We start from the raw sequence: 57,671 nt of genomic DNA on the forward strand, positions 1-57,671 counted from the left end.
AATCGTGTTTAACGGGGATAGCCACCGTTACAAAGAATCAATTATACAAGGTTAATTCTATGCGTTGGCAAGTGGTACATTTTTAAATGCCGTTTAATACATTTTTTGCTTGCCAAATACAATTTTGGTAATAGATAAACCTTTGTTGTTTCTTAAGTGTTTGATACAATTAATATCAGACATTGCTAGCATCCTTTCTTTTCCTCCACTCTAAATTGATTCGACATCAATTACAGTAGAGGGACTTGGGGTGACTGGCAAGTCTTTTTTTATTTTCCCTGCCTATAAAAATAGTGCAGGACTCTGCATTTTCCTCTTGCAAAGCTCTGCACTTCTATTTTGCAATAAACAATTAATTCGAATAATTTCAAATTTAAACCAGATAATTAAAAAAACTCAAATTTTTTATATAATATTTTCACTATCATCTGGAACTCCATTACTTCTCATGAAGATTCAAATAACCTGATTCTTTGAAAAAGCAACTACTCTTACTGAACAATAGCACCCTTTTGTATTATAAGGTTAACCAGATAAGAAAATATTTCTGGTTGACCTTATTTTATAGGGCCTTATTAACATTGCTATCACTTCAACTTCTTTTGATATTGAATTTATTCTTTCAATTTTTGAATAAGAGTTGTATTCTTTAAATCTATTGGCAACATTTTTACTTAGCTTCGGAGCATACTTTCTTATTGTTCTAAGTGTAAAGCCACTTTCTATTGAAAACTGGGCCAAGCTTATGGGAGTTTCTTTATCAAGACAAAAGTTTAATAGTGTTTCAATTTCTTTTTGTTTTTGATGTCTTAATTGCTTTTTATATAAACCAAAATTACTTTTGATTTCCTTACACAGTAAAGGGAAATGAGCATTAGCAGTAGAAGTAGAAAAACCTGCATCTTCAGCGATCCTATTTAGACTTTTTGGTTTCTCTAAACTCATAGCTTCCCTTAAATGTCTTTCTATTTCGTTGATTGGAAAATCGCTTCTCTTAGGTACAAAATTTAATTTAGCTAAATACATTTGTTCCCTCCGATGAACTATCTACTCTTTAACAATATTAGACAAATTCCATAAAATTCCTTCTACAAAAAATTTAAGATTTTTACAATTTATACATTATTAGACGTAAACATTTTTGCTTTCTTCAGAAAAAAAGCTCGAAATATTTTTCTAAGTATATTAATAAAAATTTCATCGATTTAGAATCTTCTCTAAATCTTGTTGTGCGTTGATTTAAAAAATTGAAGCAACGGGTTAACAGGAAAGATATTTAGGAGGGAATTATAGAGGAAAATAATTTTAGAAAAGATTTCCTAACAATTGTAAATTTAGTAATTCTACTGAGATAGCAACTTTTAAAAGTATAATAGAGCAATTGTTAAATGAAGAAATAAAAAATTTGAATAAATTTCCACCTACGGATTGTTCTTCTAAGCTTTGCATAGATTTTATATTAAAAAACATCATTCTATTCTACAAAATTATAAAACTTGTTCTAATGGTTCACCAGAATGTGCGTGTAAATAATAATATAGTTTCCCTATTTTCCACATTAAAAATATAGAATTCTCCCATAATATGCCATCGAAAGGTGAGTGTTCTTTAAATATTCAAGCATAAATTTTCCTAAAATAAAATAAAGCATAAGCTTTCCAAACGGAAAACTTATGCTTTAAGTCACATACAAAATAAAAAACCACCAAATATGTATTTGGTGGAGACGGTGGGAGTCGAACCCACGTCCAAAGATATCGGCACTTAAGCATCTACGAGTGTAGTCGATATATTCGTGTTTCGCTGAGCCATCTGCCTATCGACTGGCGCCCGGTCAGCTAGTCTGGTTATTCTCTTCCTTCTCCCTCAGACGGTGGGATCCGGCGTAGCCCACTAAAGTTGAGTCCGCTACCCTACCACATGGGCGATGGAGGGGCGAACCGCTATGCGCTAATTAAGCAGCAAAAGCGAAGTTGTTTTGTTGTTTGCCAGTTATTGGCTTTGACGTTGGTACGCGGCCGATCCCCGCGACTCGCAACCTAAGCTCGAACTACCCCTGTCGAATCCGTAGCGTCCCCATGTTAGAGAAGCGGAAGGCTCCCTTTCTCGGCACATGCACCGACATGAAGGCTTGTTGTTAAACCTTCGGAAGGATTGTTCCTGAGCCTGCGCTAAACATTAAATGTCTGCTTATGGTCTTTCACACAAACAAGACGATGGAATGAAACGGAATGCTCGAAATAGATGAGCTATCAGTTTGCGTCACTCTTGGTGACAGTTATTATTATATCACAAACATGCTCTAAATCAATTGTAAGGTTCTGTAAAAAATGTTTTGACTAACCTTACATCTTTTGTCTTTCGCGGAACGCACGCTCAATATCACGTTTGGCTTCCTTCTTCTTTAAGTCCTCACGTTTATCAAACTTTTTCTTACCCTTAGCAAGACCAATTAATACTTTCGCATAACCATTTTTTAAATAAAGTTTAACGGGAACAATCGAATACCCAGCTTCCTTCGTTTCCCCGATTAGCTTATTAATTTCCTTTTTATGAAGAAGTAGCTTTCGCGTGCGAAGCGGATCGTGATTATAACGATTGCCTTGCTCATATGGGCTGATATGCATTCCCATTAAAAACATTTCTCCGTTTTTAATTTGAGCGTAGGAGTCTTTCAGATTGACTCTCCCTGCTCGAATCGACTTAATTTCTGTGCCCTGCAAAACAATTCCTGCTTCAAACGTTTCTTCGATAAAATAGTCGTGATACGCTTTTTTATTTTGGGCAATAACCTTACCGGCGCCTTTAGGCATATGATTTCCCCCTAACATACTGCTCTTTATTTTAACAAAAAAGCGGCGCAGTCTCAAATGCGAGGCGGAAAAATGGGGTTCGTCGATTTACTCATTTTTTCGCCGATAAAACACGGTTTTCGCCGATAAAACACGGTTTTCGCCGATATATTGCAAAAATCGCCGATAAATCTCATTTTTCGCCGATATAATAAAAAAATCGCCGATATCCACAAAATCAACCGGAAAAGGAGCCAATTAATTGGCTCCTTCCCCTTACTTTTTCTTTTTCCGCTTGGCTTTTGGCGCATTTTCGTAATGCTTTTTCTTCTTTCTTTGTCCATCTGGTTTTCCAGAGCCCTTGCGTGGTTTCTTTTCAGAGCTTCCTGTTTTGAAAACCTTGCGAGCGCCTTCTTCTGGACGTCTTGGTCGAGTTCCTTTCATACCGACTATTTCAAAATCGATCGAACGCTCATCCTTGTCCACTTTGACAACACGAACGGTAATTTCATCACCAATGCGGTATACGTTGCCGGTTCTTTCTCCAATCATCGCATAATGACGCTCATCATAACGATAATAATCATCGGTCATATAGCTAACATGGACAAGTCCCTCAATCGTGTTCGGGAGCTCGACAAACATGCCAAAATTGGTGACGGAGCTGATAATTCCGTCATATTCTTGTCCAATTTTATCTTCCATGTACTCCGCTTTTTTCAGCTCGTCTGTTTCCCGCTCCGCATCCACTGCTCGGCGTTCCATTTTCGAAGTATGCTCAGCGATTTCTGGCAGCTGTGCATCCCACTTTTCGCGGGTTGCCTGATCCATTTTTCCTTCGATTAAATAGGTACGAATCAAACGGTGGACAATCGTATCAGGATAGCGGCGAATCGGCGATGTGAAGTGCGTATAGAATTCAGTCGACAAGCCATAATGACCTAAGCTCTCCGGATCATATTTTGCCTTTTGCATTGAACGTAGCATCACGGTAGAGACAACCATTTCCTCCGGTTTCCCTTGCACCTCTTCAATGATTTCCTGCAATGCGCGAGGATGAACCGAATTAGCCGTTCCCTTGACAATGTAGCCAAAATTCGTAATAAACTCAAAGAATCTTCTCAGCTTATCCTCTTTCGGGTCCTCATGAACGCGATAAATAAATGGAACATCGAGCCAGTGGAAATGCTCGGCCACCGTTTCGTTTGCACAAAGCATGAATTCTTCAATGAGGCGTTCAGCAACGGAACGTTCACGCAGAACGACATCTGTTGGCTTCCCATCCTCATCGACAAGAACCTTTGCTTCTTTAAAATCGAAGTCGATCGCTCCACGATGCATCCTTTTATCGCGTAAAATTTGTGCCAACTCCTCCATAAGTTCAAACATTGGCACTAACGGCTTGTAGCGTTCGATCAGTTCTTCATCTTTGTCTGTTAAAATTTTGTTCACATCACTATACGTCATCCGTTCCGTCGTCTTAATGACACTTTGAAAAATCTCATGATTCACGACTTGACCATCAGGCGATATTTCCATTTCACATGATAGTGTCAACCGATCCACTTTTGGGTTGAGAGAACAAATTCCATTTGATAGACGGTGCGGAATCATCGGAATGACGCGGTCTACTAAATAGACACTTGTCCCACGATCAGCTGCCTCCCTATCAATCGGGGAACCCTCTTCCACATAATAGCTAACATCGGCAATATGAACGCCAAGCTTGAAGTTTCCGTTATCCAACTTTGTCACAGTTACGGCATCATCTAAATCCTTTGCATCTGCACCATCAATTGTGACGATCATTTCGTCTCGCAAGTCGCGACGATTTTTTATCTCTTCTTCATCGATAGAGTCAGGAGTTTCATTTGCTTGCTCGATGACATCATCTGGAAATGGCCCGGGAAGCCCGTGCTTATGGATGACAGAAAGAATATCGACTCCTGGATCATTTTTATGACCAAGAATTTCAATTACTTCTCCTTCCGCACTTTTTCTTCCTTCGGGATACGTCGTTATTTTGACGACCACTTTATGGCCTTCTACTGCTCCCTTCGAAGCAGCCTTCGGAATGAAGACATCACTGGCAAATTTTTGATCATCGGGGATGACAAAGCCAAAATGCTTGCTCTCGGTATATGTACCAACAATTTGTTTAATCCCACGCTCAATGATTCGCACGATCGTTCCTTCACGTCTTTGACCGGAGGTTTCTGTTGATACTCTTGCCAAAACAGTATCACCGTGAACAGCGTTATTCGTCTCATTCGGTGGAATAAAAATATCATCCAGTCCTGGTTCATCAGGAATAACAAAGGCAAATCCCTTCGCATGGCCTGTCAGCTTTCCACGGATCAAGTTCATCTTTCCAGGAAGACCGTAGCGATTGCTGCGCGTCCGTACGACCAGACCCTTTTCTTCCATAATCACAAGGGCTTTGACAAATTCTTTAAACTCAGTAGAATCGGCAATTCCAAACGCAGATTCCAACTCCTGAACGGTCAGTGGCTTATACGCTTCATCCTCCATATAATGAAGAAGCTTGTCTATATGCTGCTTTATCGGATCATCCATTATATCCCTCCTCTTATCATTATTCTTCCCAATCTAGTGATTCTAGAAACCTGAACACATCCTCATGAAGCTGATCCTTCTCTTTATCAAAGGTAATAACATGACCAGATTCTTCATACCACTTGATTTCTTTTTCTGGCGATTCTATTTCGTTATAGATAATATTAGCACTTTCCGTGTTGATCATTTTGTCATGGCGTGCTTGGACAACAAAAGTTGGTGCGTAGATCATATCGATGTTCTTTCTGACTTCAGCAATCAATTCTTGCAGCGCCTTTAACGTCTTCATTGGCGTCTTTTGGAATTGTTCCATCTCTTCCTCGATTTGTTGCGCTGATTTTCCTTCCCGCTCTTTATACTCGCGGGCGTATTCTAGAACTCCTTTGTACATGACTTCTTCACTCTTAAGAAACATCGGTGCACACATCGGTACAATTCCTTTAATATGCTCAGTGTAACCCAATTTCAAAGAAAATACGCCACCTAGTGAAAGCCCCACAACGGCCATTTCATTGTAGCCTTTATTTTTTAAAAAATGATATCCTTCCATGACGTCCTGCCACCAATCATCTGGTCCAGTATGGACAAGTTCTTCTGGCGGAACACCATGCCCCTTATATTGCGGTCCATAACAAGTATAACCTTTTTTTTCAAGGAAACGAGCCATCATACGGCAATCAGCACTATTTCCGGTAAAACCATGTAAAAATAAAACTGCTCTTTTTCCTCTTTCAAATAGAAAGGGCTTTGGTTGAGAAATTTTCATATGTGTATACTCCTTTATCACAAACATTCCTCTCTTAGTTTAAACAATCGAAGTCGGTTCAATCCACTGAAAGGACTCAGGTTTAGCATGGTGACTCGTTCTTATTAGCGCAAAGCAAGATTCGTTTTTTGGGTGAATCTATGCCATGATGAAATAAATTTGAAAAAAAAATGAACGCAAGAGAAGAATCCATCGTCTTATAGATGTGCAGACAGAAAGGAGGCATCTACGTGGAGCAAGATGATGATATATCCCTCATACACAAAGCAAAGCTGGGAAACGACGAGGCATTCGCCCTTCTTTTTCATCGGCATTATTCTTTTTTATTTAAATACTTACTAAAGCTTACCTTAAACGAAGAAGCAAGCAAAGAACTGGCTCAAGAAACGATGATTAAATGTTATACCAATCTTTCTTCCTTTAAAGGGAAAGCAAAATTTTCAACATGGTTGATTTCGATTGCATCCCGTCTCTACATTGATGCTATCCGCAAGCAAGAAAGAGAACGGAAAAAGATAGACCGTATCGAACGAAGCCTCTCACGTCAGTTAAGCTGGGTCGCCAATTCTAGAGCTGTTGAGTGGAGTGACACATTTACAGATTTCAACCAACTCGATGCGGATGTGAGAACACCTATCTTACTTCACCATTACTATGGCTATACCTATGAAGAGATTGGCAGGATGCTTGGCATTCGTACAGGCACCGTCAAATCAAGGGTCCACATTGGAATACAACGTTTACGAAAGGAGTGGGAACGATGAATGAAAAAGAACGCTTCACACAGTTAAAAGAAGACTGGGAGCAGCTCGATAAACTTAGCAACCATTCGACTCCGTCCACTCATGAGCTTAAAGAACAGCTGATCATCGCCAAAATGGAACAAAGGAGAGCATTCCGCAAAGAACTAAGTCTCTTTATTTTGACTGCACTGTTTATTTTGAGCATCTTCACGGTGGCTGTACTTAAAGCACCTGTCATTTTTATTCTGACACAAATTGTTGCACTCATTGGAGCCCCCATACTTTTCTTCTTTTTAAAAAAGACCCTTCGGAAGGAAGAATTTTATCATGAATGAACAAACATTATTCATCTTGTTATTACTCTTACCTTTCGTTTTAGCACAAAGCATTCTGCTCTTTATTGACGCCAAAAAAAGAAGAAGCTATCCATGGTTTTGGGGAATATGGGGGCTCATCCAAATCCCGATGCCAACCGTGTTCTATTTCTTATTCGTCATCCTTCCTAACAAAAGAAAACAAAATAGGAGTGATTAAAATGGGAGAAATCAACTGGGCTATTGTGACGCCCTTGCTAATTTTACAAGCGATCCTTGCAATTGCAGCTTTAGTGAACTGTCTCAAACAGGAGGAAACGACCGGGCCGAAATGGATGTGGTGTATGATCATTGTCTCCATTAGCATCTTTGGACCGATACTCTATTTCATTATAGGACCAAAAAAAGAATAGAATAGGAGCCAAAATCATGCTAGTTAATATTCAGAACTTAACGAAAACATATAAACAACATCAGGCAGTTAAAGGAATCTCTTTTCAAATCGAAAGAGGGACATGTGTAGCACTACTCGGTCCAAATGGAGCCGGTAAAACAACGACCTTGCAAATGCTAGCGGGATTACTAGCTCCCACTTCTGGGAAAATCCAATTTGCTAAAGCTGCATCTACCGATTTCAGACAGCGAATTGGCTTTCTTCCTCAGCATCCTACTTTTTTTCCATGGATGACCGCCAAAGAATTTTTACAATTTGCCGGAAAGCTATCACAGCTCTCGAAAACAATGCTTGAAGACAAAATTACGGAGACGCTAGAATTCGTCAGTTTAAAAGATGTCCGAAACAAAAGGATCGGTGGTTTCTCAGGTGGGATGAAGCAAAGGCTTGGACTTGCTCAGGCACTCTTGCATGAGCCAGATCTTTTAATTTTGGATGAACCTGTATCCGCTCTAGATCCCAATGGCAGACGAGACGTTCTTGAAATCTTAAGCAAATTAAAGCGCGAAATGACCATTCTTTTTTCAACCCATGTTCTTCATGACGCCGAGCAAGTTTGCGACTCGGTCATAATCTTGAAAGAAGGAAGCATTATGTGGAACGGAAGCTTGGACTCGCTTAAAAATAGTCAGGCCTCCTCGGCCGTTCAAATTAAAACAGCAGAAAGCTTGGAAAATGTATTCGAGGATCTTGTCATGGTTGAGTATATTGACGCAAGCACTGTAACCCTTTTTCCAGACCCTTTTGACACCAATCTACTCTTGCAAAGACTTATGGAAAAAAAGCGCACCCTTGTACATTTTGAACGTTTACAGGATTCTCTAGAGGATGCTTATATGAAGGTGATGAACCAATGAGAACATTTATAACACTACTACAGAAAGAATTAATGGAAAATTTCCGAAACGGAAAATGGATTTGGCTTCCGATTGCCTTTATGATAATCGGCATCTCACAGCCAATCACGACCTATTATATGCCACAAATTTTGGAAAGCGCGGGAAATTTACCTGAAGGAACCGTGATCGAAATTCCTACTCCTCCAGGCTCAGAAGTTTTAGCAGCTACGTTAAGTCAATTCGGAACGGTCGGCTCATTGCTCTTCGTTCTTGCAGCTATGGGTGTGATCGCAAATGAACGCCAAAGCAGAGCGTTAACACTCGTTATGGTTCGCCCAGTTTCTGCCTTTCAATATATAGCTAGCAAATGGACAGGTCAAATATTGATTGCTCTTATTGCGTTTGTATTAAGCTACGGGCTTACCTTTTATTACACAAACCTGTTATTTGAGCCAGTCAGATGGGAATTCCTCTTCTCTAGCTTTCTCATCTATAGTCTTTGGATCATTTTTCTCATCTCTGTAACGATTTTAACCGGTACGCTGCTCAAGTCTGCAAGCGGAATCGCAGCAGTTAGTGTTTTGACCGTAGGCGGGCTTTCCGTTATAAGCAACCTTTTCAGCAAATTTACCGCCTGGAGTCCAACCAATCTCAGGGCACATGCTGCCGCCATCCTAATGAACGGAAAGCTGTTAGAGAATAGCTTAACCGTCATTTTAACAACAAGTGCTTTAACGATATTATGCCTACTCCTGGCAACTATGCGCTTTCGACGATTTGAGCAATACTAAACGGAACATCGCATATATGTCGTGCTAATCGTAAATATTTTTTTGCTATCCGCTGAGGTTAAGCCACCAAGCAAAGCGTCGAGCTTTAACCCCAACGTTGAACCCCACGAAAAAACCTGACCAACTTGTTGATGGTCAGGTTTTAAATATTTCTAAACTCCTAAATAAGCGACAACAAATGTTAAAATGAAAAATAACACAGATAAAATGATGGTAGCGCGGTGGAGAATTAAATCAAGTCCACGTGCCTTTTGCTTTCCAAAAAGCTGCTCCGCTCCACCAGAGATGGCACCTGAAAGGCCTGCACTTTTTCCTGATTGTAAAAGTACGACAGCAATTAAAGCAATTGATACAATAACTAATAATGTAATAAATAGAGTATGCATGAAGTCCACCTCCTGAAACGAACATTTCACAGTATCTTATATTTTATCATACTTTAAATTTTTGAACAATAGAGGAGTTTAAATCCAGTTGGCGAATACTTTAATAAAAAGGAGTGTTGCTATTGCAGATTAAAAAATTGATGATCCCCGCTAAAGTTGTTGCTCTTGAATGCTTGCTCCGACGGCTACACGAATCCCACCCAAAATATTCCGAAATTGAAGCGGACTATGCCCGTTTCTTAAAAGGGTATCGAGGAGAAAAAGCTGTCGCCTACTACCTTAATTTTTTACCAGATAAAAAGTTTTATCTCTTTCATTCTCTCCGTCTCCCTAGTGGAAAGTCCCATTTTCAAATGGATCACCTTCTCCTCACAACGCGCTTCGCCCTCATCCTCGAATGTAAAAACTTCTTCGGAACGCTTTTCTTCGATGACTCCTTCAATCAAATGATCCGCATCGCAAACGAAAAAGAAGAAGGCTTTCAAGATCCCATCTCTCAAGCAAAATGGCATCAGCAGCAATTAAAAAGTTTTTTTCACTCCCGTAACATTTCTCTACCTACCGATTACTTTGTCGTCATTAGTAATCCCTCCACGATCGTGAAAACAAATCCACAGAACCGCCAAGCTCTGAAAAAAGTCATTCATGGGCATAGTTTATTGGATAAAATAGCTGAAGCAGATCGCATGTTCCAAACTGAATTATTTGATCCAAAAGAGGTACGAAATTTAGGCAAACGGCTGTTAAAAAGTCATGTGGAAGAGGAATTTGATGCACTGGAGAAGTACAGGCTGAGGAAGAGTGAAATTTTAACTGGAGTCCGGTGTCCACAATGCGAACGGATACCTATGATAAGGAAAAACAGGACATGGTTTTGCAGCGAGTGTAGAACAAAAGACAAAAATGCGCATGTCTCTGCTGTAGAGGATTATTTTCATTTGTTCGGTGCGTCCATAACCAATAAACAATTTCGAGATTTTGTGCATTTGGAGTCCGAGGATACTGCAAAAAGACTATTAAAATCTTTGAACCTACCAACAAAAGGAGCTAATAAAGGTAGAAAGTATCTCAAACCTTGAAACTAAAGACTGCGTAAATAGATATATCGGCGATTATTTAAATATATCGGCGAAAATCAGAATATATCGGCGAAAAATAGGTTTTATCGGCGAAAAAATCAATATATCGGCGAAACGTCTAAATAGCACAAAAACCCACCAAAAAGGCGGTCCCTCCAAAGGGACCGCCTCATCAAATTTTACTTCTTCAAGTTATAAAAGCTCTTCAACCCATCATAGATAGCTAAATCGCCAAGCTCGTCTTCGATGCGTAGTAATTGGTTGTACTTCGCGATACGGTCTGTACGAGACATGGAACCTGTTTTGATTTGACCAGCGTTTGTCGCAACGGCGATGTCAGCGATTGTTGCGTCTTCTGTTTCACCAGAACGGTGTGAGACAACTGCTGTGTAACCAGCGCGCTTTGCCATTTCGATGGCATCAAAGGTTTCAGTAAGGGTACCGATTTGGTTAACCTTGATAAGGATTGAGTTACCTACGCCTTGTTCAATTCCTTGAGCAAGCTTCTTCGTATTCGTTACGAATAAGTCATCTCCAACTAATTGAACCTTGCCGCCGATGCGCTCAGTTAATAGTTTGTGACCTTCCCAGTCGTTTTCATCTAAACCGTCTTCGATTGAGATGATTGGGAATTCATTTACTAGCTCTTCATAGAAAGAAACCATTTCAGCTGAAGTTAAGCCTGTGCGGCCTTCACCAGCTAGGTCATACTTCTTCGTTTCTTTGTTGAAGAATTCAGAAGAAGCAACGTCCATACCAAGGTAGATATCTTTTCCTGGCTCATAGCCAGCAGCTTTGATTGCTTCGATGATAACTTCAAGTGCTTCACGGTTAGAACCAAGGTTTGGCGCGAATCCACCTTCGTCACCAACAGCAGTATTTAAACCTTTGCCAGATAAAACTTTTTTCAATGCGTGGAATACTTCAGCACCCATACGGATTGCTTCTTTGAAAGTTGGCGCACCAACAGGTAAAATCATGAACTCTTGGAAATCAACGTTGTTATCAGCATGAGAACCACCGTTGATGATGTTCATCATTGGAGTTGGTAATTGCTTCGCATTGAAGCCGCCAAGGTAGCGGTATAATGGAAGACCTACGAAATCTGCTGCTGCATGAGCACAAGCCATAGATACGCCAAGAATTGCGTTTGCTCCTAGCTTTCCTTTGTTTTCAGTACCATCCAATTCGATCATTAAACGGTCAATGCCCACTTGGTCTGTTACATCTAAACCAATTAATTCCTCAGCAATAATGTTGTTCACATTATCCACTGCTTTTTGAACTCCCTTGCCAAGGTAACGTGACTTGTCACCGTCACGAAGCTCAACGGCTTCGTATTCACCAGTTGAAGCACCAGATGGTACTAAAGCGCGACCAAACGCACCAGATTCAGTTAATACTTCTACTTCTACAGTTGGATTACCACGGCTATCTAGCACTTCACGTGCATATACATGTTGGATATAAGGCATGTTCATCTCTCCTAAAAAAGTTATTTTTTAATTAAGCTCGTACCAGTCATTTCGGCAGGTTTTTGCAAATTCAATAAATCAAGCATCGTTGGAGCTAAGTCTCCAAGAATACCATCGTTACGAAGCTCTAACCCTTCCTTCGTCACAATAACCGGAACGGGGTTAGTCGTGTGGGCAGTCATCGGATTGCCTTCCATCGTAATGACTTCATCGGCATTTCCGTGGTCAGCCGTAATAATCGCGGCGCCGCCCTTTTGTAAAATTAAATCCATGATGCGACCAAGACACTCATCAACTGTTTCCACAGCTTTAATCGTTGGCTCAAGCATTCCAGAATGCCCTACCATGTCAGGGTTCGCAAAGTTTAATATAATCGCATCAACACTGTCAGCTTCAATTTCAGCCAATAAAGCATCTGTTACTTCATACGCGCTCATTTCTGGCTTCAAATCATATGTAGCAACCTTTGGTGAATCGATTAAGATGCGCTTTTCACCAGGAAATTCCGCTTCACGCCCTCCACTCATAAAGAACGTTACATGGGGATATTTCTCTGTTTCGGCAATACGAAGCTGCTTCAGCCCGTTTTGCGATAACACTTCACCAAGAGTATTATCTAAGTTTGTTGGTTTAAATGCAACATAACCATCTACTGTTTCACTAAAATGAGTCAAACAAACAAAATGAAGGTTATGCGGATGCTTCGGTCCACGATCAAAAGAACGGAAATCCTTATTCGTGAACGTATTGGAAATTTGAATCGCACGGTCAGGACGGAAATTATAGAAAATCACAGCGTCATTATCCTCAATCGTTGCGACCGGCTCGCCATTATCCTTTGTGATCACAGAAGGAAGAACGAATTCGTCGTAGATTCCCTTTTCATAAGAATCCTCGATTAATTGTAATGGGTCCGTATAGCTTGGACCTTCACCATACACCATGGCTCGGTATGATTTTTCAACCCGCTCCCAGCGCTTATCGCGGTCCATAGAGTAGTAACGACCAGAAATCGTTGCGAACTCACCGACTCCATACTCTTTCATTTTTTCGAGAGCTTCCTTAATGTATGTAGGTGCCGTTTGTGGTCCAACATCACGACCATCTAAAAAGCCGTGAACATACACCTTTTCCACTCCCTTATCTGCCGCTAGCTTTAGCAAAGCATACATATGCTGAATATGGCTGTGCACTCCGCCATCAGAAAGCAACCCGAAAAGGTGAAGACTTGTGCCATTTTTTTTCACATGGTTAATCGCATCATTAAAGGTTTCATTTTCGCCGAATTCTCCGTTGCGAATGGCCAAATTTACGCGAGTTAAGCTTTGGTAGACGATTCGTCCAGCCCCTATGTTTAAGTGCCCTACTTCCGAGTTCCCCATTTGCCCATCAGGCAAACCAACAGCCTCACCAGAAGCCGTTAAATGAGAATGGGGGAATTGCTTCCAAAGCCGATCAAAATTGGGCTTGTTTGCTTGAGCAACGGCATTCCCTTTTACCTCATCACGACAAGCAAACCCGTCCAAAATAATTAATGCTACAGGTGCTTTACTCATATTGGCCTGCCTCCAATAATTGAAGGAATGAGCTTGCTTCTAAGCTTGCTCCCCCAACGAGGGCCCCATCAATATCAGGCTGTGCCATATACTCTTTAATATTAGCAGGCTTTACGCTACCGCCGTATTGAATGCGGACAGCATTCGCCACATCTTGAGAAAATTGTTCAGCGACAACGGTGCGGATATGCGCACATACTTCGTTGGCATCCTCTGCAGTCGAAGATTTACCTGTTCCAATTGCCCAAATTGGCTCATAGGCGATAACCGTTTGCTTCACTTGCTCTTCCGTTAACCCAACTAACGCTTGTTTCACCTGATTTCCAACAAGCTCATTTGTTTGCCCATTTTCACGCTCTTCTAATGTTTCACCACAGCAAACAATTGGTGTTAACTGATGCTTGAACGCAGCTAATGTTTTCTTGTTTACAGCATCATCGGTTTCATTGAACATTTCACGACGTTCTGAATGTCCAAGAATGACATATTTTACGCCTAGATCAGCTAAGGCCACAGGACTGATTTCGCCTGTATAAGCACCGCTTTCTTCAAAGTGCATGTTTTGAGCACCAATTTCCACATCATATTCCTTCGAAAGTTCAACTAAACTATCTAAAAATAACGCAGGTGCACAAATAACAGAGTCCACTTTTTCTTTTGCTGGCACTAAGCCTTTTACTTCCTCCAAAAAGCTTTTCGCTTCAGAGAGCGTTTTATGCATTTTCCAGTTTCCTGCAATAATTGGTTTACGCAAAAGAATTCATCCTTTCAACTTATTGGCTATTTTCATAAACACTCAGTAGCCGATTTTAACACTAAAGATTGATTTGAAGCTCTCGAATCGACTCTCCAGATCGAACTAATTTTCTTTAAATAGCAACAAGAGAAGAGCCCTCTTATTTATCATTAAGAGCAACAACACCCGGCAGCTCTTTCCCTTCCATAAATTCTAAGGAAGCGCCACCGCCTGTAGAAATATGGCTCATGCGATCCGCAAGATGGAATTTTTCAACTGCAGCTGCAGAGTCGCCTCCACCAATTACAGAATATGTATCGTTTGCTTCAGCTAAGCTTTCTGCTACCGCTCTTGTACCACCAGCGAATTTATTCAATTCAAATACACCCATCGGTCCGTTCCAAATGACAAGCTTTGAGTCTTCAATCACTTTTGCATAATGTTCACTTGTCTTTGGTCCGATATCAAGTGCTTCCCAGTCTGCAGGAATTTCTTCAATTGGAACAACCTTTGTATTAGCATCCTCAGAAAAGTCATCTGCTACGATCACATCAACTGGCATTAAAAATTTAACGCCCTTATCTTCAGCCTTTTTCATGAACTCTTTCGCTAGCTCAATCTTATCCGCTTCTAAAAGAGATTTCCCAACCTCATGGCCTTGAGCCTTTACAAATGTGTAAGCAAGCCCTCCGCCAATAATTAAGTTATCCACTTTTTCTAAAAGATTATCAATGACACCGATTTTGTCTTTAACCTTCGCTCCGCCAATAATCGCTGTAAAAGGTCTTTCAGGATTAGACAACGCTTTACCAAGTACGTCTAATTCTTTTTCCATTAGGAGGCCTGAAACCGCTGGCAAATGGTGTGCGATTCCTTCGGTAGAAGCATGAGCACGGTGAGCAGCACCAAATGCGTCATTGACGTACACATCTGCTAGCTCAGCAAAGCTTTTCGCTAATTCCGGATCATTTTTTTCTTCACCAGGATAGAAGCGAACATTTTCAAGAAGAAGAACATCGCCCTCGTTCAACTTTGCTACTTCAGCTTGAACTGCTTCACCATAAGCTTCGTCCGTTTTCTTTACTTCTTTGCCAAGCAATTCAGACAAACGCTTCGCTACTGGAGTTAAGCGCAGCTCTTCGACGACTTGACCTTTTGGACGACCTAAATGACTCGCTAACAGGACCTTCGCACCTGCATTAACCAAGTACTGAATCGTCGGAAGCGCCGCTTTAATGCGAGTTTCATCGGTAATTTGCCCATCTTTCATCGGCACGTTAAAATCCACTCGGCAAAAAACGCGTTTCCCTTTTAAATCAATATCCTTGACACTCTTCTTGTTCATTTTGAGACCTCCTTGTTATCGGGGATTACATAGAAAAAGGAGAGGGGGAATCTTCCCCGCTCCCCGCTTTTTCGTTATTCGGCCTATTAACACTTTATAGCCATGCACAAATGGTGGAAAATTTATGCACCCTTTCCCTTACCATTATAGACTACAAATGTGAATATCCAATTCATTTTGACAAGAACTTTATGAAAAAATGGTTAAATTATAGACCTTTTTGTGCAAGATAATCTACTAGGTCTACAACACGGTGAGAGTAACCAGACTCATTGTCATACCAAGAGATCACTTTTACCATGCTGCCTTCCATTACCATTGTAGAAAGAGCGTCGATTGTTGAAGAATTAGGGTTACCGTTGTAGTCACCAGATACTAGTGGCTCTTCGCTGTAACCAAGAATTCCTTTTAATTCGCCTTCAGCAGCTTCTTTAAGCTTAGCATTTACTTCTTCAACCGTTACGTCTTTATCAAGCTCAGCAACTAAATCTACTAAAGAAACGTTTGGAGTTGGAACACGCATTGCTCCACCGTTTAATTTACCTTTTAATTCAGGTAATACTAAAGATACAGCTTTTGCAGCACCAGTTGTTGTAGGAATGATGTTTTCAGCAGCTGCACGTGCACGACGGTAATCTTTATGCGGTAAATCAAGAATTTGTTGGTCGTTTGTGTATGAGTGAACAGTTGTCATCATACCACGCTTAATGCCGAAGTTATCGTTAAGAACTTTAGCGAATGGAGCTAAACAGTTTGTCGTACAAGATGCGTTAGAGATCACATGATGGTTTGCTGCATCGTACTTATCATGGTTAACACCCATAACGATTGTAATATCTTCATCAGATGCTGGAGCAGAGATAACTACTTTCTTTGCACCTGCTTCTAAATGTTTCGCAGCGTCTACACGCTTTGTGAAACGACCAGTAGATTCAACAACGACTTCAACACCTAGGTCGCCCCAGCCAAGTTGAGCCGGATCGCGTTCAGCAAGAACTTTAATCTTGTGGCCGCCTACTACTAAAGAATCTCCGTCAACAGAAACTTCTTCGTTAAGAATTCCGTGTACGGAATCATATTTTAAAAGGTGCGCAAGCATGTTTGCATCAGTTAAGTCATTAACTGCTACAATCTCAACATTAGGATTTTTTAAAGCTGCACGTAATACGTTACGACCTATTCTACCAAAACCATTAATACCAACTTTTACTGCCATTATTTTTTCCTCCTCAAATTTATAAATTAGGCTAAAATTTTAGCCTGATTAAGTAAAATTCACATTGTGAAATTTACATATTCAATAATTCCTTTGCTGCGCCCTCATCCGTTATTAAAATCGTATTTGGCCGCACTTGCTTCATATAGGAGCGAATCGCTTTTGCCTTCGAAGCTCCTCCAGCTACCGCAATGACATGTTCAACATTTGCTAAATCGTCCAGCTGCATTCCAATTGTATGGACTTTATGAACGATTTCCCCCGCTTCATTAAAGTAATAACCGAATGCCTCACTAACTGCTTTACGTTCAATCAGCTTCGCCAGATCCTCAGGACTTGTCTTTCGACGTTCCGCCATTGTAATAGCATCTCCAATCCCGTGCAAAACAATGTTAGCTGATTTAATTAAGGTTAGTACGTCATGAATAAGCGGTTCTTTCACAATCGTTTGATACATTTCACTGCTTACCTGATCAGGAACATAGAGAACACGGTGTTTGGCCTGTGTTCTTTCAGCCATCTTCGCACAAATGGTGTTAGCTTGATTTTGTACATCTTCGCCAATCCCACCTCTTGCAGGGACAAAAACCATTTCCTTGCTTAATTCAGGAGTCAACATTTCTGCAACAGCAGCCATGGTCGTACCCCCAGTAACAGCAATAATATTTTCTCCTGCAAGTATGCCTTTCATACAAATGGCACATGCCCTGCCCAATTCACTTTTGACCCAAGGGGAATCATCGCTATTTCCTGATACAATGATGACTTTTCCCACACCAAGGCTTTTCTTCACTTGAATCTCCAATGAATTCAGACCTTTAAGCTCTCTCATCGTATTCGTGAGTCCCTCTAATACCTTTTTTCCTTCAGTAGTTAAGCTCATCCCCACGTTAGCGATACGAATAAGATTCTGCTCTTTCAGCAGCGAAACCTCAGCCCGGAGAATTCTTTCCGTTATCCCTAAGCTTACGGATAAACTCCTTCTCCCAACCGGCTCCATCAAACTTATGTACTGCAAGATGTCGAATCTTCTTTGCATAACAGGAAGTAAATCAGGTAATAATCTTTTTTGAATGTCAATCAATGAATATTTCATGATTTGCTCCTTTTTTTCGAGTGGTCTTTTTTTGTCCCCTATGGACATATAATGTCCCGCTTGAGTCAAAAAAAATCACCCTTGCCACGCTTTCATTTTAGCAGAGGTGATCTGAGATTTCAACTTAAATAGCTTGAATTATTTTCCCTTAATACCTGTTCAACAAAAAGTTCATCAATTTGCCCAAACTGGACCTCTTCTCCATTAATTTCTACTACTGGTATCATCATTCCGTACTTTTCAGTTAACTCATCGCTTTTGTCAATATCGGCTTCAATATATTGAAAATCATATCTCTCTTTCAATTTTAAAAGAATCGCCTTCGCTTTTTCACAAAGGTGACAGCCATTTCTTGTGTATAGTTTTACAATTGTTTTCACCTTAATCCCCTTATTTTCATAATTTTCATATTTCATAGCGCTTTCTTTTTGAAGAAGAAGGAATGCCCAATTGATCGCGATATTTTGCAATCGTTCTCCTAGAGACGACTATTCCATGCTTACTGCTGAGCTCTTTGACAATTTCTTGATCGGACAATGGCTTTTGCTTATTTTCTTCGGCGACGAGCTTCGAGATAATGTCCTTCACTTGTTGTGACGAGGCATTTTCACTGGAAGTTGTTTGAATCGTGCTGGAAAAAAAATACTTCAATTCACATAAACCAAATGGAGTTTGCGCATACTTTTCCCTTACAGCGCGGCTGACCGTTGATTCGTGGACGCCGATCTCCTCGGCTACATCCTTCATCGTCATCGGCTTTAAATAGGCTGGTCCTTTCATAAAAAAGTCATGCTGCTTTTCTACAATTTTTATCGCTACTTTTGTGAGCGTTTCTTTTCGCTGTTCCAACGCCTTGACAATCCAAAAATAATCCTGCTGCTTTTCTTGCAAAAAGCGATTAACCTGCTTGTCTTTATAGGAAGAAAATTGTTTATAATACTCTTCATTAAAGCTTATTTTAGGTAAAACTTCATCAAAAATACTAATCGTGAACGCCTCACCCTCACGCTTAACGACCACATCCGGCGTTATATAAATCGCTTTATCATTCTGAAAAGCAAGCGCTGGTCGCGGAATCAATGTTTGAATAAAATCAAACACTTGCTGAATCTCTCCGGGTGTAACCGCTAAAAGCTTTCCGAGTTCCTTCCACTTTTTTTCAGCAAAAAGCGCAAAATGCTCCTTCACGATGGTTTCTGCCAATTCATATCTCTTTTCAAGTCTTTGCAATTGCAGCAACAAGCATTCCTTTAAATCCCTTGCCCCAATTCCAGCCGGCTCTAAACTTTGTATAATACTTAAACACGCTGCTACTTCCTCATTTGTACTGCGCAAATCTTCAGCAATTTCATCTACTGTCGCACAAAGATAGCCATTTGCATCAATGTAAAAAATCATTTCTTGAATAATAAGTCGTTTTTGTTCATCGACTTGCTTTATATTTATTTGCGACAATAAATACGTGTCCAATGATTTATTATCTGTTCCAATCTGTTCGATCCAGCTTTGCTTATCCTTCTCCACCTTCATCGTCGTTCTCTTAGAACGATCCTTCCGTGGATCCATCGTCCGAACATGTTCAGATTCAATTTTTAACAGGGGATTCTCATTCGCCTTTTCTTCCAAAAAAGAAGTCAGCTCTTGTGTGGAATATTGTAATAAGGCAATCGCCTGAGATAATTCTTGCGTCATCGTCAACTTCAAAGTTTGCTGTTGCCATAAACCAGGCTTCAAATCCATCTCATATCCCCCCTTACTGTTATTTTACCTTAAATTGTGGGGATTGGTGAATTGAAATATTATTTTGTTGAGATGAGAGGTTGAGTCAAAAAATGAAACTTATCGTATTATGAAGCTTGGCCATTTCTCCAATTGAAAATTTATTCTTCACTTAAATCTTCCTTTTGAAAAATTTATATTATCAAAATATCACTGTCTTCCACTATGTTTTTTTAATAAATGAAACTTTTTCTATTCCTAATCGATATATATTATATACGCTATAATTAGGATGTGTATATATGGATTATATCCTCTGGGTTCCAATCGCAATTTGTGTTTTCGTGGCATTGTATTTTGACCGTCCTAAAAATAAACAATAAGAACTCTATTTTTATCTCAATCTCCATTAGCTTAGAAACACAATCCTTCCGCTCCATAAATGAACTAATAATCGAGAGGTAAAATGAATGTACGAATATAAATTTGTTAAGGTTGACCTAGGTATGAGTATGTTTGAAAGCAAACCGAAAGAAGATTACCAAGATGTGATTCATAAACATGCAGTAGAAGGCTGGAGATTCATCCAAATATTTGCTCCTTCAACCAAGGGTTATGGTTCAGCTGCCTATTTTGAACTAATTTTTGAAAGACCTCTTCATTAATGTTGAAGGGGTTTTCTATTTAGGGGGATCGATTTTCATGTAGAACAAAAGAGCGAAAAATAAAATATTAATAATCATTACTCCAATTAGTAATTAAAATTCTGTAAGCTCGTTTTTTACATGGAAGATTGATTAAACAGGTGACATATAAAATTTATAAAACAAGAAGAGATAAAAGCTTTATCCACTTCATGTTTTACTCAGTTCTTTTCATGTTATCCCTCCGTAAAACAGGCCAGTTTGTTTATATTAATTTTATATCAAATAAAGCTTATTGGTGGATTTTAGTTACATATTTTTTTATCTATAGCGAAACTCCTTGCTTACCTTTGTTATAAAAACTCGGCTTATATCCTTTGAAAAGGATTTTCTTGGAATGATCTGTGCCGTACAAGGACAATTCTTTTCATACTTGACATTGCATTTATACCTATATAACTTTTTTCATTATGTTTATTAAATAAGCATCTCATGTTCGAATAAACTTCGATAGGGTCAGTAAGCTTTTTAGTAAACATCAGTGAGAAGTAATTTTTTATAAATTTGCTATACATGTAGGTGAGTCAACTGGAAAACAGAAAGAGGATGACCATACAATTATCCATAACGATGCAAAGGAAAGTTGGAGGCTAAAAATAACTAATAAGTCCTCCTTATGCTGCAGCTGGTCAGGTCTGACGATGGAAATAATTTTCGAAAGACAAGTTTAGCTTCGTCATTGTTGTGTAGAACCCAAAATAGCAGATCAATTACCGATTGAACCCAACGCTGAGTGTTATTAATTTTTATCGGATTTTCTGTAAACAGGCTTGAACCTACAGTACTTGATCCTCAATAAATTCATAAAATTAATTAACTATTAAATATATTGAGGTGATTGCTTGTGGTTTTTGTTCATCCTTTACACCACCATTTCATGCAATGGTGCTGCGACACTTGTTATGACGATCTTGGCAGACCAAGACTTTGTAACTGTAGACCTGATTGTTATGCCTATTATGCAAATCAACCTTATTACTTGTTTTATTAATGGATAGAGGTAGTTCCTCTATTTTTTTATTTCATAATTCTTTTCAAACACCATCAAAATTTATAAGCAGTGAAATAAATACTGGATGTATTATTCACCCGAACAACTGATTGAAGCTTAAAAATCAAATGGAAAAAATGCAAAAAATACAAAATGATTTCGAAAACTCATGTTTTTATTAGGATTCCACAAAAAGCAAAAAAGCGTCAATCCCTTGATACTATTGGGATTGACGCTTTTTAATCTAACTCTCTAAAACATACAGTACGCCCTCGGAGGGAATCGAACCCCCATTTTAAGAACCGGAATCTTACGTGCTATCCGTTGCACCACGAGGGCAAATTAACGATGCGCCAATTTTGGACGCTTCCCTATTATATGCCATGTCTGCCTGTTTTTCAAGTGAGAAAATTCTCATCGCCCTTACAATCCGTTGTGTTTAAATCATTTCAGTTTGGTTATGATGAGAAGTGGACAATACATATTTTCTAATGGTGAAAAAAGTCGAAGAAATCTTGCTCAAGATCCAATCGAATTGTTTGACCTTTTTTGACTATCAGTGTATCATAACTTACATAACAGTAGTATTTGTCTTAAAGGTGCATACTTTTGTTTTTACAGATTCTCTGACAGAATTTATAACCATTTAAAGGAGGAACATAAAATGAATTTGATCCCTACAGTTATTGAACAGACTAATCGTGGTGAACGTGCGTATGACATTTATTCCCGCCTTTTAAAAGATCGCATCATTATGCTTGGAAGTGCGATTGATGATAATGTCGCTAACTCCATTGTTGCTCAATTACTTTTCTTAGAAGCTGAAAACCCTGAAAAGGATATCACTCTTTACATTAACAGCCCAGGTGGCAGTATCACTGCTGGTATGGCGATTTATGATACGATGCAGTATTTAAAGCCTAATGTGCAAACAATTTGTATCGGTATGGCTGCTTCCATGGGTGCTTTCCTATTAGCAGCTGGTGAAAAAGGTAAGCGTTACGCTCTTCCAAACGCTGAAGTCATGATTCACCAACCGCTTGGTGGTGCTCAAGGGCAAGCAACGGAAATCGAGATTGCAGCAAAACGCATTTTATTCCTTCGTGAAAAGCTTAATACGATTCTATCTGAGCGTACAGGTCAACCGCTTGATGTTATCGCGAAGGATACGGATCGCGACAACTTCATGACTGCTGAAAAAGCTAAAGAATACGGCCTAGTAGACCATATCATTACTCGCAACACATTAAACGAAAAAAAATAACTTTGTAATTGAAAGACTGTTTCCATTAAGCGATTTAAAACTACGCTTGATGGAAACAGTCTTTTTTATGCGTTGATAAAAACCTCATATATGATTCTTTCTAAAATGTCTTGTATTCAAGCCGTTTCAGCTTTTTGCTTGAGAGGGAGCAGACGCTATTAGCCCTTCTCCCTTTCCATGCGGACACGAGTTTTCCCTTTTTTTCCTCTTTTTTGTCCTCATAAACGCTCCATGCGGACACCATTTTCCCTTTTTTCTCTTTTCCTGTCCTCATGAACGCTCCATGCGGACACGCTCTTCCCTTTTTTCCCTTTTCCTGTCCTCATGAACGACTCATGCAGACACCATTTTCCCTTTTTCCTCTTTTTCTGTCCTCATGAACGCTCCATGCGGACACGCTCTTCCCTTTTTTCCCTTTTCCTGTCCTCATGAACGCTCCATGCGGACACGATTTTCCCCTTTTTCCCTTTTCCTGTCCTCATGAACACCTCATGCGGACACCATTTTCCCTTTTTTCTCTTTTCTTGTCCTCTTGAACACCTCATGAGGACACACTCCGATACTTTCCGCTTAATTACATCCTCATGAACGCTCCATCAAGACACACTCCGATTCTTTTCTCCGCATAATCAAATACTAATTAATGCTCCGTCAGGCGGAAAATAGGATTGTAAAGGGAGCTGTGGGAGCGATAAAGCAGGGACAGGGTGCTTGTGCTGCAGAGATTCGCCGGTTTAATTTTCTGCCCTCTGCACAAAAAAGAAGCTGCCGTCAGCATCGCTTCTTGCAGCTTCTTTCCGTTATTTAGACCCCTCAATCAAGTGTTTAATCCTGTTGCACGTATGTGGCGAGTGCTTCTAGCGCCTCTTGTTCGTCGCTGCCTTCAGCGATTAGGGTAATATTTGCGCCGGAATTAATGGCGAGGCTCATAAGCCCCATAATGCTTTTAGCATTGACTTGCTTGCCGTCTTTTTCGATGTAGATATCTGATGAGAAACGTGTAGCTTCTTGGACAAACAAGGCAGCTGGACGTGCCTGCAACCCCGTCTTTAATTTGACTTCGACTTTTTTCTCTACCATATCCTTCTTCCTCCCTGAAAAGTCTCTCTCTTTTTTTCTCTATATAAAAATGAACTTCAACATTTATTGAATTGGTTCACCAGCTCTTAGCTTTTCAGCAATTTCGTCAATTTTTCTAAGACGATGGTTAATGCCGGATTTACTGATTTGACCGCCCGAAACCATTTCTCCCAGTTCTTTTAACGTAACATCTTGATAGGCAACTCGCAGTTCAGCAATTTCTCGTAATTTATCTGGCAGAATATCTAAGCCGACTGTTTCTTGAATGAAACGAATATTTTCCACTTGCCTTAACGCTGCTCCAATCGTTTTATTCAAATTCGCTGTTTCACAATTAACTAGACGATTAACGGAATTTCTCATATCTCGTACGATGCGGATGTCCTCAAATTTTAACAATGCATTATGAGCACCGATGATATTTAAATACTCCGTAATTTTTTCCGCTTCCTTTAAATAGGTGATATAGCCTTTTTTCCGTTCTAATGTTTTGCTGTTTAACTCAAAGGAATTCATTAATTCACATAAGGCATCATTATGTTCCTTGTACAAAGAAGCGATCTCTAAATGGTAGGAAGACGTCTCCGGATTATTAACAGAACCTCCGGCAAGAAATGAACCACGGAGATAGGAGCGCTTGCAGCACTTCTTTTTCACTAATTCCTTGGAAATATCATGGGCAAATACGAACCCTTCTTGAAGAATTTTTAAATCCTCTAATATTTCTTTCGCTTGCTGTGAAAGCCTTACGATATACACATTATTCTTTTTGAGCCGCATTTTCTTTCGAACTAATAATTCGACTTGTGCATTGTAATTTTTCTTCAGTAATGTGTAAATTCTTCTAGCAATGGCAGCGTTTTCCGTTTGAACATCTACAACAAGCTTACGATTGGAGAAGGATAAGGAGCCATTCATTCGAATCAGGGCTGATAATTCAGCCTTGCCACAACAATCCTTTAATTCTAAGTTTGTTAGCTCCTTCTTTGTTTCTGAAGCGAATGACATCCCTATACCCCCTAAAGCACAACAAACTGAATCAACACGGATTCACTTATTTACGCTTTAAATCTCTTTTTGGTTTCATTTAATAAGATTGAATATAAAATATTGGCGACTTCTTTCGTATCATGGCGAATGACACCATTCTCCAAGGTCATGATCTCGCCTTGCACTACTTCAAGCCCCAGTTCATATAATTGAGTAAAATCGAAGTGAACAGGCTTTGAATACTCCTCGCTATAACGCTCTAAAATCGAGCTCGGGATGTTTTCACTATTCACTAAAATCGTGTCTAAAAATCTGCTCTTCATATGATCATATAAAGCTTTTACATGGTCGCTTGCCGTATAATCTAATGTTTCCCCTGCTTGGGTCATAAGATTGCATATATATACTTTCTTCGCCCTAGCTCGGCATATTTCTTGTCCCAATTTAGGTACGAGAAGATTAGGCAAAATGCTCGTATACAGACTGCCAGGACCAATAATAATCAAGTCCGCCTGTCTAATCGCATGAACTGTCTCTGGCAATGGATGGGCAATCTCTGGAGTTAAAAAAACACGCTTTATTCTCTTTCCTGAATAAGGAATTTTAGACTCACCTGAGACAATCGTTCCATCCTCCATTTCTGCATGCAGAATCACACTTTCGGCAGCCGCCGGCAAGACCCGTCCATTTACATTTAACACTTTACTCATTTCTTGGATTGCATGAACAAAATTACCTGTAATCGATGTCATGGCAGCGAGAATCAGGTTGCCAAGAGAATGGCCTGAAAGTTCATTTGACGTCTTAAAACGATGCTGAAACATCTCTTCAATCAGTGGCTCTACGTCGGATAAGGCTGCTAAAACATTGCGGATATCACCTGGTGGAGGGATATCCAAATCATCCCTTAAACGTCCAGAGCTTCCTCCGTCATCGGCTACTGTCACGACAGCCGTTATATCAAGGGGATACTTTTTCAATCCTCTTAATAACACAGGCAAGCCGGTTCCGCCTCCGATGATGACAATTTTGGGCTGTCCGTTTTTGGTCATGTTGTTTTTTCCTTTCTCCTTTCAATATCTCGGTGAGAAGCACGAGTATGGTAGTCCTTTTCAAAGTAACGAGCCAGGTATTCCGTTAAGGCAACAGAACGGTGCTGTCCACCTGTACAGCCAATTGCAATCACAAGCTGTGATTTTCCTTCGCGTTTATAATGAGGGAGCATAAAGCTTAGTAAGCTCGTAACCTTTTCTAAAAACTTATTCGTCTCATTCCACTTTAAAACATAGTTGTAAACCTCTTCATCAAGTCCCGTCTTCGGCCGCATATGGTCGATATAATGAGGGTTGGGTAGAAAACGTACGTCAAAAACTAAATCTGCATCGATGGGAATCCCATGCTTAAATCCGAAAGACATAACATTGACAGTAAAAGTTGACTTTTTATTGGCAGAGAATTCTTGGATAATCCGTTCACGCAGTTCCTTCGGCTTTAGTTTTGAAGTATTATAGATGATTTGAGCTCTCCCTTTTAACTCTTCTAACAGCTCTCTTTCTAACTGAATTCCTTCAAGAGGCAAACCTGATGGAGCAAGAGGATGGGATCTTCTAGTTTCTTTATATCTTCGAACGAGGCAGCTGTCATCCGCATCTAAGAACAAGATTTGTGGCGCCACCCAAGAGGTTTCTGCTAGTTCATCTAGCGCTCTAAACAAATGGTCAAAGAATTCTCTTCCCCTCAAATCCATCACCAAGGCAACCTTGTTCATTTTGCTGCCCGAATCTTTCATTAGTTCAAGAAACTTAGGCAATAATGTTGGCGGTAAATTGTCTACACAAAAAAAGCCAAGATCTTCAAAGCTTTGAATCGCAACTGTTTTTCCTGCACCTGACATTCCCGTAATAATGACCATTTGTGTATCATTAACTGCTCCGGTACTCATATACATTCCCCCATTCACTTCTTTCAATCGAGTGCCGTTTGTAGTTATGGTAAGTCTATTTTTCAGGTTTATCTCGTATAGATTATGTTTTCTACAAAGTTTTACTTAACTTCGATAGAATTAATTTTGAGTAAATTTCACAACGGTTGAAGGGAATGACCAGCACGATTTCTAATAAAATATGCTGAGAATGCTAAAAAGGATAGTGCCATTTCTCCTTTTAGCTTGGGTCTAAGCGGTATTGCAAAAGTTTAAAATCCTCTGTATAAGTAAAGGTGCCGTAAATAATCCCTTGCCCTTGCACCATATAATCCAATATATGATAATCTCCCTCTGCCATTGGTAATTTTTTGATTTCCTCAAGAGGATGCCATGCTAGCTTGCCCTCTTCCGATTCCTCTAAATGAATTCCATCTGCATTCTCCGCAAAAAAAGTAAACATCATCCACTCCGATAAGACCTGATCTCCATCCTTCATAATAAAGGTAAAAATCCCCTTAAGATGAGGGTTTTTTAAGTAAATGCCTGTTTCTTCTCTAAATTCACGAATACAGGAATCACGGACTGATTCACCCGGTTCCATTTTCCCACCTGGCGCAACCCACCATCCTCGTTTCGGCTTTTGTAATAACAACACTTTATTGTCTTTTAAAAGTACACAATTAGTAACCCGCTGCATTTTTTCCACCTCTGACTTCACACCACATCATTATGAATTTCCCTCAACCTCTGTGAAAATTACTCAATCCAATCCCTTCACTTGATTATACTATTTTTAACAAATCCCCACAATGAATAGGGGTTCTCAAACAAAAAAGACAAGCAACATGTCACATTTAAGGCATTGTTTTAGTGATAAAAGCTCCATTGAACGATCCTCTGATTTCATTTTCATGGAATCATGATCGAAAAAAATCACATAAAACAAAGCCAAATAAAAAAAAAGAGCACAAGTTTCCTTGTGCCGTCCAAGTGTATATATTTTAAAAGGGGGTCAATTTCTATTCTTATCATAACGAATGTTTATTTCACTACTGTTACAATAGAATTAAAAGGGAGTAACGTTTTGTAAATTCTGACGCATTTGGTAAGTTATAGCGATTTTTTTGTTTGTTAAAAAGAAAGAAACGCCATTAACCCCATTTTTCCCCAAAAGTCCGTATTATGCTTTTGCTTTTAAAGATTCCTGCAACTCTTCTACATAATGCTGTGCACTTTGGGCTGCAATACTTCCGTCCCCAGTGGCGGTAACAATTTGGCGAAGCATTTTTTCGCGGATATCCCCAGCGGCAAAAATTCCCGGCACACTTGTCTCCATTTTTTCATTTGTCACAATATAGCCATTCTCATTTGTAATTCCGAGGTTTTCAAATGGCTTTGATAAAGGAATCATGCCAATGTAGACAAAAACACCGTCTGTCTTGAACTCTCGCTCTGCTCCGTCTTCTGTTGAAACAAGGGTGACACTGCCGACTTTCCCATCTTTCTCATGGATTTCCTTCACTGTATGATTCCAAATGAAATCAATTTTTTCATTATCAAAAGCACGTTGTTGAAGGATTTTTTGTGCTCTTAATTCGTCACGGCGATGCACGATTGTCACCTTTGAAGCAAAGCGAGTTAAATAAACGCCTTCCTCAACGGCCGAATCACCGCCCCCAACTACTAATAATTCCTTTTCTTTAAAGAACGCACCGTCACAGACAGCACAGTAAGAGACTCCCCGTCCACCAAGCTCTTTTTCGCCAGGAATGCCGATTTTTTTATACTCAGCTCCGGCAGAAATGATGACAGCACGAGCTTTATATTCTTTCGAACCTGCTTTTATTGTTTTGTATTCTTCTCCATCGATCACTTCTTTAATATCCCCATAGGCATATTCAGCCCCAAATTTCTTCGCGTGATCGAACATTTTCGTTGATAAATCTGGCCCTAAAATGTGGTCATAGCCAGGATAATTCTCCACTTCTTCCGTATTCGCCATTTGACCACCAGGAATTCCCCTCTCAATCATCAACGTGGAAAGATTAGCACGAGATGTATAAACAGCAGCGGTCATTCCCGCCGGTCCGGCACCAATAATAATAACATCATATATTTTTTCATCAGACATAGTAGTATCCCACTCCTTTAAGTAGCATCCCATTAACATGAATAGTATTTCCTAACTAACCATATCCTATAAAATAATGGCGGCATCGTCCATATTTATGCTCAATTTCTTCTATGCAAACTGAGGTAACAAGGTCAGCCGAGATTCGAAAATAGAAAAAAATCGGTCCCTTAGGCCCGATTTAATTCCTCCAATAGCTGGGTAACAATTTTTACGTATTTTTTCATCGTCGTAACAGACAAGCCATATTGCTCTGCCAGTGCTTGCTGAGAAATTCTTTCTTGACGAAGCTTTCTCCAAACATAATCGACAGCGGAAGCATAGGCTTTCTCATTTTTCGGAAGAGATGGATTTTCAGTCATCACACTTGCAATCGAAAACCACATCTTATACAGATCAGCTTCATCTGTAGGGTGATGAAAGCTGTAAAATTGACTAGCTATATTATGTGCTAGCGGGGCACGACCTTCCTCTTTAAAAAGGTACTGTACATATTCATTTTCTAAGGTTGTCGTGCCAGTGTATGATGACAGAAGCTCTTCTTTATCATCTGATAGCGATGTTAAAAATAGCCCAAAAAGCCTTTCTTCCAGTTGTTCACTTGCTAGTTGTTTTTTGATCGCTTCTCCAGTATAGAGTTTTGTTTCATTATTCCACGGCTCTTGACCTTCTTTTTCCGGATTCATTTGAATAACCCGCAGCCAGCTCTTTTCAGCCGTTTGCAATCTTCCTGTATAATAAGCAGAATATGAAAGCCAATAGTAAAAAGGACCCTCCCCTTCAAATCCCTGCTTATAAAGCCTTTTTAGCCAAGAATAGGCCATTTCGTAATCGCCGATTAATGCAAACGTCGTACCAAGCTTAAATTGATGCTCCGAGGATAATGGCTTAATTTTTTCTAAAACCTCTTTATATTTTTTCACGGAATACCAATCGTTCTCGTAGCAAGCAAACACCGCTTTGTTGCAAAGAGCGTGCAAATTGCCGTGATTTTTCTCTAATACTTCATCTAGGATGCGATCCGCTTTCTGCGGCTCTCCTAAATAATAATAAGCCAATGCAAGATTATTGTAAGCAGACCAATATTCTGGAAACTTCTCAATCACTTCTTTAAGAAGGACTGCTGCTTTTTGAAATTCTCCTGTTTCAAGCAGTTCCCTTGCTTCCTCCTGCTTCGAAATTAAGTCATCCTGCTCATACAAATCCTCTTCCAATTCTTCACCTTCAAGCATTAAAAGGTCCAACAAATCTTCCGCATCCTCTGCGAACTCCCCATCCCCTTCTAACTGCATATATAATGAAGCGTGGTTGAACGCATCTTTAAATAAACCGAGATGGGCGTAATTATTGGCAAGAAAATAGTGACATTCGATCATCTGCTCATCCCATTCCTCCAAAATCATATGAAGGAGACGATTAGCTTCTGTATACTGAGCATTTTCTGATAAAATAATCGCCAATTGACAAGCAATCATCGGTTCCCCTGGCTCAAGTTCCATCGCACGCTCTAAATATTTTATTGCCTTATGATGATCTCGACGTTGGTAAGCCTTTAATCCTTTTGCAAAATAATACTCACCAGTCGGAGTGAACGACAGCAATGTTCCTGTTGTTTTTGTTGCTTTAGAGTCTTTACTCATGAAATCCTCCATCTATCTCAAGATATACCAAAGAAGTATATCATACAAACGAGCCTTTTGGTAAGGTGTTTACCAGACTTATCCCTCACAGGCACTGCCAAAATTTACAGATTATGAGTTCTTCTCCCTTGAATTCCCTTTTTCAAATAATAATTTGCTCATTGTTATATTAGTAATATAGTTATATGTCGATGTAATTGAAAAACAGACTGAAAATCTTGTAGATAAGAATGATAAATAGGAGACCTACTTTGCTCTTTTTTACCTATTTATCCGTCCCTTCGTGCCGTTTGCGAAGGACCTTTAATACTTCTGTAAAAGGGAGCTTTTGTTCTTCCAGCAAAACGAGCAAATGATACATCAAGTCAGCTGCTTCCCATTTCAGCTCTTCAGTATCACGATTTTTTGCTGCGATAATGACTTCTGCCGACTCTTCGCCCACTTTTTTAAGAATTTTATCAACGCCTTTTTCAAATAGGTACGTCGTATAAGCTCCCTCTGGACGTGCCTTTTCCCGCTGATGAATGACTTCCTGAAGGGAGTGTAAAATTTGATAGTCCGCAAGAGTGCTAGAGGGCTCATGCGTTACTCCATACAAACTTTCAGCAAAGCAGCTTGTAGTCCCGTTATGGCATGCCGGTCCTTTCGGTTCAACAAGAACGACGAGAGCATCTTGATCACAATCAAATTTAATCTCCGTAATCGTCTGCGTGTTTCCGCTCGTTCCCCCCTTATGCCACAACTCCTGACGGGAGCGACTGAAAAACCACGTTTCCTTCGTTTCTATTGATTTCTTTAAAGACTCCCGGTTCATATAAGCAAGGGTGAGAACTTCCTTTGTCATGGCGTCCTGAACGATTGCTGGAATGAGGCCTGCGTCATCAAACTTTAAGTTATCGATATTCATCTCACATTCACACCTTCACTTTTTAAAAATGTCTTTACCTCTTCTACCGATGTTTCTTTATAATGAAAAATAGAAGCAGCCAAGGCGGCATCTGCTAATCCGTCCCGAAAAGCTGCGACAAAATGCGCTGCATTTCCTGCTCCTCCAGAGGCAATGACTGGAACAGTGACTGCTTCACTGACAGCTCTCGTCAGGGCCAGATCAAAGCCATCCTTCTCACCATCGCAATCCATACTCGTTAGCAGGATTTCTCCTGCACCAAGACGTACCGCTTCCTTCGCCCAGGCAATGACCTCGTAATCAGTCGCTTTTCTTCCACCATGAGTATAAACTCTCCATGAACCAAGCTCCGGATCAAATTTTGCATCAATCGCCACAACCATGCATTGAGCACCAAAAAAACTCGCTCCCTCCGTAATAAGTGAAGGACGCAAAACAGCGGCCGTATTCAATGAAACTTTGTCCGCTCCAGCTCGCAACATCCGTTTCATATCCGCTAAGGAATTGATGCCGCCCCCTACTGTAAAAGGAATAGCCAATTCTGAAGCGACCTCGTTTACAACCTCAACCATTGTTTTTCTTCCTTCATGGGAAGCAGAAATATCTAAAAAGACAAGCTCGTCTGCCCCTTGTTGATCATAAAATCGCGCCAATTCTACGGGATCCCCTGCATCGCGAAGCTCCACAAATTGAATTCCTTTTACAACCCGCCCTTCTTTCACATCAAGACAAGGGATAATTCTTTTCGTCAGCATCTAATTTTGCACCTCCCGCAAAGCCTCTATCACGGAAAACTTTCCTTCATAAAGTGCTTTGCCTACAATTGCGCCGCGCACCCCGTTTTTTTCATATTCCTTTAAAGCAGCTAAATCTGCTAACTGACTCACGCCTCCTGAGGCAATGACTTCCTTTTTCGTTTCTAGTGCCAATTCATTAACGGCAGCAAGATTGGGACCTGATAACATTCCATCAGTGGCAATATCGGTAAATATAAATGTTTCCGCACCAGCATCGGCAAATTTTTTTCCGACATCGACCGCCCTCATTTCTGAAGTGTGCAGCCATCCATGTGTTGCCACAAAACCGTTTTTAGCATCAAGCCCGATCACAATCTGGCGCCCATATTTTCTCACCATTTCGATCGCAAATTCAGGATTGGAAATCGCCACACTTCCGATAATCACCCGTTCCACGCCGTTCTCAAGATAATGAACGATATCTGATTCCGAGCGAATTCCACCTCCTATTTGCACCCTTACTTTCAGCCTTGCTGCCTCTAGTACAAACGGGTCATTTATCCGTTTGCCGTCCTTTGCCCCATCTAAATCGACCATATGAATCCAGGCGGCACCTTGCTCAACAAACCGTTGCGCCATCTTAAATGGCGAATCTCCATATATCGTTTCTTTGTCGTAATCCCCTTGAAGGAGTCGAACGCATTTCCCACCGCGCATATCGATTGCTGGGTATATTATAAAAGTCATGACTGGATCGTCCTTTCCTTCGCTAATTGTATAAAATTTTGCAGCAAACTCATGCCAAGGCCCCCACTTTTTTCAGGGTGGAACTGCATCCCATACACATTGCCTTTACCTACCACTGCCGGAACGTCGACATCATATTCACAGTCAGCAATCACAACCTTACGCTCCTCTGTACTGACATAATAAGAATGGACAAAATAAACAAAATCCTCGCTAATTCCGCTGATAATCGGAGACTTATTAATAAAACGCAAGCGATTCCAGCCCATATGGGGTACTTTATAAGGCGTGCCAGCTTTTTCCCCTGAAAAACGAATCACTTTTCCAGGAAGAAGCGCCAACCCATCAGTCAGCCCATTTTCTTCACTCTGCGCAAATAAAAGCTGCATGCCTAAGCAAATGCCAAGCATTGGCTTTCCCGAACCGGCATACTGTTTTACCATTTCGGATAAACCCGTCTCATTTAAACGCTCCATCGCATCTTTAAAAGAGCCGACTCCTGGTAAAATAAGAGCATCTGCCCCTGCTAACTCCTTTCTATCCTCGGATACAAAATATTCGACTCCAAGCCGCTCCATCGCTTTGCTGACACTGAATAAATTACCCATTCCATAATCAATAATGCCGATCATTTATAACATCCCCTTTGTCGAGGGTATTCCTTTTATTCTCGGATCAATGGTAGTTGCTTCATCCAATGCCCTTCCTAAAGCTTTAAAAATCGCTTCAATGATATGGTGTGTATTTTGACCATAATGAACGATCACATGTAAATTCATTCTTGCTTCTAGCGCAAGCTTCCACAGAAATTCGTGGACAAGCTCTGTATCAAATGTTCCCACCTTTTGACTTGGAAATTCTGCCCGCATTTCTAAGTGAGGACGATTGCTTAAATCAACGACCACTTGAGCAAGAGCTTCATCCATTGGCACAAATGCATTTCCATAACGTTTAATCCCTTTTTTGTCACCGAGCGCTTCCTTTAATACCTGTCCGAGACAAATCCCAATATCCTCCGTTGTATGGTGATCATCGACTTCTGTATCACCGTCAGCTTGGATATGTAAATCAAACTGCCCATGTTTCGTAAATAAATCAAGCATATGACTCATAAAAGGGACGCCTGTTTCAAGCTTAGAAATTCCCTGTCCATCTATGTTTAAAGCAAGCTCAATATTCGTTTCATTCGTTTTACGCGTAATATTTGAAATTCTGTCCATTTTTTCATTCGCCTCCATTATTTCAGACGTTCCTCCACAGCACGAGCATGTGCTTCCAGCCCCTCTTCTCTTGCAAAAGTGGCAATTTTTGCCCCATTTTCTTTTAGTGCTGCCTCACTATACATAATGATGCTCGATTTTTTTTGAAAATCTTCCACACTTAAAGGACTCGAAAACCTTGCTGTTCCATTTGTCGGTAAAACATGATTCGTTCCCGCAAAATAGTCGCCGACCGGCTCAGAGCTGAACCGTCCGATAAAAATAGCCCCTGCATGCTTAATTTTACCTAGCAATTCCATAGGATTTTCTGTGATTACTTCAAGATGCTCTGGCGCTAACTCATTGACCGCTTTTACAGCCTCATTCATGTCACGGGCAAGATAGATCGCCCCAAAGTCAGCAATCGCTTTAGCAGCGATGTCCTTTCTTGGCAGCTCAGCAAGCTGTTTTGCCACTTCTGCCGCTACTTTTTGCGCCAATGATTCAGAGGTTGTGACCAGCACGCTTGAAGCACGTTCATCATGCTCCGCTTGTGATAATAAATCAGCCGCCACCTCATTTGCTCTCGCCATATCGTCCGCAAGAATGGCAATCTCGCTTGGCCCGGCGATCATGTCAATATCAACATCTCCATAGACTTCACGCTTCGCAAGAGCTACAAATATATTTCCAGGGCCGGTAATCTTATCGACAGGACGAATTGTCTCTGTCCCGTAGGCAAGAGCGGCAATTGCCTGAGCTCCGCCAATTTTATAAATTTCCTTCACTCCTGCTAGGTGAGCGGCAACCAAAACAGCTGCTGGAATTTTCCCATTTTGATTCGGCGGTGTCACCATAACGATTCGTTCGACTCCCGCAACTTTAGCAGGCATAACATTCATTAATACCGAAGAGGGATATGCAGCTGTTCCTCCTGGTACGTACACACCAACCGAATCAAGTGGCGTTATCTTTTGACCAAGAATTGTTCCATTTTCTTCTGTCGTCATCCACGATGAGCGCAATTGCTTTTGATGATAAGAGCGAATGTTTTCAGCAGCTTCCTGCATGATCAAAACCATTTCTTTATCGATATCCCCATAGGCTTCAGCCATTTCGTCAACTGTAACAGTAAAAGACTCCAGAGAAGCTCCATCAAACTGTTGTGTATAGATGCGGATAGCTGAATCTCCGTCTTTTTTTACATTTCCGATGATTGCTTTGACAGCAAGAAGCTGTTCGTCCGTTCCGTTTTCAACGGTCCTTTTAATAGAAACAAACTCAGACACTCTTTTTATTTTCATCCTGCTACTTCCTTTCTCTAGCACTCTAGCCTTTTCGTTCAATGACTTCGGCAATTCTTTCAACCAGTTCATTCACTTGCTCGTCCTTCATACGATAGCTAACTGGATTAACAATTAAGCGCGATGTGATAGTCATCATTCGTTCATACTCGACAAGACCATTTTCAATAAGAGTTCTCCCAGTTGAAACGATATCAACAATGCGATCGGCAAGACCAATTAGAGGGGCAAGCTCAATCGAACCATTCAGCTTGATAATTTCTACCTGCTCCCCTTGCTCTCTGAAATAACGCGCAGCAACATTTGGATACTTCGTCGCAACCTTTGGTGCAACATCATTCATTTTCGTATTCGGCAGTCCTGCGACCGCTAAATAGCATTCACTAATATTTAAATCTAGCAATTCATAAACATCTCTTTCCTCTTCGAGCATAACGTCCTTCCCGGCAATTCCCAAATCAGCAACCCCATGCTCCACATAGGTAGGTACATCCATCGGCTTTGCAAGAATAAAGCGAAAACCTTCTTTCTCCACATCAATAATCAACTTTCGTGAATCCTCAAATTCAGGTGGTAGCTGATAACCAGCTTGACGCAACAGCTCTGCTGCCTCCTCAAAAATTCTCCCCTTCGGCATGGCGATTGTGATCAAATCTTCCATTTTCACGACCCCTTTCCAGCCTTTCCTATTAAAAAGGTTACTTCAGCGAATTGGCCGGTAAATTCATCGATATTTCGAACCCCTTGAATATCCTGTAAAAGGGTCTTAATTCCTTGTCCTCGCTTAGCTTTAGCCAGTTGAAAAGCTTCCTTGCGCCTTTCCCCGCTAAATAAAACACACTCGGTCGTGACCTCTTTTTTCAGTTCTCCCAACGCCTCAAGGATACGATCCAATCTCAAGGCAAAACCTGTCGCTCCCGTTGTTTTGCCAAATTTCTCAAGGAGGAGATTGTATCTTCCCCCATTTCCAATTGGGAATCCAACCTTATCAGCATAAACCTCAAACAAAATCCCCGTATAATAACTCATATGACTAACGAGCGTTAAATCGAGTTTCAAATTGGCTTGTTCACCGTAATCAACGACAATATCCCACAGTTGTTTCAGCTTCTGAATCGCTTCTCTTCCTTTTTCGTTTTCAATTAAACAAAGCGCTCGTTCCATTACCTCTTCACCGCCTCTAAGCTTCAAAAAATCCAACAGACGCTGCTTATCGATCGAGGATAGATTTAAACTCTTCACATGTTCTCGATAGCCAACAAAATTTTTTTCGTATAAAAATTTTGTTAATGCTTGTGCCCGTTCCTCAGTTCCTAGAATTTGCAGAAACAATTCTTGCACAAAAGCAATATGGCCTACCGAAATTTGAAAGCTTTTAATGCCTGCTTCCCGTAAAGCTGACACCATTAAAGCAATTACTTCCCCATCAGCACTGACAGACTCATCTGCAATGGCTTCAACACCAATTTGTTCAAATTCCGCAGGTCTTCCACCTTCACGCTGCTGTGCGCGGAATACACTGGCTGAATAGGCAAGCCTTAATGGAAGATTCTCCTGCAATAACTTGGAAGCTGCCACTCTCGCAATCGGCGTCGTCATTTCTGGACGCAAAACTAACGTATGGCCTTGATTATCAAGAAGCTTAAAAAGCTGTTGATCTAATATCGCTGATGCTGTTCCAACTGTATCGTAATATTCTAACGCAGGCGTATCCATAAACTGATAGCCCCATAATTTCATTTCCGATTCAATCGCATCCTGCACCTGACTTTTTGCTTCATATAGTTCAGGCAAGGTATCTCGCATTCCCAAAGGCTTCTCAAACATAAACAGTTGACTCATCCCATTCCCACCTTTTTGCTCCTGATGCTTTAGTTCGCTAATGTATTAGCAAATTGAAGTTATATGTAGTTTACTCCTCCTGCCCCTCCACGTCAACACGTGATTGTTCAAATGATTAAAAGAGGAGAGAAAAGAGTAAAAAAATAGATGTCCCTTTAAAAAGGACATCTTCTTGTCGAATTTCAGCAGGTTAAGCCATACAACCTGCTGGTGGAGTCTTGTCAATTTTACCTGAAAAGGCATATATCGGCGGTTTAATTGATATATCGGCGAAAACTGAAATATATCGGCGCTTTTTGATTATATCGGCGAAAAATCAAATTTACCGGCGCTTTTACCAATTTATCGGCGAAACAGACAAACTCCTCTAAAAAATAACTAGAAATACCTCTTCTCGCACGAAAGTTACCACTTTTTTAGAGGTAAGATAAATGCAGCACAAGTCGTTTTAGCGGATATCGGTCTAAATTTGATTTTATTGGTCTTTATTACGTTTTATCGATCTACGTGCGGAACACCATTTTTCTACTTTTGCTGCTTCCCGTAAATTGGATCGTCTGCCCATCTCTCGGCCAGTTCATCCTTTGTATAGATGACCTTCATCGGGTTTCCACCAACGAAGGCTCCCGCCGGAACATCCTTATGAACGAGTGTCCCTGCTGAGACAAAGGCACCATCTCCAATTGTCACTCCTGGCAGAATGGTAGAATTAGCGCCGATCATCACTTCGCTTCCGATATGGACTTCACCGAGACGGTACTCTTTAATCAAATATTCATGAGCTAAAATCGTTGTATTGTAGCCAATGACTGTATTTCTCCCAACACTGATCTTCTCTGGGAACATAACATCGAGCATAACCATTAAAGCAAAAGAAGTTTCCTCCCCAACCTTCATGCGTAAAAAAGTTCGATAAAGCCAATTTTTCATTCCGAGAAAAGGGGTATAGCGCGCTAATTGGATGACGATGAAATTTTTCACAACCTTCCAAAAGGGAACCGTTTTATAGACATGCCATAAGGAATTGGCTCCTTCGACAGGATAACGGGTCGTTTTACGCATGCTCATTTACTCCTAATATTTCAAATAAATCACTCATATGCTCAAGCATAAAGTCCGGATCATACTGTTCCAAGAAAGCCTTGCCTTTTAATGACCATGCTACACCAGCAGTTTTTGTGCCAGCATTTTTCCCACCGACAATATCGTGAAAATTATCGCCGATCATCATCGCTTCTTCTGGTATAGAATCAAGCTGAGCCAGCGCCTTTACAATGGGCTCTGGATCGGGCTTAGCCTTTGTAACATGATCAAGAGCCACTACGACGTCAAAATAGCTCTCAAGCTTTGTTAATCGTAGCCCTTTTTCTACGACTGCTAAGCGCTTTGTTGTAACAATCCCCAATTTAAATCCCTTTTCTTTAAGGACAGCAACCGTTTCTCGCACGCCTTCAAATTCAGTCACAAGGTCGTCATGATGGGCAATATTGAAAGTTCGATATACATTAGTCATTTCTTCCACTTTTTCCGCATTCATCGAAGCGAACGTTTCCGTTAAAGTTGGCCCCATAAAAGGCAGAACATCTTCCCTTTTATAAGCTCCTGGATAATATTGCTCTAAAGTGTGTAAAAATGATTGAATAATTAGCTCATTTGTATCGATTAATGTCCCGTCTAAATCAAATAATAATGTTGTGATCTTAGAATTCATATGTGGTTTCCTTTCTGCGCGCAATCTCTAGTCGATTCCAATAAAATGCCACGACCGCCGTTAGGAGGACTGCCATTGCTAAACGAATAAGCAACAGTGGCAAAATAGGAATTCCTAATGGGGCAAAAATAAGCGTATCCTCTACTACCGCATGGCAGGCTCCTAAAAAAATAACAGCAAGCGTTGCATCCTTCTTGCTTACCCCATCTTCTTTTACAGCCTGAATCATTACACCCGCACCATAAGCCAAGCCAAATAAAAGACCAGCAGCTAGAGTAGTAGACGTATTTGGTTTCATTCCTACCACTCGGGTGAACGGTGCCATCCATTTTGAAAACTTATCGAGCCATTTTAAATCCTTTAATATTTGTATGACGATCATTAACGGTAGGACGATGATAGCAAGCTGAAGGATGCCAAGCCCTGCCTTTTGCACCGCATCAACAGCGATGCCCCATATTCCAGATACCGTTTCTTGTTCCGATGCCTGAATAAGACCATACTGTGCAAGCTGGTCCCCGCCTTTCCAGACAAGATTAATCACAATCGCCGCTATCAGTGCAAGCCCAATGCGAACGACAAGGGCAATCCAGAGCTTCACTCCAACCCTTGTCACGACGCTTGACTCCACTAGCATATTATGGGAAAAGGATAGCATAACAGCAATAATAAAAACCTCTTTCACTGTTAAATCGAGCGTAAGGATCGCTCCAATTGCTGCATATAAATTGAGAAAATTACCGATCACTAAGGGGATCGCCGCATCACCGGAGAGTCCAAATATACTCATTAACGGGGCGAGCAATTTGCTCAGCCAAGGAAGAATTGGCGTATGCTGAAGAACGGTCACAATCAATGTGACCGGAAAAATTATTTTTCCTAGCGACCACACTGTCTGCAGCCCGACCTTTAAACCTTTCGTTAGCGATTGAACTATCATAATCCTTCTCCTCTTTCTTAGAACTCCTGATCACGAAACCGATTGATCCAAATATCTTTCCCTTGCATGCCCTTTCGTTCTTCTATAAATCAAAATGGCAATTGCTCCAATAATAAGGGCAATCGAGATTGTTTGCGCCATCCGCAAGCTCTCTGTAAGCATTAAGCTGTCTGTTCGCATCCCTTCCACAAAAAATCTGCCGACGGAATACCAAATAACATACGTTAAGAACATTTCGCCCCGACGCAAATTAACTCTTCTCAACAATATTAACAGAATAAAACCTAAGAAATTCCATACTGATTCATATAAAAAAGTTGGATGGTAATATGCGCCATTTATGTACATTTGATTAATTATAAAGTCCGGTAAATGCAAGCCTTCTAAAAACGCACGCGTTACTTCACCACCATGTGCCTCCTGGTTCATAAAGTTTCCCCAGCGTCCGATTGCTTGACCGAGAATAATACTCGGGGCCGCAATATCAGCAATTTTCCAAAATGACAAATTGCGTTTCTTCGCAAATATATAAGCTGTCACGACGGAACCAATTAGCGCTCCATGGATCGCAATTCCACCATTCCAAATTTTAATAATGTCACCCGGATTCTGAACATAATAATCCCATTCAAAGATGACATAGTATAGGCGCGCTGAAATAATTGCAATCGGAATCGCCCACAGCATTAAGTCCGGAAATAAATCCTTTTGCAGGCCCCTCTTCTCACCTTCTCTCATCGCAATAATAAGTGCTAAAGCTAAGCCTAGCCCGATAATAATGCCATACCAATGAACAGTGATCGGACCGAGTGAAAATGCAATTGGGTCAAGTGGTTGTATATTTTCTTCCATCTAACTCTCTCCTTTAGCTATTTCTTTATCTATCCTCTACATCTCCGTCCTCGATAACATCAGATAATCGACTGGCAAATTGTTCTGCTGCATTCACACCCATTTTTTTGAGGCGAAAGTTCATCGCCGCCACTTCAATGATTACAGCTAAGTTACGCCCAGGTCGAACCGGAACAGTCAGCTTCGTAACGGATGTATCAATAATTCGCATTGTTTCCTCATCAAGGCCTAAACGATCATATTGCTTTGTTTGATCCCAAAGCTCTAAATGAATAACGAGTGAAATTTTTTTATAATTTCGAACAGCACCTGCTCCAAAAAGGGTCATCACATTGATAATTCCCAATCCACGAATCTCAAGCAAGTGTTCAATAAGCTCTGGAGAATTTCCGACCAATGTATCATCATCTTCTTGGCGAATTTCCACGCAGTCATCCGCGACAAGACGATGTCCTCTTTTGACGAGTTCCAACGCCGTTTCGCTTTTTCCTACACCGCTTTTACCGGTAATGAGAACCCCGACACCATAAATATCAATGAGGACACCGTGAACTGCTGTTGTCGGAGCAAGCCTTGTTTCAAGAAAATTTGTTAGACGACTAGAGAAACGAGTTGTCTTAAATTTTGAGCGCAAAACAGGAACCGCCTCCCGTTCCGACGCTTCAATCAATTCATCAGGAACAGGTAAATCTCTTGTTACGACAATCGCTGGTGTAATATCCGTGCATAAACGTTCCAATCGCTCTGCACGAATGTCAGGATCGAGTTTTTGAATAAACGTTAATTCTGTTTTTCCAAGCAGCTGCACGCGCTCGGCAGGATAGTAATCAAAAAAACCAGCAAGTTCAAGCCCCGGTCTAGAAATATCGGTCATCGTTATAGGACGATTGATCCCCTCTTCCCCACTAATTAACTCCAGCTTAAACTTATCTAAAACATCCTTCGTCCGTACCTTCTGCAAATGGAACTCCTCCTTGATGGATTATCTCTATCATTTTTTCTCAATATATATTGGTTGATGTTAAAGTTTCACTCTATTTTAGCACTTTTTTTCGAATAACCAAATTCGTTCGCATAAAATTAATGTAGCATCTCCTTTTTTTATCCTTAAACATATGATAAGAATGAATAAATCTACATTGTACGTGGATGTAATGAAATTTTACCGGAGACAAGGAGCGAAGGACCAATGAAAGTAATGTTGGACGCAGGCCACGGCTATAATACACCAGGTAAAAGAAGTCCCGATGGGATGCGAGAGTATGAATTTAACAGAGTTGTAGCAAATGAAACGAAAGCTATTTTAGAAACGTATAAAGATGTCATTATTTATTTTTCCCACTCTGACACAAAGGATGTTTCACTTCTGGAAAGGACTGACAAAGCGAATCGATTAGCAGTCGACTGCTTTGTTTCAATCCATGCCAATGCTTATGGGACTGGATGGAACGATGTTAGCGGGATCGAAACATACATTTATACGTCGAAGCCCCAAATCGCCTCAGCACTTGCCGAAAAGGTGCAAAAAAATCTTGTTGTTGCAACCGGACTGCGAGACCGGGGAGTTAAAGGAGCCAACTTCCATGTGCTTCGTGCAACTAAAATGACTGCCATCTTGGTAGAATGCGGCTTCATGACAAACAAAGAAGATCTTAAGCTCCTTCGTTCAAATTTATATCGAAAAACGTGTGCTGAGGCAATTGCCAAAGGTTTGCGAGAACAATACCAGCTTCAATTAAAGCCGGAAGTGGCCATTCCCGCTCCAGAAAAGAAAAGCAATCCCTCACCAATCTATAAAATTGTAGCCGGGCCTTTCTCTGAAAAGGAAACAGCGGAAAATTTGATGATGAAGTTAAAGGATGAGGGCTTTCAAGCAAGTATGATAACGGAAAAATAGCTCAGACAAAGGATCAAATCACCGGGTGGTTTGGTCTTTTTATGTGATAGAATAACGTTAACTATAGGTAATGGAGGACTTGAATCATGATTTTAGTCAGTTCCTGTTTAGCTGGATTAGAAGTAAGATACAACGGTACACATTGTTTAAACGAACGGATTAGCGAATTAGTAATGAAAAAGGAAGCGATCACTGTCTGTCCCGAACTACTTGGCGGTTTGTCCACCCCAAGGGAACCTGCTGAAATTATCGGAGGCAGCGGTGAAGATGTGCTCGACGGAAGGGCAAAAGTAGTCTCCCAATCGGGCTCGGATGTCACCGAAGCGTTTATTAAAGGTGCCTATTTAGCACTAGAGAGGGCACAACAACTGGGGGCAACAATGATTGTTCTAAAAGAAAACAGCCCATCCTGTGGCAGTACCAATATCTATAACGGACATTTTAACGGTGAGAAAATAGCTGGAAACGGAGTTACCGCGGCTCTTTTAAAAAGGAATGGTTATGACGTGATCTCAGAGACGGTTTTTTCTTAAGTGCTTCGATTGATTATAAAAAGACATTAGACTGTTAAATTTACTTAACAATCAAAAATTGTTTAATTTTTGGAATTTTTCTAAAAAAAGGAAGGAATTGATCATATTTTGTAGAATTTATTCGATAGAGGTCAAGTTCAAAATAATATTTTCTTTGAGAGGAGCATATACATTTGAAGTTAAAATCATTAATGACATTTATTGCGTTAATTCTACTTACTAGCATCATTGTGCCTTCTGTTTCTGCATATACTGTTTCAGAAGATGTTTACAATTCAGAAGAGGGATTAGAGTTATATTATTCACAATTTGATGATGGGGAAGAAGAAAAGTTATTAGATAGTAAAAGTGAAGACATAATTCAACCAGAGTGTATAGCTTGTATAGCTCAGCCACCAAAATTATCACTTGTAAGTACAACTCGTCAGAACAATGTTTTTGTAGCAGGAAAAACTAACTGGGTATATACTGCGGATGCAAAAACAATCCAATACGGAACTACAATAACAAAGACCTTGACGTTTTCAAGTGGAGTTACTGCAGATATAAGAGAAAAGGCAAAATCACAATTTAATTTAACCGTTTCTGTATCACGAAGTTATTCTGCCAATTATACTTTTAGCATCGATAAAAGCAAGGGAAGTAGAGCTAGAGTAGCTCAATATGCAGATCAGTATAACAAGAGAATCAAAATAACTAAGGAATACTTAGGTAGAGATCCTGAAATTTCCTACACTAATGCTTACGAGCCTATAACAACCATCTTAGGTCTTCAATATCAATAACTTAATAGATTGACTCTAAAATAATTTTGTTCTTGACCTCTACTTTTATAGTAAAAGACAAAATAGCAAGGTGATTAATGAAATGAAAAAAATATCGATTATAACTATTTTATGCCTCATATTTATTAGCATCTTTATATATTATTATATAACTAATCGTGATAACGAAGAGTTATATCTTGGTGAGTGGGATGGTGTTTTATATACGGTTCCGGAAAATCAACTTATTATTAATTTGATAGGGATAAGTGGGCATTCGATTAAAGAACTTCAAGAGAATATATTGTCAATAGACTTTAAAAATACCGAACAGCTAGAGATTAATAGTTTTAACATAACAACTTCAAATGAAAAATTTCAAGGAAAAAAAATCTTTACTATTGAAGTGGATTGCTCCATTAACGAAAATACAGAAGAAATTATTAACGAAGTGATTATTTCTTACAATAATGGTAAAACAAAAAATTATGACATAGGTAGACTTAAAGTTATTTCTCTTGAAAGGAATGATTTACTAACTCAAAGCGATGTACATTTTCTTAGTTTTGATACCTCTGATGTATATAGAAATAGCATCAAAAATAATTCCGAATCAGATATCATCCTTAAAGATCTCCAAATTGAAAATCATCACTTAGAATTTACGAATATAACTGTAAATGGAAAACCATTTAAGGAAGATATAACTATCCACCCCAATGAAGAGATCACTATCGAATCAGAAATGTCTTCTAAAAGCAATCAATTATTATATATAGTTTCGCCAAAATATATATATGAAGTGGATACAGTTGAATATAACAGTTATCTAGATCCCTCTGTAGTTAACGTTCTCGAATTAAAAGAAGAGCAACTCAACCATATGTTATCTAAATAAGCGTCACCTAATTATAGGGAATATTTCAAAAAACCGGTATTAAATTACGATGATATGCCCTTACGGTAGACAGATTTTTTAAAAAAATTCATTTGTCTCATGAGAAGCTTCTTTTTTCACATCAGTTTAAGTATAAAAATCGTAGACATAAAACGCTAGACTATAGATGAATACATAATTTCTATGGTCTTGAAAAATCCCGAAACGACTTAATGGCCTTAGTTCCAAGAATATTGAACTAAGGCCATTTAGCTTTGGTGTATTACTATATGGAAAAGGGAAAGTCTGGGCAGACGGTTAATATGCTAACAACCGAAATATTGCCCAAGGAACCGGTTAATTTGGATTTTAGCGAGGAATAAGAGCTCACTTACATGAACTCATAGGCAAGCTGAAAAGGAACACCGTTGCAACTTGGAGTTCTTTTTCAATATGAGCAACTTTTCCCCAAAAAAACACTACATCCATACTAGGGGTAGTACCAGCGAAGCTAACATTACCCGAAATAAGGAAATGTCAAGGTAATAATAAGTCACTTAAATTAAATACTTCCAACACACATACCCCGTCCTGTTGTGGCTGGTAAAATAAAGTTTTATTCAACAATCGCGCTTGATTGCTGAAGATTGCTCTTAGACTAAAGCACCTATTCACTAACTCACTACATAATAAAGCCATCTTAGATACTTAGCTGTTTCTGTAAACAGCACCAGTTCTTTTCCTCAACTCGGGACAAGAAACTTATACTGTTTAAACCAAGTTTAAAAGATGGCTCTTGATAATCATATAAAAATATCACTTATAATTGACTTGCCATCACCTCGATTTGATCCAGCCAAGCTATACGTGTCGCCTTGTCGGAGCTCGGTACAGACTCGAAAAAAACATGTTGCAGCACTTCTATGCCGCAGTATTCAAATATACCTGTGTCAGAAGTCAACAATAGTGCATTATCCATGCCGATGGCCGCATATTGGGCATGCGATTTTCCTTGCGTGTTAAAGATTAAGGCTTTTTTTCCTTTCAGCATTCCCATTTGTTCACCATTCACGTAACGGTAGGCAAACCCATAAGTAAAGACACGGTCAATATAGCCTTTGACGATTGCAGGCAGTCCTGTCCACCAGATCGGATAGATGAAAATGATGACGTCTGCCCACTTCAGATAATGATGCTCCTGTTCAATATCCTCGCCGATGCCACCCAAAATTTCACTGCTGCTTGCGACTGGTTGAAACTTCATCGCGTACAAATCGCGTACTACATATTCATGTCCCTTTTGGCGAATACCTCGGATGGTAGCTTCCAGAATGGCATGGTTAAAACTTTCTTTTCTTGGATGAGCATACACAATTAAATGGTTCATAAGATTAACTCCTCTCAATCTTTCAGTTCTATTTTCAGTACAAAGTTAGTGATTAATTAATTTTTATATTATCCAGTAATGTTGAAAAACAATAAGTTAACCTGCTACTCCTAATAATATAGAGGATTCGCTCATTAATTATTGATTAATCACTAACTAATATTAATACGTTAGTCCCATAACGTAAACAAGACAATCACTATAGCTGTAATTCCTAGTCCAATGGACAAAGGGGAAAGAGAAGATTCTTTTTTATTTCCGTTCATCATTCTCACCTCCTCATAAAAAATACTTCACAATAACTCTTTAACCCCACCAACTAATGATGCAAATAAGAATAATTGTGATAGAAACATAATCAAAACTTTTTAATTTCATCTTTTCACCCCCATTAATTAATTATTAATCAATCAATAACTATTTATTACATAAATAACCAACTTCATTTGATTATTTATTTTTATCAATAAGTTCAGGGAAATCTAAGAAATAGGAGATATTACATAACATCCCTCTAGCTAGAAAAGTAGTTACTTCTCTTTCGGCATTTTTTATTCCAGCTGAGTTAAACCTTTCTAAAGTGTAACTTCTTATACGGGCCAGACCATTCTTTGCAGCTTCCTGTATTGCTTCTTCTGTTACGGAAATTCCAATTACCTGCAAAGCAATTTCATTAGGATGTAATGTAGACAGTTCTTCATAAGCTTCGATCATCTTGTTAACGAGTTGTTCTGAGCTCGATTCAACATTTTTAAAAGTTTGAATGATTCTATCAAACGCACGATCTAAGGCTGCAATAAATAGCTCTTCTTTTGTTCTAAAAAATTTAAATACATACGGCTGTGATATTCCCGCTTTTTCTGCTATATGTGCAGTTGTTGTATTATAGTATCCTTTTATTGCAAATACTTCCAATCCCGCTTCAAGAATATCTTCCTTACGATTTCCCTTTTTAGGTCTTGCCATATTTTACACCCATTCATTTATGTTTATTTATTGATTAATTACAAACTAAATATAATACAATTTAACCCTTAATACAAGCACAATGACTATTTTTTAAGAGTTGTAAAAATACCAGTTTTGCAAAGACTAAAAATATGTTCTGTTAAGTTTAATTCGTTAGGAGTTGATACTTTTACCCCACCTTATTTTTTAAGTGAAATAAAATAATACAAAATCGTAAGAGCCAAACAATTGATACTAATTAGTTTGGCTCTTTTGATTGCTAAAATCATATATGTCATCCAGTTTCATGTAGTTTAGCTATGCTATTTTCTGGAAAGTATATACTTATCTGATAAGATCCGTTTATTTTTTGCTGCGCCCTTTAAAGTATGGTCCTTCTTTGTATGATGAAATGACGATGTCGCTCAGTTTCTTGTTTTCTTCTTATCATAAATAACATTTTGAATCACGAGATTAATAATCGACATGATTGCTGAAATGAGAATGGCCATTCCCAGTCCATTTATTTGAAATGCCTCACCCATGAGTGCCTCTGTTATAAGGAGCGTTACCCCATTGATGACAAACAAAAATAAACCAAGGGTGATAATCGTAATAGGCAAAGTTAAAATGATTAAAATGGGCTTCACCAAAATATTAAGAATGGCGAGCATAAAGCTGGCGCCAATGGCCGCACCAATACTTTCAATATAGAAGGAATTCTCAAAATAACCTGCCAAGGCAATAAATAAGACCGCATTAATTAAAATTCCAATAATCCATCTCATATTCAACATCCTTTAAGCGCTATTTCAGTTCTCTAGAGGACTATTCTATTACTTTAGTCGCTTGATTGTCACCGATCCTGTTTTCGTATCCGCATCGATTCTCATTATGTGACCATGGTGGCTGCTAGGCTGGAAACGAAGTTGTTTTTGAACGACTTCATTTTTTTCCTCGGTAACTTGAATGCCTGTGTAATCAATATTGAAGTTGCCGAGATTGGTTTTTAGCTCTCCAGCAATAGCGGCATGCTCAGGTACAAACAACTTGATACCGCCTGTCGTCACCTTTGCCTCGATCCGTTCACAACTTGGTTCGGTAACAGTACAATCGATATTGCCGTTAAAGGATTGCAGTTCTACCTTTTTGAAGCTGCCATCCAATTTAATCGCTCCATTAATCGTCTCTGCCTCTAGGTCATCTATTTTACCATTAAGAACTTCAATTTGCCCGTTTGCTGTTTCTGCATCGACATACTTGCTCTCTATGTTAGACATATTAATTTTTCCATTCGCTGTTTTTACATTATATTTTTCTACTTGCAAGTTTTCACTAATGATTGAACCATTAAACATTCTCACTTTAATATTTTCATACTGCGCTTTTGGAATGTAGAGTGTGGCATGGATCTTCATCCATTTTTGCTGTGAAGCAAACCGCAGTTTTTGTCCTTCAATTGCAAAAATGACGTCTTTTAAAAACGTATTTCTCGCTTCATCCTGGGACTCGACTCGATAGACCTTTGCCTCACATTCAACGCGAACATCCTGTTGTTCCCATGGCACAATCTTCACAGAACCATTGGCCAAATCGACGTCCATCTCTCTTAAATATACATCCCCTTGTTGAAAAATATGAGAAATATCAACTGATTGGCCGAAATTCAAATCTAAATCAAAATCCTTGATTTTTTGAATAGCTGTGTCGACAAACTCAAAAATTTTATCCTTAGTCGATTGATGCTTTTGGCTTTGAAAAGAATCATCCTTTTTCGCTTCTTCAAACTTTACAGCTGTTGACAATTCCCCAAAAAGCTGTTCTGCTTTATTTTTCTTAGTGCTTTCCGCGTCCTCCAGCCCTTCCAACAAAATCAAAGCCTCATCTACCGTTAGCTTTCCTTCTTGCACCATGTTCAAAATTCGCTTTCGTTCTTCTTGCATCACGTAGCCCTCCTAAAAAATGTTTAACTGCTTTTTACAAAATATCCTTCACAAAACCCCTAATAAGTATGACCACGCCTACTATTGCTCTAAAACCAATGAAGAAAAATATTTCTGCATGGCCTTTCAGAGCAAAAAAAGCGGAATGGAGCTTAGATATAAATTCCTTCTTTGCTTCGTTAGGGCGGTGAATCACTAAATAACACACAAGCTGATAATAATTGGTTCGACTTCAGCTTTAGCAACTCCTTCTTTTATTTTACGTTAGGACAAGAATGAAGGTTTCATTTTTTAACTCAAGGTGCCAGAGGCAATTCGTTCATTGTCGGATTTTTCACGGAATTGAAAGGGAAATACTGTTCTTGGAATTTAAGGTTTTTTGCAGATTTCCTTTACAAGAAATATAAAAAACCTGCAAGACTGCAGGCTAAAGCATACTTCATTTATAAATAATCAGATATCGCTATGCTGTTTTGTTCATTTAAAATATACTGGCTAATTGGACGACCAATAGTGCCATATGACACCCTTGTCTCTAATACGCCTATCTCTTCAAGAAAATTTAAATATTTTCTAATGGATACTCTTGAAATGCCTGTACTTTTGGCAATATCGTTCGTTGAAAATTCATTTTCTCCAATTGCTTTCAATTCTGCCCAAATGAGATTAAGCGTATGCTTTGTCAATCCCTTCGGTAGCTCATGTGTCGGTTGCATTCTTTCTTTCTGTAACAGCCTCTCATCTAATTCCTGTTGATTAATCTGATGAGGATGAAACTCTAAAAATTCAAGCTTTTGTTTATATGAAAGAAGCGCTTCTTTCAATCTAGCAAATGTAAATGGCTTTATTAAATAATCAATGGTGCCGAATCTTAATGCACTTTGAATCGTTTCAATATCAGAAGCGGCCGTGATCAAAATAACATCCACACTCAATCCTAACTCCCTAATATATGACAAAAGGGTAAGTCCATTGTCCCCAGGCATAAATACATCTAATAATATTAAATCTATCTTATCCGTTTTTAACACTTCTTTCCCATCATCGACAGACTGAACAACTTTAAGTACTTGAAAACCGTCAACACTTTCCACATAGCGCCTATTTAGCTCAGCTACCATCGGATCATCTTCAACAATCAACACTTGTATCATGTTTTATCACCTTCCCATTGCAAAGGTATTGTTATCATAAATGTAGTGCCTTCTGTTTTTGAACTTGATAAACGGATACGTCCATTGCGCTTTTCTACTGTTTGCTTCAATAAAAATAGGCCATACCCGCGGTTCTCCCCTTTCGTTGAGTAGCCTTTCTGAAAAATGTACTTTTGAAATGGTGTTTTTATCCCTTTGCCAGAATCTCGCATTTCAATTATTAATTTCTTATCAAAAAGTTCAAGCTTTAAGCTCACTTGCTTATTCGCACTCTCCACTGCCGCGTCTATGGCATTGTCAAGCAAATTGCCAATGATTGTAATTAAATCATGGGAGAACTTCGCATCTTTCCAAATAGGGAAGACAGGATTAATCGATAATGCAAACGTTATTCCAGATTCTCGCGCATAGCTTAGCTTTCCAAGGAGAAAACCTACTAAAGCAGGATCCCGCAATTTTTTTGTCATATTGCTAATGTCATTCTGTGTATCTTCGACCGTTTTTTCGATGAAGTTTTCCAGTTCAGCATATTCCTTTAAATGAATCAACCCCATTACACAATGGAGTTGATTCATAAATTCATGGGATTGGGCCCTTAAGGCATCTGCGTAAAGCTGCACTCCCGTTAATTGTTCAGCAAGCTGTTTAATCTCGCTTTTATCTCGTAATATATTAACAGCCCCGACAATATCGCCATTTACAATGATCGGTACCGTATTGCTGATAAGTTCTTTGCCGTTTACGACCTGTTCTTGATCAAGATACTCCTTGCCCGTTTCCAATGACCTTCTTAAAAATGAGCTGCTCGAGATACAATCAATTTTTTTACCGACCAAATCTTGCTCAGTACCAGTCTTTCCAAGTAAGCTTACAGCTGATTGATTCGCAATAGTAATATCCCCTTCTTTATCCACTGCAATAATCCCTTCATGAACAGATTCGATCAGAGCCTGTCTTTCTTTCAGAATTCTGGCAATTTCGGACGGCTCCAACCCTAATAACACTTTTTTAACCAAAGATGATAAAAGAATGGCACAAACAGCGCCAAAAATAATGCCAATACAAATTCCCATAAATATATTTCCACGCAGTATACTTAATACAAAATCGATACGATTTAGAGAAATTCCAACCGCAACTGCCCCAATTTGCAGATGGTTTTCATCAAATATTGGTGTAAAAGCTCGTAATGATGGGCCGAGTGTCCCTTCCGAAACAGAAGAATATTCCTTTCCCATAAGAACATCGGTCTCATCTCCGCCCACAAATTTCTCGCCAATTTTATCGGGATCTGGATGAGACTTTCTACTTCCGTTCATGTCCATTACAACGATGAATTCCACATTTGTAGACTCTCGCATTTTCGCAGTCAGCTCTTGAATCCTTCCTTCACGTTCTAACCCATTTAACGCTTCAATGATCGTCGGTGTTTGGGCAATCATTTTTGCGACATTAAAGGCCTTCTCTTCTTGACTAGCTACAATTCGTTCCGAAACCGTTTCATTAATAAAATAACCTGTGATAAGAATTGATACACTAACGACAATCCCCACAAGAAGAATAACCATATATTTCAATTTTACTTTCTTCCATTTCATGGGCGACCACCTCTTTAATTGTCGACTTCGACATTTTATGGCGCAAGCATAACATAACGCCCCTACCCATGATTGGCCGAAAAACGAGCATTTAATGAATGTTAACAAAGTGTATAAATTGGAAATAAACAGGAAAAGGCCTTCAAAGTTGAAGACCGAGAAGTAAATAGCATGCGTTAAAGAAGCTTAGCCTCCTTGTAACGGATATACCTTCCTGTTGTAAACGTAAATGTGAAAAACTCTTCAAGCTGGTCCTTCCAAGCAAGAGAAATATCCTTTGGCTCAAAGATTGCCTTACCATCCTTGACCTTAAGCCAACGCTTCGTATCATCATCTTGAAAGTAGCCTGTAACGGATGTTGATAATGCATGAAAAGGGGTCGTACTCGAATAAATAATCCCATGGTAGATGTAGCTCTCCCCATATTGATCATGAATCCAATCGTCATGCATATTTAGGAGCCAAAGCAAACCGCTATCCACATGCCCCACTAATTTCGCTCTTTTTTGATAGAGATCGTTCATGCTCCATCCCCTCTTTTTAAATCGTAAGATCTGATTTAACCACAGTTTGGAGAAAACATTGATTATGCCAATTGTAGTTTCCTTTGAAGAGCAGGGATTGCATCGACAACGTGGCGGTTAATCGCCAGCTCTTCCGGACTTATTCCCAGTGCCAAACCAATTAATTGTGGTAAATGGATGATAGGCATCGTTATATCTTGGTCAAAGCGTTTTTGCGCATCGGGCTGATAGGCATCAAGCTGCATTTGGCAAAGAGGGCAAGGAGTGACAATACAATCTGCACCCGCTTCCTTCGGTGATAAACAGTTGATTCCCGTCATTGTCATAACTTCTTTTTGTGCCGGAAAAACAGCATGGAAGCCGCAGCAAGCGAGTCTTTGATCAAATTCCACACATTCTGCACCTAGTGCTTCTGCCACCATCTCCATCGATTGTGGGTTACGATGGTTCTCAAAACCCATCACATCTGGCGGCATGACAATGTGACAGCCGTAAAAATTCGCCACCTTTAATCCTTTCAAAGGGACCGTTACTTTCTTTTTCAAGTTTTCCAGTCCGTAGTCCTCAAGCAAAGCCCAAAGCAGATGAGTCACTTCAACCGTCCCTTTGTACTGCAAACCTGCCCGATCTAGTCCAACATTCACTTGTTCTTTCAACCTTTCATTTTTATCCATTTTCAACTTCGCTGTCCGCAGCATAAGCGTACACGTATTGCAAACGGTCAATAACTTGGAGACTCCCAGGCTCTCAGCTAATGCGATATTTCTCGCATTAATGGAGGTCGACAAGAAGTTATCAATATCCTGGATATGGCTTGCTCCACAGCAGGTCCAGCCATTTAATTCAATCAATTCAATCCCAAGTGCTTCTGCAACTTTTTTCGTGGATATCATTAACTCTTCAGCAGCCGATTCTAAAGTGCAGCCTGGAAAGAATGCGTATGTTAACGTCATGACTTAACCTCCTCAGCGTATTCGTATAGTTTTCTCACTTCTTGAATCCCAGAGATCTGCTTTGGCATATGGAGCGGGTTAATCTTGCCTTTTTTCACCATTCGCAATGCAAATGGAATTTTCGTCAAAGCTGTTTGCACCAATCCATCTGTTTTGATCGGGAGCATCGTTTCATTTAAACGGCCTTTATTTTTCACGTCATCATGGAAAGCATAGGCATGCTTAGCCCCTTGATTATCTAGCTCACCCATAGCCATGGTTGCAGAGCGTAAAAATGCGATCTGGTCAGTTAAAGGAATCGTCTTCGGACATTGGGACACACATTGCATACAATGGAGACATTTCCATAGATCATTTTCCAAAACAGGCTTGAGATGTTGTTCTGGGGCACCATCTCTAGTATCAACGATATAACGATATGCCTTGTTTAAAATGAATGGCTCAAGATAACCATCTTGATTCACTGCTAGCTGATTGCATTCAGAGGCACAAACCCCACAGAGAATACAATCGGTTGGAGCAGCAATTTGTTGAAAATCCTCTTCACTTTGAAGAAATCCTATTTCCTTGCTTCCCTCTTCACCCGGGATTATCCACGGCTTCACCTTCGTCATTTTTTCCATTTTTGGTTCCCAAACGATGACCAGATCTTTAATCACTTCGAAGTTTTTTAACGGTTCAAATGTCAAATTCATCGTTTTATATGTGTCCAGTACATCATCTAATGGCGTATTACAAGCAAGAAAGGCATTTCCATTTATTTGAACTGCACAGCTGCCACAGATGGCATGGCGACAGGCTGAAGTGAAATTCAATGTTGGATCCTGCTCTTCGCGAATAGTTGTCAACAGCCACAAAATGGTTTTGCCCTTTTCATAAGGAACTTCATACTTTTGATAATAACTGTTGCGGCCATCAAATCTTTTAATCTTTACTGTCATCATTTCCATCAGTACTTCCGCTCCTCCGGTTGATAATTTGTAATCGTTACCGGTGCATACTCCAGTCGATAATTTTCTCCGTCCTTATAAATGAGCGTATGCTTGAGAAACTGTTCGTCATTACGAGTCGGATAATCCCCTCTTGAATGAGAGCCTCTGCTTTCCCGACGATTAAGAGCACCCATAGCCACTGCTCTTGCTAGCTTTAAAATATTTCCAATTTCCACATAATTGATAAAAGCCATATTGTATTTTACTGAAGCGTCACCAGCGTAGGCGTCCTTGTACTCTTCTATTAGTTCATCAACGGTTGCCAATGCTTGTGCCATTTCAGACTCTGTCCGAAAAATCCCAACATAATTCCACATCGTTTCCGCTAAACGATTGCGGATGGAGAACATACTGACTCCCGTTGTTTTCTCGCGAATGGTTTTAAATTTCGTCTTCCATGCATTCGCTTCTTGCTCAAGCTTCTCTGTACGACCGAAGCTTCTTCTCATCGCTGATTCCTTCGCGCCAAGCCCGGCATACTTTCCAAAGAAGACAACATCTGCTACAGAATTCCCGCCTAAACGATTCGCACCATGAATCGACACAGAGCAGCACTCGCCTGCTGCATGGATCCCTTCAATCGGTGTACTGCACGTCTTGTAGTCGGACACATGGATTCCACCCATTGTATAATGGCAGCTTGGACGAATCGGCACTGGCTCCTTAATGAGATCGACTCCTTCGAACTCCAATGCCAATTCACGTACCTGAGGAAGACGCTCCATAATTTTCTTTTCACCTAAATGGCGAAGATCCATGAGGACGTAAGAGGTCATTCCTTCACCAAAACCGCGTCCCTCTTTAATCTCCGTCTCTATTGATCTAGAAACAAGATCGCGGGGACCAAGCTCCATTTTCTCCGGTGCATAACGGGCCATAAAGCGTTCCCCATCTTTATTGATTAAATATCCACCTTCCCCACGGCAAGCCTCTGATAAAAGCACTCCCGTCTGGGCAAGACCTGTTGGATGGAACTGAATAAACTCCGGATCCTTCAGAGGAATTCCTGCCTCAAAGCAGGCAGCTGTACCGTCACCAGTCATATTGATGGCATTCGTTGTCCTGCTCCAATAAATTCGTCCAAATCCTCCTGAGGCGATAACAACTGACTTCGCTTGGATCGGATGAATTTTTCCATCGCGAATATCCATCGCTACCAGTCCTTCAAATTTCCCATCTTCAACGACTAATGATAATAGGAACCACTCATTCAAAAATTGAACATGATTTTTCAAACATTGCTCATACAATGCATGCAAAATAACATGGCCTGTTTTATCGGCCGAGTAACATGTTCTTGGACTCGACGCTCCGCCAAAAGGCCGTTGCGCCACTTGCCCTTTCTCATCTCGAGAAAAAGGTACCCCGTAGTAATCTAATTCTGAAATCATATCTGGCATTCCAGATGTAAAAAATTCCACCGCATCCTGATCTGCCAGGAAGTCGCTTCCCTTTACCGTATCTCGGAAATGCTTCTCTGGAGAATCAGTGCTGTCTCTATAGCCCATTGCTGCATTAATTCCACCTTGAGCCGCTCCAGTATGGGAACGAGTCGGGAAAATTTTACTTAGCACGGCTACTTTTAAATTGTTTTTTTCACTAGCTGATAGTGCGGCCATCATGCCCGCACCACCAGCTCCCACTACAACTACATCAAACTTTAGCATCGGTGTCCCCCCTCTTCTTCTGCACTGCCTTAATCTACGATCTTGTATTGCTGAACACCTAATTCATACAAGTTATGACCCTCTGAATCTATCGCTACGATACAAGGGTAGTCCTCAACTACTAAGCGGCGAATAGCTTCTGGGCCTAACTCATCAAAGGCAACAACTTCTGCTTCCTTGACGGAATCGGCAATCAATGCAGCCGCTCCACCAATTGCTGCAAAATAAACAACATGATTAGCAATCATCGCTTCCACGACCTCTTTACTGCGAGGGCCTTTCCCAATCATCCCTTTTAATCCTTGTTCCATCATTAACGGCGAGTAGGCATCCATCCGACCGCTTGTCGTTGGTCCACATGAACCAATGACCTTTCCTGGCTTGGCAGGTGTTGGCCCCGCATAATAAATGATTTGATTGTTGAAATCAACAGGCAGCTCTTCCCCTGCTTGAATCGCTTCAGTTAAAAGCTTGTGGGCAGCGTCCCTCGCAGTATAAATGACGCCAGATATCGATACTTGATCGCCTGCTTTTAAACCTTTGACAACTTCGTCTGTTAACGGAGTGGTGATTTTTTTAATATTCGTCATATTCGTTCCCCCTTTATTAAAGAATGGCTTCCTTATGTCTTGCAGCATGGCAATTTAAACAAACGGATACTGGCATGGTCGCGATATGCGTTGGATAGGTTTCAATATGAACAGCTAAAGCTGTTACTTTGCCACCGAAGCCTTGAGGTCCTATTCCCAGCTTATTGATCTCTACTAGCAATTCTTCTTCTAGTGCTTGATATTTTGGATTTGGATGGGGCTGACCAGCTTGACGGGCCAATGCCTTCTTCGCTAAAAGAGTGCTCTTATCCATCGTGCCCCCAATTCCAACTCCAACGATGACTGGCGGACAAGGGTTTCCTCCCGCTTGGGTAACCGCTTTAATGATGAAATCCTTGACCCCTTCTAATCCTTCGGCAGGCTTTAACATTTTTAATGCCCCCATATTTTCACTGCCGGCTCCCTTAGGAAGAACTTGAATCTTGATTTTGTCACCGGGTACAAGTTCTGTATAAATGACCGCTGGCGTGTTATCGCCAGTATTTTTCCGATCTAAAACCGGATCTCGGACGACAGACTTACGTAGATAGCCCTCTTGATAACCCTGTCTTACTCCTTCATTAATGGCGTCGTTTAAGCTTCCACCAACGATTCGAGCGTCCTGACCCACCTCTGCAAACACAATGACAATTCCTGTATCCTGACACATCGGGGCATGTTCTGCTCGCGCAAGCTCGACATTCTTCACTATTTTTTCAAGACTATATTTCCCAAACTGTGATTCTTCTGTTGCGACTGCTTCTTTCAGTAATTTTTCAACATCTTCTGGAAGATCGCATGCCGCCTCAATGCTCATTCTTTTTACTGCTTCAGTAATTTGCTCTACTGTTATCTCTCTCATTTCTACCCCTCCGTTTTTTCTAGCTTGCTTTACGATTTGTTTTTACTTTTTGACCACTGAAAATAAGCTGTTCTTCACGGCCACATTTCCTGCAAATGATCACTGGTATTTGCAGTTCATATTCGTCATCCGCTC

The 57,671-nt window shown here is 40.1% G+C and carries 59 protein-coding genes, 1 tRNA gene and 1 other RNA gene (1 of these 61 running past the window's edge); 13 read left to right on the forward strand and 48 right to left on the reverse strand.

The window, feature by feature from the left end; genetic code table 11:
• Nucleotides 1–525: 525 nt before the first annotated feature.
• The 5 genes from FCJ93_RS18420 to FCJ93_RS18440 all read right to left on the reverse strand — a co-directional run bounded on the left by FCJ93_RS18420 (nt 526) and on the right by FCJ93_RS18440 (nt 6,135).
• Nucleotides 526–1,026: a hypothetical protein gene (locus FCJ93_RS18420; protein ID WP_095310150.1), complete on the reverse strand. Its 501-nt coding sequence runs from the start codon at nt 1,024–1,026 to the stop codon at nt 526–528.
• A gap of 692 nt (nt 1,027–1,718) precedes the next feature.
• Nucleotides 1,719–2,078: a transfer-messenger RNA gene (ssrA, locus tag FCJ93_RS18425) on the reverse strand.
• A gap of 267 nt (nt 2,079–2,345) precedes the next feature.
• On the reverse strand, nt 2,346–2,813 hold the full coding sequence (gene smpB / locus FCJ93_RS18430; protein WP_095310152.1) for an SsrA-binding protein SmpB: 468 nt from the start codon (nt 2,811–2,813) through the stop codon (nt 2,346–2,348).
• A 255-nt stretch (nt 2,814–3,068) separates the two neighbouring features.
• Nucleotides 3,069–5,369 (reverse strand): ribonuclease R, encoded by a 2,301-nt coding sequence (gene rnr, locus FCJ93_RS18435; protein ID WP_137744338.1) that lies wholly within the window; start codon nt 5,367–5,369, stop codon nt 3,069–3,071.
• A gap of 19 nt (nt 5,370–5,388) precedes the next feature.
• The gene (locus FCJ93_RS18440) at nt 5,389–6,135 is read right to left on the reverse strand and encodes an alpha/beta hydrolase (protein WP_137744339.1); all 747 of its coding nucleotides are present in this window, start codon (nt 6,133–6,135) and stop codon (nt 5,389–5,391) included.
• A 230-nt stretch (nt 6,136–6,365) separates the two neighbouring features.
• Between FCJ93_RS18440 and sigY the strand changes: the two genes are divergently transcribed.
• From sigY to FCJ93_RS18470, 6 genes are read left to right on the forward strand one after another with little or no spacing between them, the layout of a single operon-like run.
• On the forward strand, nt 6,366–6,899 hold the full coding sequence (gene sigY / locus FCJ93_RS18445) for an RNA polymerase sigma factor SigY (protein WP_095310160.1): 534 nt from the start codon (nt 6,366–6,368) through the stop codon (nt 6,897–6,899).
• Nucleotides 6,896–7,213 (forward strand): YxlC family protein, encoded by a 318-nt coding sequence (locus tag FCJ93_RS18450; RefSeq protein ID WP_137744340.1) that lies wholly within the window; start codon nt 6,896–6,898, stop codon nt 7,211–7,213. Before sigY ends, FCJ93_RS18450 begins: the two co-directional genes overlap by 4 nt.
• Complete coding sequence (locus tag FCJ93_RS18455) at nt 7,206–7,412, forward strand: transcriptional regulator (protein WP_137744341.1); 207 nt, start codon at nt 7,206–7,208, stop codon at nt 7,410–7,412. Before FCJ93_RS18450 ends, FCJ93_RS18455 begins: the two co-directional genes overlap by 8 nt.
• Before the next feature lies 1 nt (nt 7,413).
• The gene (locus tag FCJ93_RS18460; protein WP_137744342.1) at nt 7,414–7,605 is read left to right on the forward strand and encodes a PLD nuclease N-terminal domain-containing protein; all 192 of its coding nucleotides are present in this window, start codon (nt 7,414–7,416) and stop codon (nt 7,603–7,605) included.
• 16 nt (nt 7,606–7,621) lie between these two features.
• Nucleotides 7,622–8,503: an ABC transporter ATP-binding protein gene (locus FCJ93_RS18465; protein WP_137744343.1), complete on the forward strand. Its 882-nt coding sequence runs from the start codon at nt 7,622–7,624 to the stop codon at nt 8,501–8,503.
• The gene (locus FCJ93_RS18470; RefSeq protein WP_137744344.1) at nt 8,500–9,276 is read left to right on the forward strand and encodes an ABC transporter permease; all 777 of its coding nucleotides are present in this window, start codon (nt 8,500–8,502) and stop codon (nt 9,274–9,276) included. The genes FCJ93_RS18465 and FCJ93_RS18470 overlap by 4 nt, the downstream gene beginning before the upstream one ends.
• A gap of 152 nt (nt 9,277–9,428) precedes the next feature.
• Here the strand turns inward: FCJ93_RS18470 and secG are convergent, their stop codons facing one another.
• Nucleotides 9,429–9,662: a preprotein translocase subunit SecG gene (gene secG, locus FCJ93_RS18475; protein WP_137744345.1), complete on the reverse strand. Its 234-nt coding sequence runs from the start codon at nt 9,660–9,662 to the stop codon at nt 9,429–9,431.
• A gap of 122 nt (nt 9,663–9,784) precedes the next feature.
• Between secG and FCJ93_RS18480 the strand changes: the two genes are divergently transcribed.
• Entirely contained in the window at nt 9,785–10,741 is a 957-nt protein-coding gene (locus FCJ93_RS18480; protein WP_137744346.1) for a nuclease-related domain-containing protein, read from the forward strand.
• A gap of 179 nt (nt 10,742–10,920) precedes the next feature.
• On the opposite strand, the gene eno is transcribed toward FCJ93_RS18480, so the two are convergent.
• From eno to rpoN, 8 genes are all read right to left on the reverse strand, one after another.
• On the reverse strand, nt 10,921–12,216 hold the full coding sequence (gene eno, locus FCJ93_RS18485; RefSeq protein WP_137744347.1) for a phosphopyruvate hydratase: 1,296 nt from the start codon (nt 12,214–12,216) through the stop codon (nt 10,921–10,923).
• A 20-nt stretch (nt 12,217–12,236) separates the two neighbouring features.
• Nucleotides 12,237–13,772, reverse strand: coding sequence for a 2,3-bisphosphoglycerate-independent phosphoglycerate mutase (gpmI, locus tag FCJ93_RS18490; RefSeq protein WP_137744348.1), 1,536 nt, complete (start codon nt 13,770–13,772; stop codon nt 12,237–12,239).
• Entirely contained in the window at nt 13,765–14,526 is a 762-nt protein-coding gene (tpiA, locus tag FCJ93_RS18495; protein WP_095310191.1) for a triose-phosphate isomerase, read from the reverse strand. Before tpiA ends, gpmI begins: the two co-directional genes overlap by 8 nt.
• Before the next feature lie 142 nt (nt 14,527–14,668).
• Entirely contained in the window at nt 14,669–15,853 is a 1,185-nt protein-coding gene (locus tag FCJ93_RS18500) for a phosphoglycerate kinase (protein WP_137744349.1), read from the reverse strand.
• A 208-nt stretch (nt 15,854–16,061) separates the two neighbouring features.
• Nucleotides 16,062–17,069, reverse strand: a complete 1,008-nt coding sequence (gap, locus tag FCJ93_RS18505) for a type I glyceraldehyde-3-phosphate dehydrogenase (RefSeq protein WP_137744350.1) — start codon at nt 17,067–17,069, stop codon at nt 16,062–16,064.
• 73 nt (nt 17,070–17,142) lie between these two features.
• Complete coding sequence (locus FCJ93_RS18510; protein ID WP_137744351.1) at nt 17,143–18,165, reverse strand: sugar-binding transcriptional regulator; 1,023 nt, start codon at nt 18,163–18,165, stop codon at nt 17,143–17,145.
• 119 nt (nt 18,166–18,284) lie between these two features.
• Complete coding sequence (locus FCJ93_RS18515) at nt 18,285–18,545, reverse strand: glutaredoxin family protein (RefSeq protein ID WP_137744352.1); 261 nt, start codon at nt 18,543–18,545, stop codon at nt 18,285–18,287.
• A gap of 25 nt (nt 18,546–18,570) precedes the next feature.
• Nucleotides 18,571–19,905: an RNA polymerase factor sigma-54 gene (gene rpoN / locus FCJ93_RS18520; RefSeq protein WP_137744353.1), complete on the reverse strand. Its 1,335-nt coding sequence runs from the start codon at nt 19,903–19,905 to the stop codon at nt 18,571–18,573.
• Nucleotides 19,906–20,354: 449 nt separating this feature from the next.
• Here rpoN and FCJ93_RS18525 point away from each other — a divergent pair, with 449 nt between their 5' ends.
• The gene (locus tag FCJ93_RS18525) at nt 20,355–20,549 is read left to right on the forward strand and encodes a DUF4177 domain-containing protein (RefSeq protein WP_137744354.1); all 195 of its coding nucleotides are present in this window, start codon (nt 20,355–20,357) and stop codon (nt 20,547–20,549) included.
• Nucleotides 20,550–21,846: 1,297 nt separating this feature from the next.
• Here the strand turns inward: FCJ93_RS18525 and FCJ93_RS18530 are convergent.
• A tRNA-Arg gene (locus FCJ93_RS18530) sits at nt 21,847–21,918 on the reverse strand.
• Between the two features lie 295 nt (nt 21,919–22,213).
• Between FCJ93_RS18530 and clpP the strand changes: the two genes are divergently transcribed.
• On the forward strand, nt 22,214–22,843 hold the full coding sequence (gene clpP, locus FCJ93_RS18535) for an ATP-dependent Clp endopeptidase proteolytic subunit ClpP (protein ID WP_268951605.1): 630 nt from the start codon (nt 22,214–22,216) through the stop codon (nt 22,841–22,843).
• An 825-nt stretch (nt 22,844–23,668) separates the two neighbouring features.
• Here the strand turns inward: clpP and FCJ93_RS18540 are convergent.
• The 20 genes from FCJ93_RS18540 to hprK form a co-directional block, all read right to left on the reverse strand.
• Entirely contained in the window at nt 23,669–23,923 is a 255-nt protein-coding gene (locus tag FCJ93_RS18540) for an HPr family phosphocarrier protein (RefSeq protein ID WP_095310398.1), read from the reverse strand.
• Nucleotides 23,924–23,986: 63 nt separating this feature from the next.
• Nucleotides 23,987–24,931 (reverse strand): DNA-binding protein WhiA, encoded by a 945-nt coding sequence (gene whiA, locus FCJ93_RS18545; protein WP_137744356.1) that lies wholly within the window; start codon nt 24,929–24,931, stop codon nt 23,987–23,989.
• Nucleotides 24,932–24,981: 50 nt separating this feature from the next.
• Entirely contained in the window at nt 24,982–25,965 is a 984-nt protein-coding gene (locus FCJ93_RS18550; RefSeq protein ID WP_137744357.1) for a gluconeogenesis factor YvcK family protein, read from the reverse strand.
• On the reverse strand, nt 25,962–26,855 hold the full coding sequence (rapZ, locus tag FCJ93_RS18555; RefSeq protein WP_137744358.1) for an RNase adapter RapZ: 894 nt from the start codon (nt 26,853–26,855) through the stop codon (nt 25,962–25,964). The genes FCJ93_RS18550 and rapZ overlap by 4 nt, the downstream gene beginning before the upstream one ends.
• Nucleotides 26,856–27,075: 220 nt before the next feature.
• Complete coding sequence (locus FCJ93_RS18560; protein ID WP_137744359.1) at nt 27,076–27,534, reverse strand: NUDIX hydrolase; 459 nt, start codon at nt 27,532–27,534, stop codon at nt 27,076–27,078.
• Nucleotides 27,535–28,017: 483 nt separating this feature from the next.
• A complete protein-coding gene (gene trxB, locus FCJ93_RS18565; RefSeq protein WP_137744360.1) occupies nt 28,018–28,968 on the reverse strand; it encodes a thioredoxin-disulfide reductase in 951 nt (316 codons plus the stop codon).
• A gap of 170 nt (nt 28,969–29,138) precedes the next feature.
• Nucleotides 29,139–30,608: a tetratricopeptide repeat protein gene (locus tag FCJ93_RS18570; protein ID WP_137744361.1), complete on the reverse strand. Its 1,470-nt coding sequence runs from the start codon at nt 30,606–30,608 to the stop codon at nt 29,139–29,141.
• A gap of 265 nt (nt 30,609–30,873) precedes the next feature.
• Nucleotides 30,874–31,515, reverse strand: a complete 642-nt coding sequence (hisIE, locus tag FCJ93_RS18575; RefSeq protein ID WP_137744362.1) for a bifunctional phosphoribosyl-AMP cyclohydrolase/phosphoribosyl-ATP diphosphatase HisIE — start codon at nt 31,513–31,515, stop codon at nt 30,874–30,876.
• Nucleotides 31,512–32,270 carry an imidazole glycerol phosphate synthase subunit HisF gene (gene hisF / locus FCJ93_RS18580; protein WP_137744363.1) on the reverse strand — a complete coding sequence of 253 codons (759 nt, stop codon included), beginning with the start codon at nt 32,268–32,270 and terminating at the stop codon, nt 31,512–31,514. Before hisF ends, hisIE begins: the two co-directional genes overlap by 4 nt.
• Nucleotides 32,271–32,999, reverse strand: a complete 729-nt coding sequence (gene hisA, locus FCJ93_RS18585) for a 1-(5-phosphoribosyl)-5-[(5-phosphoribosylamino)methylideneamino]imidazole-4-carboxamide isomerase (RefSeq protein WP_137744364.1) — start codon at nt 32,997–32,999, stop codon at nt 32,271–32,273.
• Complete coding sequence (gene hisH, locus FCJ93_RS18590; protein ID WP_137744365.1) at nt 32,996–33,631, reverse strand: imidazole glycerol phosphate synthase subunit HisH; 636 nt, start codon at nt 33,629–33,631, stop codon at nt 32,996–32,998. Before hisH ends, hisA begins: the two co-directional genes overlap by 4 nt.
• Nucleotides 33,632–34,219: an imidazoleglycerol-phosphate dehydratase HisB gene (gene hisB / locus FCJ93_RS18595; RefSeq protein WP_095310507.1), complete on the reverse strand. Its 588-nt coding sequence runs from the start codon at nt 34,217–34,219 to the stop codon at nt 33,632–33,634.
• Between the two features lie 17 nt (nt 34,220–34,236).
• Nucleotides 34,237–35,502: a histidinol dehydrogenase gene (gene hisD / locus FCJ93_RS18600; RefSeq protein ID WP_137744394.1), complete on the reverse strand. Its 1,266-nt coding sequence runs from the start codon at nt 35,500–35,502 to the stop codon at nt 34,237–34,239.
• A gap of 25 nt (nt 35,503–35,527) precedes the next feature.
• Complete coding sequence (gene hisG / locus FCJ93_RS18605) at nt 35,528–36,163, reverse strand: ATP phosphoribosyltransferase (RefSeq protein WP_137744366.1); 636 nt, start codon at nt 36,161–36,163, stop codon at nt 35,528–35,530.
• A 2-nt stretch (nt 36,164–36,165) separates the two neighbouring features.
• Nucleotides 36,166–37,344 (reverse strand): ATP phosphoribosyltransferase regulatory subunit, encoded by a 1,179-nt coding sequence (locus FCJ93_RS18610; protein WP_137744367.1) that lies wholly within the window; start codon nt 37,342–37,344, stop codon nt 36,166–36,168.
• A 525-nt stretch (nt 37,345–37,869) separates the two neighbouring features.
• Entirely contained in the window at nt 37,870–38,406 is a 537-nt protein-coding gene (locus FCJ93_RS18615) for an acyltransferase (RefSeq protein WP_137744368.1), read from the reverse strand.
• Nucleotides 38,399–39,055 (reverse strand): pyrophosphatase PpaX, encoded by a 657-nt coding sequence (gene ppaX / locus FCJ93_RS18620; RefSeq protein WP_137744369.1) that lies wholly within the window; start codon nt 39,053–39,055, stop codon nt 38,399–38,401. Before ppaX ends, FCJ93_RS18615 begins: the two co-directional genes overlap by 8 nt.
• Entirely contained in the window at nt 39,045–39,995 is a 951-nt protein-coding gene (locus tag FCJ93_RS18625) for a nucleoside recognition domain-containing protein (RefSeq protein ID WP_137744370.1), read from the reverse strand. The genes ppaX and FCJ93_RS18625 overlap by 11 nt, the downstream gene beginning before the upstream one ends.
• A 30-nt stretch (nt 39,996–40,025) precedes the next feature.
• Complete coding sequence (gene lgt / locus FCJ93_RS18630) at nt 40,026–40,847, reverse strand: prolipoprotein diacylglyceryl transferase (protein ID WP_137744371.1); 822 nt, start codon at nt 40,845–40,847, stop codon at nt 40,026–40,028.
• A 25-nt stretch (nt 40,848–40,872) separates the two neighbouring features.
• Nucleotides 40,873–41,808: an HPr(Ser) kinase/phosphatase gene (hprK, locus tag FCJ93_RS18635; RefSeq protein WP_137744372.1), complete on the reverse strand. Its 936-nt coding sequence runs from the start codon at nt 41,806–41,808 to the stop codon at nt 40,873–40,875.
• A gap of 228 nt (nt 41,809–42,036) precedes the next feature.
• Here hprK and FCJ93_RS18640 point away from each other — a divergent pair, with 228 nt between their 5' ends.
• The 4 genes from FCJ93_RS18640 (at nt 42,037) to FCJ93_RS18655 (ending at nt 44,939) form a co-directional block, all read left to right on the forward strand.
• Nucleotides 42,037–42,744, forward strand: a complete 708-nt coding sequence (locus tag FCJ93_RS18640) for an N-acetylmuramoyl-L-alanine amidase (RefSeq protein WP_137744373.1) — start codon at nt 42,037–42,039, stop codon at nt 42,742–42,744.
• Between the two features lie 86 nt (nt 42,745–42,830).
• Entirely contained in the window at nt 42,831–43,277 is a 447-nt protein-coding gene (locus FCJ93_RS18645) for a DUF523 domain-containing protein (RefSeq protein WP_137744374.1), read from the forward strand.
• A gap of 173 nt (nt 43,278–43,450) precedes the next feature.
• Nucleotides 43,451–44,062, forward strand: coding sequence for a hypothetical protein (locus FCJ93_RS18650; protein ID WP_137744375.1), 612 nt, complete (start codon nt 43,451–43,453; stop codon nt 44,060–44,062).
• Nucleotides 44,063–44,144: 82 nt separating this feature from the next.
• Nucleotides 44,145–44,939, forward strand: a complete 795-nt coding sequence (locus FCJ93_RS18655) for a hypothetical protein (protein ID WP_137744376.1) — start codon at nt 44,145–44,147, stop codon at nt 44,937–44,939.
• Between the two features lie 799 nt (nt 44,940–45,738).
• Here FCJ93_RS18655 and FCJ93_RS18660 read toward each other — a convergent pair.
• The 13 genes from FCJ93_RS18660 to FCJ93_RS25065 all read right to left on the reverse strand — a co-directional run.
• Nucleotides 45,739–46,305 (reverse strand): NAD(P)H-dependent oxidoreductase, encoded by a 567-nt coding sequence (locus tag FCJ93_RS18660; protein WP_137744377.1) that lies wholly within the window; start codon nt 46,303–46,305, stop codon nt 45,739–45,741.
• Nucleotides 46,306–46,755: 450 nt separating this feature from the next.
• Nucleotides 46,756–47,271, reverse strand: a complete 516-nt coding sequence (locus tag FCJ93_RS18665) for a TetR/AcrR family transcriptional regulator (protein WP_137744378.1) — start codon at nt 47,269–47,271, stop codon at nt 46,756–46,758.
• Nucleotides 47,272–47,678: 407 nt separating this feature from the next.
• Nucleotides 47,679–48,041 carry a phage holin family protein gene (locus FCJ93_RS18670; RefSeq protein WP_137744379.1) on the reverse strand — a complete coding sequence of 121 codons (363 nt, stop codon included), beginning with the start codon at nt 48,039–48,041 and terminating at the stop codon, nt 47,679–47,681.
• Between the two features lie 48 nt (nt 48,042–48,089).
• The gene (locus tag FCJ93_RS18675; protein ID WP_137744380.1) at nt 48,090–49,196 is read right to left on the reverse strand and encodes a DUF4097 family beta strand repeat-containing protein; all 1,107 of its coding nucleotides are present in this window, start codon (nt 49,194–49,196) and stop codon (nt 48,090–48,092) included.
• A gap of 443 nt (nt 49,197–49,639) precedes the next feature.
• Nucleotides 49,640–50,350 (reverse strand): response regulator, encoded by a 711-nt coding sequence (locus FCJ93_RS18680; protein ID WP_095310434.1) that lies wholly within the window; start codon nt 50,348–50,350, stop codon nt 49,640–49,642.
• Nucleotides 50,347–51,948: a DcuS/MalK family sensor histidine kinase gene (dcuS, locus tag FCJ93_RS18685; RefSeq protein WP_137744381.1), complete on the reverse strand. Its 1,602-nt coding sequence runs from the start codon at nt 51,946–51,948 to the stop codon at nt 50,347–50,349. The genes FCJ93_RS18680 and dcuS overlap by 4 nt, the downstream gene beginning before the upstream one ends.
• Before the next feature lie 176 nt (nt 51,949–52,124).
• Nucleotides 52,125–52,472 (reverse strand): molecular chaperone GrpE, encoded by a 348-nt coding sequence (locus FCJ93_RS18690; protein WP_095310436.1) that lies wholly within the window; start codon nt 52,470–52,472, stop codon nt 52,125–52,127.
• Between the two features lie 62 nt (nt 52,473–52,534).
• Nucleotides 52,535–53,425, reverse strand: coding sequence for a CoB--CoM heterodisulfide reductase iron-sulfur subunit B family protein (locus FCJ93_RS18695; RefSeq protein WP_137744382.1), 891 nt, complete (start codon nt 53,423–53,425; stop codon nt 52,535–52,537).
• Nucleotides 53,422–54,375: a succinate dehydrogenase/fumarate reductase iron-sulfur subunit gene (locus tag FCJ93_RS18700; protein WP_137744383.1), complete on the reverse strand. Its 954-nt coding sequence runs from the start codon at nt 54,373–54,375 to the stop codon at nt 53,422–53,424. Before FCJ93_RS18700 ends, FCJ93_RS18695 begins: the two co-directional genes overlap by 4 nt.
• A complete protein-coding gene (locus FCJ93_RS18705) occupies nt 54,375–56,084 on the reverse strand; it encodes an FAD-dependent oxidoreductase (protein WP_137744384.1) in 1,710 nt (569 codons plus the stop codon). The genes FCJ93_RS18700 and FCJ93_RS18705 overlap by 1 nt, the downstream gene beginning before the upstream one ends.
• 29 nt (nt 56,085–56,113) lie before the next feature.
• Nucleotides 56,114–56,674 carry a Fe-S-containing hydro-lyase gene (locus tag FCJ93_RS18710; RefSeq protein WP_095310444.1) on the reverse strand — a complete coding sequence of 187 codons (561 nt, stop codon included), beginning with the start codon at nt 56,672–56,674 and terminating at the stop codon, nt 56,114–56,116.
• Nucleotides 56,675–56,690: 16 nt separating this feature from the next.
• The gene (locus tag FCJ93_RS18715; RefSeq protein WP_095310446.1) at nt 56,691–57,536 is read right to left on the reverse strand and encodes a fumarate hydratase; all 846 of its coding nucleotides are present in this window, start codon (nt 57,534–57,536) and stop codon (nt 56,691–56,693) included.
• 19 nt (nt 57,537–57,555) lie between these two features.
• Nucleotides 57,556–57,671: the 3' portion of a hypothetical protein gene (locus FCJ93_RS25065; protein WP_170211351.1), read on the reverse strand. 61 nt of this gene lie beyond the right edge of the window; only the last 116 of its 177 coding nucleotides appear in the window; its start codon lies beyond the right edge, outside the window; the stop codon is at nt 57,556–57,558.

This window comes from Robertmurraya siralis (genome assembly GCF_005502275.1).
GTDB classification, from domain to species: Bacteria; Bacillota; Bacilli; order Bacillales; family Cytobacillaceae; genus Robertmurraya; species Robertmurraya siralis.

What these genes read in the sequence shown, in the direction of transcription:
- FCJ93_RS18420 (WP_095310150.1), bottom strand. Translation starts at nt 1,026, where the DNA reads ATGTATTTAGCTAAATTAAATTTTGTACCTAAGAGAAGCGATTTTCCA.
- smpB (WP_095310152.1), bottom strand. Translation starts at nt 2,813, where the DNA reads ATGCCTAAAGGCGCCGGTAAGGTTATTGCCCAAAATAAAAAAGCGTAT.
- rnr (WP_137744338.1), bottom strand. Translation starts at nt 5,369, where the DNA reads ATGGATGATCCGATAAAGCAGCATATAGACAAGCTTCTTCATTATATG.
- FCJ93_RS18440 (WP_137744339.1), bottom strand. Translation starts at nt 6,135, where the DNA reads ATGAAAATTTCTCAACCAAAGCCCTTTCTATTTGAAAGAGGAAAAAGA.
- FCJ93_RS18450 (WP_137744340.1), top strand. Translation starts at nt 6,896, where the DNA reads ATGAATGAAAAAGAACGCTTCACACAGTTAAAAGAAGACTGGGAGCAG.
- FCJ93_RS18455 (WP_137744341.1), top strand. Translation starts at nt 7,206, where the DNA reads ATGAATGAACAAACATTATTCATCTTGTTATTACTCTTACCTTTCGTT.
- FCJ93_RS18460 (WP_137744342.1), top strand. Translation starts at nt 7,414, where the DNA reads ATGGGAGAAATCAACTGGGCTATTGTGACGCCCTTGCTAATTTTACAA.
- FCJ93_RS18465 (WP_137744343.1), top strand. Translation starts at nt 7,622, where the DNA reads ATGCTAGTTAATATTCAGAACTTAACGAAAACATATAAACAACATCAG.
- FCJ93_RS18470 (WP_137744344.1), top strand. Translation starts at nt 8,500, where the DNA reads ATGAGAACATTTATAACACTACTACAGAAAGAATTAATGGAAAATTTC.
- secG (WP_137744345.1), bottom strand. Translation starts at nt 9,662, where the DNA reads ATGCATACTCTATTTATTACATTATTAGTTATTGTATCAATTGCTTTA.
- eno (WP_137744347.1), bottom strand. Translation starts at nt 12,216, where the DNA reads ATGCCTTATATCCAACATGTATATGCACGTGAAGTGCTAGATAGCCGT.
- gpmI (WP_137744348.1), bottom strand. Translation starts at nt 13,772, where the DNA reads ATGAGTAAAGCACCTGTAGCATTAATTATTTTGGACGGGTTTGCTTGT.
- FCJ93_RS18500 (WP_137744349.1), bottom strand. Translation starts at nt 15,853, where the DNA reads ATGAACAAGAAGAGTGTCAAGGATATTGATTTAAAAGGGAAACGCGTT.
- gap (WP_137744350.1), bottom strand. Translation starts at nt 17,069, where the DNA reads ATGGCAGTAAAAGTTGGTATTAATGGTTTTGGTAGAATAGGTCGTAAC.
- FCJ93_RS18510 (WP_137744351.1), bottom strand. Translation starts at nt 18,165, where the DNA reads ATGAAATATTCATTGATTGACATTCAAAAAAGATTATTACCTGATTTA.
- rpoN (WP_137744353.1), bottom strand. Translation starts at nt 19,905, where the DNA reads ATGGATTTGAAGCCTGGTTTATGGCAACAGCAAACTTTGAAGTTGACG.
- FCJ93_RS18525 (WP_137744354.1), top strand. Translation starts at nt 20,355, where the DNA reads ATGTACGAATATAAATTTGTTAAGGTTGACCTAGGTATGAGTATGTTT.
- FCJ93_RS18540 (WP_095310398.1), bottom strand. Translation starts at nt 23,923, where the DNA reads ATGGTAGAGAAAAAAGTCGAAGTCAAATTAAAGACGGGGTTGCAGGCA.
- whiA (WP_137744356.1), bottom strand. Translation starts at nt 24,931, where the DNA reads ATGTCATTCGCTTCAGAAACAAAGAAGGAGCTAACAAACTTAGAATTA.
- FCJ93_RS18550 (WP_137744357.1), bottom strand. Translation starts at nt 25,965, where the DNA reads ATGACCAAAAACGGACAGCCCAAAATTGTCATCATCGGAGGCGGAACC.
- rapZ (WP_137744358.1), bottom strand. Translation starts at nt 26,855, where the DNA reads ATGAGTACCGGAGCAGTTAATGATACACAAATGGTCATTATTACGGGA.
- FCJ93_RS18560 (WP_137744359.1), bottom strand. Translation starts at nt 27,534, where the DNA reads ATGCAGCGGGTTACTAATTGTGTACTTTTAAAAGACAATAAAGTGTTG.
- trxB (WP_137744360.1), bottom strand. Translation starts at nt 28,968, where the DNA reads ATGTCTGATGAAAAAATATATGATGTTATTATTATTGGTGCCGGACCG.
- FCJ93_RS18570 (WP_137744361.1), bottom strand. Translation starts at nt 30,608, where the DNA reads ATGAGTAAAGACTCTAAAGCAACAAAAACAACAGGAACATTGCTGTCG.
- hisIE (WP_137744362.1), bottom strand. Translation starts at nt 31,515, where the DNA reads ATGAATATCGATAACTTAAAGTTTGATGACGCAGGCCTCATTCCAGCA.
- hisF (WP_137744363.1), bottom strand. Translation starts at nt 32,270, where the DNA reads ATGCTGACGAAAAGAATTATCCCTTGTCTTGATGTGAAAGAAGGGCGG.
- hisA (WP_137744364.1), bottom strand. Translation starts at nt 32,999, where the DNA reads ATGACTTTTATAATATACCCAGCAATCGATATGCGCGGTGGGAAATGC.
- hisH (WP_137744365.1), bottom strand. Translation starts at nt 33,631, where the DNA reads ATGATCGGCATTATTGATTATGGAATGGGTAATTTATTCAGTGTCAGC.
- hisB (WP_095310507.1), bottom strand. Translation starts at nt 34,219, where the DNA reads ATGGACAGAATTTCAAATATTACGCGTAAAACGAATGAAACGAATATT.
- hisD (WP_137744394.1), bottom strand. Translation starts at nt 35,502, where the DNA reads ATGAAAATAAAAAGAGTGTCTGAGTTTGTTTCTATTAAAAGGACCGTT.
- hisG (WP_137744366.1), bottom strand. Translation starts at nt 36,163, where the DNA reads ATGGAAGATTTGATCACAATCGCCATGCCGAAGGGGAGAATTTTTGAG.
- FCJ93_RS18610 (WP_137744367.1), bottom strand. Translation starts at nt 37,344, where the DNA reads ATGAGTCAACTGTTTATGTTTGAGAAGCCTTTGGGAATGCGAGATACC.
- FCJ93_RS18615 (WP_137744368.1), bottom strand. Translation starts at nt 38,406, where the DNA reads ATGCGTAAAACGACCCGTTATCCTGTCGAAGGAGCCAATTCCTTATGG.
- ppaX (WP_137744369.1), bottom strand. Translation starts at nt 39,055, where the DNA reads ATGAATTCTAAGATCACAACATTATTATTTGATTTAGACGGGACATTA.
- FCJ93_RS18625 (WP_137744370.1), bottom strand. Translation starts at nt 39,995, where the DNA reads ATGATAGTTCAATCGCTAACGAAAGGTTTAAAGGTCGGGCTGCAGACA.
- lgt (WP_137744371.1), bottom strand. Translation starts at nt 40,847, where the DNA reads ATGGAAGAAAATATACAACCACTTGACCCAATTGCATTTTCACTCGGT.
- FCJ93_RS18640 (WP_137744373.1), top strand. Translation starts at nt 42,037, where the DNA reads ATGAAAGTAATGTTGGACGCAGGCCACGGCTATAATACACCAGGTAAA.
- FCJ93_RS18645 (WP_137744374.1), top strand. Translation starts at nt 42,831, where the DNA reads ATGATTTTAGTCAGTTCCTGTTTAGCTGGATTAGAAGTAAGATACAAC.
- FCJ93_RS18655 (WP_137744376.1), top strand. Translation starts at nt 44,145, where the DNA reads ATGAAAAAAATATCGATTATAACTATTTTATGCCTCATATTTATTAGC.
- FCJ93_RS18660 (WP_137744377.1), bottom strand. Translation starts at nt 46,305, where the DNA reads ATGAACCATTTAATTGTGTATGCTCATCCAAGAAAAGAAAGTTTTAAC.
- FCJ93_RS18665 (WP_137744378.1), bottom strand. Translation starts at nt 47,271, where the DNA reads ATGGCAAGACCTAAAAAGGGAAATCGTAAGGAAGATATTCTTGAAGCG.
- FCJ93_RS18670 (WP_137744379.1), bottom strand. Translation starts at nt 48,041, where the DNA reads ATGAGATGGATTATTGGAATTTTAATTAATGCGGTCTTATTTATTGCC.
- FCJ93_RS18675 (WP_137744380.1), bottom strand. Translation starts at nt 49,196, where the DNA reads ATGCAAGAAGAACGAAAGCGAATTTTGAACATGGTGCAAGAAGGAAAG.
- FCJ93_RS18680 (WP_095310434.1), bottom strand. Translation starts at nt 50,350, where the DNA reads ATGATACAAGTGTTGATTGTTGAAGATGATCCGATGGTAGCTGAGCTA.
- dcuS (WP_137744381.1), bottom strand. Translation starts at nt 51,948, where the DNA reads ATGAAATGGAAGAAAGTAAAATTGAAATATATGGTTATTCTTCTTGTG.
- FCJ93_RS18690 (WP_095310436.1), bottom strand. Translation starts at nt 52,472, where the DNA reads ATGAACGATCTCTATCAAAAAAGAGCGAAATTAGTGGGGCATGTGGAT.
- FCJ93_RS18695 (WP_137744382.1), bottom strand. Translation starts at nt 53,425, where the DNA reads ATGACGTTAACATACGCATTCTTTCCAGGCTGCACTTTAGAATCGGCT.
- FCJ93_RS18700 (WP_137744383.1), bottom strand. Translation starts at nt 54,375, where the DNA reads ATGGAAATGATGACAGTAAAGATTAAAAGATTTGATGGCCGCAACAGT.
- FCJ93_RS18705 (WP_137744384.1), bottom strand. Translation starts at nt 56,084, where the DNA reads ATGCTAAAGTTTGATGTAGTTGTAGTGGGAGCTGGTGGTGCGGGCATG.
- FCJ93_RS18710 (WP_095310444.1), bottom strand. Translation starts at nt 56,674, where the DNA reads ATGACGAATATTAAAAAAATCACCACTCCGTTAACAGACGAAGTTGTC.
- FCJ93_RS18715 (WP_095310446.1), bottom strand. Translation starts at nt 57,536, where the DNA reads ATGAGAGAGATAACAGTAGAGCAAATTACTGAAGCAGTAAAAAGAATG.